The sequence below is a fragment of the Streptococcus infantis genome, from assembly GCF_047464615.1.
Classification (GTDB): domain Bacteria; phylum Bacillota; class Bacilli; order Lactobacillales; family Streptococcaceae; genus Streptococcus; species Streptococcus infantis_Y.
On the sequence record NZ_JASHBO010000004.1, the window covers coordinates 1 to 57,671 of the forward strand.

Genomic DNA, 57,671 nt, shown 5'->3' on the forward strand with positions numbered 1-57,671 from the left:
AAAAACGTTTAAAATATTTTCAACAACCTATCGAAATCGACGTAAACGCTTCGGATTACGAATGAATTTGATTGCTGGCATTATCAACCGTGAACTAGGATTTTAGTTTCGCAGGAAGTCTATTAAAGAAGCGATGGAAGAGCTACAATAGTCAACCAAAGTTCGTTTTAAATGTGTAGGATTGCTAGTTAAAGCGATTTGATATAGTTTTCAAAATAATCAATAAAAAATGTAGTATTTTAGCAAATATAATATGGAGGTTTAAGATGCCAACTACAATAGAAGTTAATAAGCAGAGTGTTGAAGCACTACTTGGTAGTGGAAGAACAAAACCATTTGTTATTCCAGAATATCAGCGTCCTTATGCTTGGACCGATGAACAGGTTGAAACACTGTTTGAAGATTTATGGGAATTTACCGTCAGTAATGGGGGTACTGAACGCGAAGGTTCGTATTTTCTTGGAAGTATCGTTTCGTATGAAAATGATAATGGTGAACAGGAAATTATTGATGGTCAGCAACGTATTACCTCTCTGTTTTTATTGTTAAGAGCGATTTACACAAAGCTATTTAATTCTCCATTATCAGAACGAACTCCAGAAGCAAACAATTTTATTGGTAAGATTGAACCTTCAATCTGGCGCACTAATAAACTGACTGGAACAGTTGATTATAAGACTACTCTTCTAACATCACGTGTTGTTAATAATGAAGGTAATGAAATTCTTCGTAAAATTCTCGAAACTGGAAGAGCAAATAAAGATTCTAAAGATAATTATTCTAGAAATTATATTCATTTTCAGGAGTTACTTGATAAACATTCAAGTGAGAATCCCTTAATGATTTATCAGTTCATTTATTCCCTATTAAATCAAGCTATTCTTTTACCAATAACTGCTGATACCCAAGATACAGCATTGACTATTTTCTCTACTCTAAATGACAGAGGTTTACCGCTATCTGATGCTGATATATTTAAAGCTAAAATTTATAACCATCTTGAGGGAAAAGATAAGGAAACATTTATTGAACGCTGGAAAGAGCTTGATGAACAAGCTACAGCAGCTAATGAAAGTATCCAACAATTATTTTATTACTATATGTTCTATCTTAGGGCTTTGGAAAAAGATACTAAAAGTACTACACCTGGTGTCAGAAAATACTATTCGAGTAACAAATTTGAACGCCTTTATCAATCTGAATTATTAGATAATTTATTCGTAATGATCGAATTATGGAAAGTAATTAATAAAGGTGAAGTGCTGGAAGATGAGAGTTGGTCATCAAATATAAAGATAAAACAAACATTAGATACACTTACTTCATATCCTAATGAGTTCTGGAAATATCCGGTGATTATATATTATATTTGTTATCGTAAGGATAAAAACTTTGAGGATAAATTTGCAAGATTCTTAAACAAATTACTCGCTGAACTAATGACAAAATACATTCTTATTCCAACTATCAATGCTGTTAAAGGTGATATTTTGAAATTAAATTCAGCAATTGTTGTATCAGATATTCCTAAATTTGATTTCAAAGAACTAGACCAAGCTCAACTTGAAGCAGGAATCCAAAATCCTCACCGTAATGTGGTGAGAATGTTGCTTAAAACACTTGCTTATAAACATCAGGATTCATTATTACCAAGTAAATGGGAAATCGAGCATATCTTTCCTCAAAAATGGCAAACTAACTATTTTATCGATGAATCAGATCATAAAATCCGAGAGAAAATCGAGCATATAGGCAATAAATTACCATTTGAAAAGAAGTTAAATATTATAGCAGGAAATGGTTACTTTGCTAAAAAGAAAAAAGAATATGCAGCTTCTAAGATCGAAATCACAAAATTTATGGGACTTTCTGAAATTCAAGAGTGGAATTTAGAGTCAATTTCGAAAAGAGATATCAGGATTTCAGATTCTATTATTGCAATTCTTAAAAAATGGAACAAAGAGTATTCGGTTATTACAAAAGAAATTGTTTCCAATAAACCTTCAGATGAGGATTTAGCTCGTATTGCTGAATTTAAGGAAAAAGGATGGATTTAACGGTAAATCAATAACAAGTAGCTGTGCGTTTTTCAAACTACTTTAGATTTTTATAGAGAGAAAGCGTATGAGATGATTGAAAATAGTGGAGGGAAAGATTTAATGCTAGAGTGGAAATCTGTACCAGAAGATGAATATGAAGCTAGTGCAGCTTTTAGTGAAAATAGTCATGACGAGATTTCTACGATAACTTTGAAGGGAAAGAAACATCTGATTCGATTGAAATTTCCCTTCTGTCATTTTTACCAAATCACAGATAGAAACTTATTTGATGCTCTTCATCAGATTCCTAGTTCGCCAGAGATTGAATCCCCTATTTGTAAGCTAGAGACTAGTAGCCTGATTACAGAAGTGATTCATAGGGCGGGTGGAGTTTTGGTTGAAGAAGACTTGGTTCATTTTCGTATTTGTGCTAAGAATCTAGTCATTGAACTAGTTCTTTATAAGAATCAAGAAAGCGATATAATGATAGAAGAGGTCGTTCAAGGATGAAGTGGGTTCATATTGGAGAGGAAATAGAGTATGATTGGTATGAATTACGGTGTCAACTTTCTCAAAAAAATCACCTGCAAATTTTTCTTGAGGGCTTAAAGGATCAAAAGTTAAAATACTGTATTGATTTTGGTAAGATTCTTTTCTGCAGATCTATTGATGAGGGGTGGGACCTGAATTTACTAGAAGAAGATTTACTTAGCGGATCAGAATTTCCCAATTTATCAGATGGGATTTTACTTGAAATGATAGACACTCACCTTAAAAACAGAGTTCAAAAATTTTATCCTGCCCCCATCTATCACTACCAAGTACAGGGAATTAATTTTGGGATAGACGTCCTTACAGAGGCTTTTCCGATTATCAAAAAAATCTAGACTGAAACCAAGGTAAAAGCAAACCTTTTTCAACAATAAAATAGGCTCCATAATATCTTTAGGGGGTTTATCCACTAGAAATATTATGGAGCCTGAATCCTTACAGCTTTATCTACAGATTTTGGTAAGTTCTTTATAAAATATCCACCCTGAGGGAATCGAACCCCCATCTCAAGAACCGGAATCTTACGTGATATCCATTACACTAAGGGTGGAAACTTTAATTATTATATCAAAAAAGAGAGCTGAACTCAAGTTTTTTCTAAACTCAGCAAAAGGAGAAGTAAAAAAGGATTCAGTATTGAACCGAATCCTCGAGATGATTATTTTTTCTCAAGAAGTGCTTTGATTTCTTGAAGAACTTCCAATTCAGTTGGACCAGCTGGAGCTGCTTCAACTTCTTCTTTCTTACGAAGGTTTTGAGCTTTCTCAATTCCTTTAACTACAAAGAAAAGAACAGTACCAACTACTACGAAGTTGATGATAGCGCTCAAGAAGTTACCGTAAGCAACACCGTTCCATGAAAGTTCAGCAATGCGGTCAACTTTCGCAGCTTTCAAAGCTGGGTTCAATAGTAGTGGAGTGATGATATCGTTAACGAATGAAGTTACGATAGCACCAAAAGCAGTAGCGATGATCACACCGACAGCAAGGTCTACGACGTTACCGCGGAGCAAGAAATTCTTAAGATCCTTTAACATAATCTTTTTCCTTTCGAAATTTTACAATCTAAATTATATCTTAATCATCTGTTGAATGCAAGTAATATGCTCAGTGTTTTTTAAAAACAAAAACTTTACTGAAGATATAGTTGAGGATTATGATAGTAACTTGTGCAAAAATAGTCTCAATTGTATTGATAGTATTGAGATTATCACCTACAAATTGACCGATGATGTGAGGGAAACTTGTCACAAAAATAAAGGTCAGAAGCAGGTCTAAGAGGAAGGTAATGAATCTTGCGGTTGTAAATTTTATCAGACGCTTGAACCAATGTTTTCGTTTCTGCTTAAAAACAATGGTATCATTGGTGAAAAAAGCAAACAGAATTCCAGCTATATTTCCCAAAGCAGTCGCCAATAATTCTTGTTTACAAAGATAAAAAATCGTGATGCGAACAATGATAGAAACAAGAGTAGTCGCAACTCCGAAAAATAAGTAGGAGAGGATTTCATTATCGAAAAAATTTTTTATGCATGTTTTCATAAAAATAGTATAGCATAAAGGAGATAAATGTGCTATACTTGTAAGGTTGACTTGCTCAACCCTTGGTGCTTAGCTTCTTTCACCAAGCATATTAGACGCGCTATTGTCGCTAAAGGAGAAAACATGAAAAAACTAACTGTTCGTGATATGGCGGATATTGCCATTGTCGCAGCAATTTATGTGGTTTTGACAATCACACCACCCCTTAATGCTATCAGTTACGGTGCTTATCAGTTCCGTATCTCTGAAATGATGAATTTTCTTGCCTTTTACAATCCTAAGTACATTATCGGTGTTACTCTTGGCTGTATGATTGCTAATTTCTTCAGTTTTGGAATCATCGATGTCGCAGTTGGTGGAGGTTCTACGCTTGTCTTCTTAAGTTTAGGTGTATGGTTGTTTAGCAAATATAAAAAAGACTATCTTTTTAATGGATTGATTCGTAAAGATCATTTCTTCTTTTCAATTCTTTTTTCGATGTCAATGATCACCATTGCTGCTGAATTGAACATTGTAGCAGAAGCACCTTTCTTCTTAACTTGGTTTACAACTGCTATCGGAGAATTCGCTTCCTTGATTGTTGGTGCTATTCTTATCGGAAAAATCGGGAAACGACTTGATTTGACCAGATAAAGATATCACATCAAATATTTGTGAAAAGGGCTGAACGTTGTTCAGTCTTTTTCTTTGTCCATAAAACTAGTTATACAATAAAAGTGATATAATAAGGTAAAAAGGAGCTTTAATTATGATAGATTATTTTTTAATTGGGCTAAAATCAATGATGAAAAGCTCGGTTTTGACTTTTGCTATTTACTTTATTTCCTTCCTTCTTTTACTGATTCTATGGCGTCGTTATGTCATTGTGCGTCAAAGTGGTGGAAACTTTTTCGCCCCGTTTCATATTTCTAAGGGAAGATTTTATATCCATAATTCTTATGTTTTTAGAAAGCGCATTATACCACTGAATAATATTAAAAAGATTGAGGTCGATTTTATTCCAAGTGTTAAATTGAATGGTGCTAGATATTTTTTGTGTATTGAACAAAAGAGCGGAAAAGCTCTAGCCTATTTCTTTGGCCAATCAAAAGAGAATGATAAGCTTGTCAGAAATCTAAAAAATGAGACGAAAAAGTATCATATTAAAGTTATCATCAATTGGTAGGACTTTAGTCTAAGGATAGGTGAAAATGGAAAAACTAGAAGCAATCAGAGACAATAATCATTTAAGAAACTTGCTATTGGCAGAGTGTGATATTTATTTTTATGATGAAATAAGAGAAGTACAATTTTCTTATAACCTTATAACAATGAGGAATATTCTTTAGCTTGCCATGCATTTGCCCAGGACGGTAGCGGGGGAGAATATGTAATTCTTGAAGATCAGAGTATCGGCTTTATAGGGAGTGAAGGCCAAGTTGGTCGGGTAGCAGAAAGCCTTAATGACTTGCTTACCTTCTTACTTCATGCTGCTTCTATCTCTTATTTTTCTTGTCGTTTGCTCTACCAAAACAAGGATTTGTTAGTAAAATTCTGTCAAGAATTTCTCAAAAAAGCACGAGAAAACTACCAGTCAAAAGGCGAAGAGTAGGATAAAGTGAGAGCTGGACTTGCACAAGAGTTGGAACTTGAATTTCTACCAGAGAAACTGCAAGTGTTGGCTTTCAATTTTTATCAATCAGCAACAAGGCTCCCTCTATTCACTTGTAAATATGGTCATGGTGAGTATGAATATATTTGCGATTCTGTTTTATCAGATATTGTCGACTTGTGTGTTTCAGAGCTGCTGGGGGCGACTGCAGAAGAAATTGAAGCTTTTGCTAGCGCTAAAAATATTCAAGTGTAAAAAGTAAAATTTAATTTTCACTTAAATTATTTTATGTTATAATGTTGATGATTATATTTTAAGGAGTTTATATGAGTTCTTCAGAATTTATTTCAAAGATTGATTATTATTGCCATAAGAAAGAGAGTCTATTTGACCAAAGCAAGTTTAAATATGCCATTCGCTCGATGTTTGCAGGTGCTTTCTTAACCTTTAGTACGGCCGCTGGGGCTATAGGTGCTGATCTACTCAATAGCATCGTTCCAAGTGCTGGCTATTTTCTTTTTCCCTTTGTATTTGCTTGGGGACTTGTTTACATTGTATTTTTAAATGCTGAATTGGTCACATCAAACATGATGTATCTGACAGCTGGAACATTCTTGAAGAAGATTGATTGGAAAAAAGCCTTTGTCATTTTGCTCTATTGTGCCTTTTTCAACTTAGTTGGTGCTCTGTTAGCAGGTTGGTGCTTTGCTAATTCATCGGCTTTTTCACACCTGACACACGACAGTTATCTTCCAAAGATTGTAGCTAAGAAGTTGGCACGACCTAGTGAGTTGGTCTTGTTGGAAGGGATTTTGGCAAATATGTTCGTAAATATTGCTATTTTATCTTCTATTTTAGTTAAGGATAGCAGTGCTAAGCTATGGATTATCTTATCAGCTATTTCTATGTTTGTTTTCTTATCTAACGAGCATATTGCAGCCAACTTTTCATCCTTTAGCATTATTAAATTCAGCATTGTTTCTGACCAAATTGCTAACTTTGATATTCCTAATATCCTACGTCATTGGAGTGTTACCTTCATTGCTAACTTGATTGGTGGAGGATTCTTGATAGGCTTACCATACGCTTATCTTAATAAAAATGAAGAGACTTATGTTGATTAGTACAAGCTTTTGAAAATAAAATGAATATTAATAATAGAGGAGGTCGGGACTAAAAATCCAGACCTCGATTTTTTTGGCCAAATAACCTTTTGATAAAAACGTTATTTTCTCTGTCTATAAATTTAAACATATTATTAGTTCATGGACTTTAGCTGAAAACTAAAGAGGCTTTTTTGTAAATTCAATATAGATTAAAGTGAAAACACATATTAAATATATAGAATAGAGAGTTTGAAAATAAAGGGTTGAAAACATTAAAGATACTGATACAAAGCAAATGGAAACGATTGCTACAAGTGATAAAAATATTGTAAATAGAATTAAGAAAGCCTTTCCATAATTTCGATTTTATGTTATAATATTCACAAATAAAAGTTTTAGGAGTTTATATGGTTTCTTCAGAATTTATCTCAAAAATTGAATTTGCTTGTAAGAAAAAGGAAAGTCTTTACAGTCAAAGTAAATTCAAGTATGCTATCCGTTCAATGTTTGCTGGTGCATTCTTAACATTTAGTACAGCAGCTGGTGCAGTTGGAGCTGACTTGATTAATAAGCTTGCTCCTGGTAGTGGACGTTTCCTCTTTCCATTTGTTTTCGCTTGGGGATTGGCTTACATTGTCTTCTTGAATGCTGAGTTAGTAACATCTAACATGATGTTCTTGACAGCTGGTAGCTTTTTGAAAAAAATTAGCTGGAGAAAAACAGCTGAAATTCTTCTATACTGTACTTTCTTCAACTTAATCGGTGCTCTTATAGCAGGTTGGGGATTTGCCCATTCAGCAGCTTATGCAAACCTTACCCATGATAGCTTTATTTCTGGAGTTGTGGAAATGAAGTTGGGCCGTTCAAATGAACTTATCTTGCTTGAAGCTATCTTGGCTAATGTCTTTGTAAATATCGCGATTCTTTCATTCGTTTTAGTTAAGGATGGTGGAGCTAAACTTTGGTTGGTTCTTTCAGCCATTTACATGTTTGTATTCTTAACAAACGAGCACATCGCCGCAAACTTTGCATCATTTGCTATTGTGAAATTCAGTGTTGCTGCTGATTCAATCGCAAACTTCGGTATTGGAAATATTCTTCGTCACTGGGGTGTAACTTTCATCGGTAACTTTATCGGTGGTGGTCTACTCATGGGATTACCTTACGCCTTCTTAAATAAAAACGAAGATACATACGTAGATTAAAAGTTGGATTCATTCCAACTTTTTCTTTTTGTTTATCCATGCTATAATGAAAGTAGAATAGATAAATTTAGAGGAATAACATGAACGAGATTAAATGTCCCAATTGTGGCGAAGTATTTACAGTCAATGAAAGTCAATATGCAGAACTGCTTTCTCAAGTTCGCACTGCAGAGTTTGATAAGGAATTGCATGAACGAATCAAACAAGAATTGACATTGGTGGAACAAAAAGCCTTAAATGAACAACAAGCAAAACTGGCTCAAAAAGATCAAGAAATTGCCCAGCTTCAAAGTCAAATTAACAACTTTGATACAGAAAAAGAATTAGCAAAGAAAGAAGTGGAGCAAAGTGCAAGTCAAAGCTTGCTAGAGAAAGAAAAAGAAGTCCAAGCTCTCGAAAATCAATTGGCTACCTTGCGCTTAGAGCATGAGAACCAACTCCAAAAAACATTATCTGACTTAGAGAAAGAAAGAGATCAGGTAAAAAATCAGCTCCTTCTACAAGAAAAAGAAAACGAACTTTCTCTGACTTCAGTCAAGCAAAATTATGAGGCCCAGCTTAAGGCGGCTAATGAGCAGGTTGAGTTCTATAAGAACTTCAAAGCCCAACAATCAACAAAGGCTATTGGTGAAAGTCTGGAACACTATGCGGAAGGTGAGTTCAACAAGGTTCGTAGCTTTGCCTTCCCAAATGCTTACTTTGAAAAGGACAACAAGGTTTCAGCACGTGGTTCTAAGGGCGATTTTATCTTCCGTGATTTTGATGAAAATGGACTAGAATTCATTTCCATCATGTTTGAGATGAAAAATGAAGCAGACGGGACAGAGAAGAAACATAAGAATGCAGACTTTTACAAGGAATTAGATAAAGACCGCCGTGAGAAAGACTGTGAGTATGCTGTTTTGGTAAGTATGCTTGAAGCAGAAAACGACTACTTTAATACAGGAATTGTTGACGTTAGCCATGAATATGAGAAGATGTATGTCATTCGTCCCCAGTTCTTTATTCAACTAATTGGACTCTTGCGCAATGCTGCCCTTAATTCCCTAAAATACAAGCAGGAGTTAGCGCTTGTTCGTGAGCAAAATATCGATATCACGCATTTTGAGGAAGATTTGGACGCTTTCAAGGTAGCTTTTGCAAAGAATTATAACTCAGCTTCTGTCAACTTTGGCAAGGCCATCGACGAAATCGACAAGGCAATTAAGCGAATGGAAGAAGTCAAGAAATTCCTGACAACATCAGAAAACCAACTCCGCCTTGCAAACAACAAGCTGGAAGATGTTTCCGTTAAAAAATTGACTCGGAAGAATCCAACCATGAAAGCTAAGTTTGAAGCATTGAAGTGGGAGTAGAAAGCAACATATGAACGGTATTATCAATTTAAAAAAAGAAGCGGGGATGACCTCGCATGATGCAGTTTTTAAACTGCGAAAGATTTTGGGAACTAAGAAGATTGGTCACGGTGGGACCTTGGATCCTGATGTGGTGGGTGTTTTACCCATTGCTGTAGGGAAGGCGACTCGCATGGTTGAGTTTATGCAGGACGAAGGTAAGATTTACGAGGGTGAAATTACTCTGGGATATTCTACAACAACCGAGGATGCTAGTGGTGAGGTGGTTGCTGAGACACCAGTCTTGTCTCCCTTAGATGAAAAGCTTGTTGATCAAGCGATTGCTAGTCTAACAGGTCCTATCACTCAGATTCCACCAATGTACTCAGCTGTTAAGGTCAATGGTCGCAAGCTCTATGAGTATGCGCGTGCTGGTCAGGAAGTCGAACGTCCAGAACGTCAGGTGACGATTTATAGTTTTGAAAGAACCAGTCCCATTTCCTATGTGGAGAATCTTGCTCAATTTAGTTTCCGTGTAAAATGTAGCAAAGGGACTTATATCCGTACCTTGTCAGTCGACTTGGGAGAAAAACTTGGCTATGCAGCTCATATGTCTCATTTAACACGAACAAGCGCTGCGGGCTTGCAGTTAGATGATGCTTTGACCTTGAATGAAATTGAGGAAAAAGTACAAGCTGGTGAATTAGACTTTCTTCATTCCTTGGAGATTGGGACAGGTGACTTGGTCAAGGTATATTTGACTCCAGAGCAGGCAGAAGAAGTGCGTTTTGGTCGCTTTATTGAATTGGAACAAACCGAGAAGGAATTGGCTGGTTTTGAAGGTGAAAAATTACTAGCCATTTTAGAGAAAAGGGATCAACTCTATAAGCCTAGAAAGGTTTTCAATTGATTAGAGCTGGTGGTAAAATTGCAAACTGATGTTTAGTTTAAAAAAGCTGAAAGACAATTTAGTTTAGAAGAGAGATTGTTTTGAAAAAGGGTTGAAAACACGGTGATATTTGACAGTTTTGCTTGCTTATGATAATATTTAAATAAAGAAAAGCTAGAAAACTTTCAGAGGATATTATGAGTATTGAGATGACTGTTAGTGAGATTGCTGAGGTCTTGGGCTTGTCCCGCCAAGCAATCAATAACCGTGTCAAGGAATTACCTGAAGAAGATACGACTAAAAATGATAAAGGAGTCACTGTGGTAACTCGTAGTGGCTTGATTAAGCTTGAAGAAATCTACAAAAAGACCATTTTTGAAGATGAACCTGTTAGTGATGATGTGAAGCAACGTGAATTAATGGAGATTCTTGTTGATGAAAAGAACGCTGAAATCATCCGTCTTTATGAGCAATTAAAGGCCAAAGACAAACAGTTAGCTGAAAAAGATGAACAGATGCGTGTCAAAGACCGTCAAATCGCAGAAAAAGATAAGCAATTGGATCAACAACAACAGTTAACCCTACAAGCTATGAAGGACCAAGAAACCCTTCAGTTGGAGTTGGATCAGGCTAAGCAAGAAGTACAAGCAACGAAGAAAGGCTTCTTTGCTCGCTTATTTGGAGGATAAGAAAAAACTGCTTGGTTTCTATGTATAACCAAGTAGTTTCTTTTTCAAATACAGTAAGGAATGGATAAGATGGAAAAATTAAGAGATTACATTTCATTTGATCTGGAATTTAATAAACACCAGGATAAAACTCACTTGATTCAGGTTTCTGCAGTCCGTTTTAAAGATGGTGAAGAAGTAGGAGCATTTGACTCATATGTTCATACCGATGTACCATTGAAAAGTTTTATAAACGGCTTAACGGGTATCACTTCTGAAACCTTGAAGGGTGCTCCTAAGGTGGAAGATGTTCTCAAAGATTTTCAGGCATTTGTTGGGCAATTACCTATCGTCGGCTATAATGCTGCTAAGAGTGATTTACCGATTCTATTGGAACATAGTTTGGATTATAGTATCCAATATCAAGTGGATCTCTATGATGAAGCTTTTAAGCGACGTAGTTCGGATCTTCACGGGATTGCAAATCTCAAGTTACAAACTGTTGCAAGCTTTCTAGGATTTAAGGGACAATCTCATAACAGTTTAGAGGATGCTCGTATGACTGCGCGTGTTTATGAAGCTTTTCTAGAATCTGATGAAAGTAGAATCTTACTGGACTCCAAGAGTAGTCTAAACTCTAATCCTTTCGGTGGTTTAGATTTATCACAGCTGTTTGATTAGGAGGTTTTATGAAACCTGAAAAACCTAAAAAATTGGGTTTTAAAAAGATTTACCTCAATCTGGATAAAATCCTCTTTCTATTTTTTTTAATCTTCATGCTAGTAGATTATATTTGGTTGCCACTGAACTCATTGATAGCAGGTTTTTTACTAAGTCAGACGGGCTATTTATTTATTTCTTACAATAACATTTTTGCGATTATCAAAAATGCGCCCTTAATCAGCTTTGGGTTTTTAATCTTAATAGCCATTAACCTTTTAGTAGCCTATTTTCAAATTAGTCTTCTCTTCATTGGGGCTCGACACCTTCTCTATCATGAAAAACGAACCTTGATTGAGTATAGTCGCAAGGTCTTTCGTGAGAGTCTTGTCTTTATGAAAGGTCTGACAATTACAAAAGCCTTATTTATCTTCTTCTATGTTGCCATGCTTTTTCCTTTTATCAGGAAGATTTTTAAAATTTATTATTTTAATAAAATAGTGATACCTGAGTTTATTCAGACTTATATGGAAGACAAGTATTGGATATGGTGGATTGGTATTATCATCTTGTCTATCCTCTTCCTATGCGTTTCTGTTAAGTTGGTTTTTGTTCTTCCAAAAATCTTTTATGATAAGATGACAGTCAAGGATGCTGTGGTCTACAGTCTAGAAAAAACCAGAAATCATTTTTGGTTTTACGCTTGGCATCTTTTTCTCATTGTTGTCAAAACAAATCTTTTCTTTTACTTACTTCTAATCCCATTATTGGTTGTCCAGTTTTTAGTAGATGGTCTCACACATCGAGAATCTTTGATTCTTGCTATTTCGAACTATATTTTGATTAAAAATATCCACTATATGGCTTTGACTTACTTCTTGGTTAAGTTTACCTCCTTTTTAACTGGTGAGGAGTTGGATATTATGCCAAGACGAAAGAAAGATCATATCATGAGATGGGGTGTAATGGGGTGCGCCAGTGTCTTCTTTGCGATTGAGGGTTATATTTATCTAGAAGCACCCGTAGTCAATCCTCCACTTGTCATCTCTCACAGAGGTGTCTCAAATGGAAATGGAGTTCAAAATACAGTTGAATCCTTAGAAAAAACAGCTCAGTTAAAACCAGATTTAGTTGAGATGGATGTGCAGGAAACCAAGGATGGTCAGTTTGTCATGATGCATGATGCTAACCTAAAAAGTTTAGCGGGATTAAATGTAACACCGCAAGACTTAACTTTAGATGAGTTGAAGCAGATAGATATTTTTGAAAATGGTTATCAGACTAAAATATCCAGCTTTGATGATTATCTAAATCGTGCCAACCAACTAAATCAAAAACTACTCATTGAGATTAAAACCAGTAAAAATGATAGTGCTCAAATGATGGATCATTTTCTAGAACGTTATGGGGCGAAAATCAAAGTTTATGGTCATCAGATGCAATCACTAGATTACCATGTTATTGAAAAAGTAACCCAGTATGATAAGGAGATTCCAGTCTTCTTCATCCTGCCCTACAATTCCGTTTTCCCAAGAACAAATGCTACCGGCTATACCATGGAGTATTCTACTTTGGACGAATACTTTGTGACTAAGCTCTGGAATACAGAGCAGAAGCTCTATGTATGGACGATTAACGGCTCGGAATCCTTTAATAAATCGCTTCATCTAGGAGTAGATGGCATGATTACGGATAATTTGGAAATGGTACAAGAAGAACTTGAAACTGCCCAGGAAGACCCAGAATACGCTGATTTACTTTTAAAGAAGGCAACGGAATTCTTTACTTTTTAGATAAGACAAAAGAGGCTGAATTCAGCCTCTTTTTATGCTATTAGAATGGTAATTTCCCTGCAAAAGCACCGAGTTTCTTTTTAGTTGTCTCATCGATTTGTTCAAGAGCTGCATTCACTGCCTGAACTGTCATATCTGATAGAGTTTCAATATCTTCTGGGTCAACAACTGCTGGATTGAAATCAATTTTTGTAACTTTCTTGTCTCCTGTTAGTGTGGCAGTTACAAGGTTTTGAGCAGAAGTTCCAACAAATTCTGTAGCAGCAAGTTCAGCCTGACTTTGCTCCATTTGTTTTTGAAGTTTTTGAGCTTGACGCATCATGTTTTGCATATTCATCATAAGATTTTTAAGATTCCTTTCGTATCAAGGCTTTGAGCCTTGTTTTAATTTTTAGATTCAAACGTCTCATACTTAATTCCACCATAAAAATCCGTTTTAGACTAATTTCCACTTCGGTTAAGCAAGTGGAAGTTACTTTGAGAAGTTACCCCTTGGCTCTTTCTGACTAGAGAAATCTAGTATTTATTTCGAGAAAGGGCTAGGTTGTGATATAATAGTAAAGAATGAGTTTTTTTAAGAACAGACTAAAGGAGTATTAAAATGATCTACGCTGGAATTTTAGCAGGTGGAACCGGCACGCGCATGGGGATTAGTAATTTACCTAAACAATTTCTTGAGTTGGGAGATCGCCCAATCTTGATTCATACTATTGAAAAATTTGTTTTGGAACCAAGTATTGAAAAGATTGTAGTTGGAGTTCATGGTGACTGGGTTACACACGCAGAAGATTTAGTTGAAAAATTCCTACCACTCCACAAGGACCGTATAATCATCACAAAAGGTGGTGCGGATCGTAATTCTAGTATTGAAAAAATTATTGAAGCTATTGATGCTTACCGTCCACTGACCGCAGATGATATTGTGGTGACGCATGATTCCGTTCGTCCTTTCATCACTCTTCGAATGATTCAAGATAATATTGAACTCGCTAAAAACCATGATGCTGTTGATACCGTGGTTGAAGCTGTGGATACCATCGTTGAAAGTACAAATGGTCAGTTCATCACAGATATTCCAAATCGCGCTCATCTATACCAAGGACAGACTCCACAAACCTTCCGTTGTAAAGACTTTATTGACTTGTATGGTTCTTTATCAGCAGAAGAAAAAGAAATTTTAACAGATGCATGTAAAATCTTTGTCATTAAGGGTAAAGATGTAGCCTTAGCTAAAGGTGAATACTCAAACCTTAAAATTACAACAGTTACAGACTTGAAGATTGCTAAAAGCATGATTGAGAAAGACTAGAGACATGATTAATCAAATTTATCAACTGACAAAACCAAAGTTTATTAATATTAAATATCAGGAAGAAGAAATTGATCAAGAGAATCATATTCTCATCCGACCAAACTATATGGCTGTTTGTCATGCGGATCAGCGCTATTATCAAGGTAAACGAGATCCAAAAATTTTAGCCAAAAAATTACCAATGGCTATGATTCATGAGTCTTGTGGTACAGTCATTTCTGATCCAACAGGTACCTACAAAGTTGGTCAGAAGGTTGTTATGATTCCAAATCAACCACCTATGCAAAGTGATGAGGAATTCTACGAAAATTACATGACAGGAACATATTTCCTTTCAAGTGGTTACGATGGATTCATGCGAGAATTTGTATCTCTGCCTAAGGATCGTGTGGTAGCTTACGAGGACGTCGAAGACATAGTAGCTGCCATTACTGAATTTGTCAGTGTGGGTATGCACGCTATGAATCGTTTCTTGACAGTTTCTCACAGCAGACGTCAGCGTATTGCAGTTATTGGAGATGGTAGTCTAGCCTTTGTAATGGCAAATATTATCAACTATACCTTGCCCGAAGCAGAGATTATCGTCATTGGCCGTCATTGGGAAAAACTTGAACTCTTCTCATTTGCTAAAGAGCTCTACATTACGGATAGCATCCCAGATGATCTTAGTTTTGATCATGGTTTCGAATGTTGTGGTGGTGATGGATGCGGACCTGCTATCAATGATCTCATCCGTTACATCAAACCACAGGGAACCATTCTGATGATGGGTGTTAGTGAGTACAAGGTCAACATCAATACTCGAGATTCCTTGGAAAAAGGTTTGTTACTAGTAGGTTCTTCGCGTTCAGGACGTGTTGACTTCGAAAAAGCTATCCAAATGATGGAGATTAAGAGATTTGCCAATCGTTTGAAAAATATCATTTATTTAGAAGAACCAGTACGAGAAATTAAGGATATTCACCGAGTTTTTGCAACTGACCTAAATACTGCCTTTAAGACAGTCTTTAAGTGGGAAGTCTAATGGAGGATGAGCGTGGAAAAGATTATTAAGGAAAAACTGACATCTTTACTATCAACTGATGAGGATATTATAAGTGTTGAACAACTAGGAGGAATGACTAATCAAAACTATTTGGTTAAGACAACCTCAAATCAGTATATCGTTAAGTTTTTCGGAAAAGGAACAGATAAATTGATTAATCGTCAAAATGAGAAATTTAATCTGGACTTATTAAAAGATTTAAAACTTGATGTAGAAAATTATCTTTTCGATATTGAAGCAGGTATCAAGGTTAATCAGTACATTAAATCTGCGAATACTCTTAATTCCACTACAATCAAGACTAAATTTGAAAAGATTGCGCCTATTTTACAAACGGTTCATGCTTCGGGTAAGGAATTAAAAGGGGAGTTTGCTCCTTTTGAGGAAATCAAAAAATATGAAACCTTGATTCAAGGGGATATTTCCTATCCGAACTATGAAGCTGTCAGAAAGTCTGTGTTTTCTCTGAAAGAAGAGCTTGAACAAATCGGTATTGATAAGAAATCATGTCATATTGATTTAGTACCAGAAAATTTCATAGAAGGACCAGATGGTCACCTTTATCTGATTGATTGGGAATATTCATCTATGAATGATCCCATGTGGGATTTAGCCGCCCTTTTCCTAGAATCAGAGTTTTCTTTAGAAGAGGAAGAAAACTTCCTTAGTCATTATGAGAGCGATAAGACTCCAGTTTCAAGAGAAAAAATTCGTATTTACAAGATTTTGCAGGACATCATTTGGAGTCTTTGGACTATTTACAAAGAAGAAAATGGTGCAGATTTCGGAGATTATGGAATTTCTCGTTACAATAGAGCTGTGAAAGAGTTGGATTCTATGGGAGGTTCTGATGAAGACTAAAAATGGTGTTTCTTTTGGGTTGTTTTCAGGTGTGTTCTGGGGATTAGGACTTACCGTTAGTGCCTACATCTTCTCAATATTTACTGATTTATCACCCTTTGTAGTAGCAGCAGCACACGACTTCCTCAGTATTTTTATCTTACTAGGTTTTCTTCTAGTTAAGGAAGGAAAAGTACGTTTTTCAATCTTCTTGAATATTCGAAATGTTAGTGTTATTTTTGGTGCTTTACTGGCAGGACCGATTGGTATGCAGGCCAATCTTTATGCGGTTAAGTATATTGGAAGTTCTCTAGCATCGTCTGTTTCGGCGATTTATCCTGCTGTTTCAGTCTTGCTTGCCTTCTTCTTCTTGAAGCACAAGATTTCCAAAAATACAATTTTTGGTATTGTCCTAATCATTGCAGGAATTATTGCTCAGACCTATAAAGCCGAGCAAGTGAATTCTTTCTATATCGGAATTCTATGTGCCTTGATTTGTGCTCTTGCTTGGGGGAGTGAAAGTGTTCTAAGCTCATTTGCTATGGAAAGTGATCTCAGTGAAATTGAAGCCCTCTTGATTCGGCAAGTTACATCCTTCTTGTCTTATCTTGTTATTGTGCTCTTCTCGCATCACACGTTTGCAGAAGTGGCAAATGGGCAATTGTTTGGTTTATTGATAGTCTTTGCAGCATTTAATATGATTTCTTACCTTGCATACTACATTGCTATCAATCGATTACAACCAGCAAAGGCAACCGGTCTAAATGTCAGTTATGTAGTATGGACTGTTTTGTTTGCAGCAATTTTCTTGGGAACACCTCTGACTGCCTTAACAATCATTACTTCATTTGTTGTAATGGCTGGTGTTTACATTATTATTAAAGAATAAAGGAGAAAGCGCGTGAAAGCTATCATCTTAGCAGCAGGTTTGGGGACTCGTTTGAGACCCATGACAGAAAATACACCCAAAGCTTTGGTTCAAGTTAATCAAAAACCTTTGGTTGAATATCAAATTGAATTTTTAAAAGAGCGTGGAATCGATGATATCATCATCGTAGTTGGTTATTTGAAAGAACAGTTCGACTATCTTAAAGAAAAATACGGTGTTTGTTTGGTCTTCAATGATAAGTATGCTGATTACAACAACTTTTACTCTCTTTACTTGGTAAAAGAAGAGTTGGCTAACAGCTACGTTATCGATGCGGATAACTATCTTTTCAAAAATATGTTCCGCAATGACATCGAGCGTTCAACATACTTCAGCGTTTATCGTGAAGACTGTGATAATGAGTGGTTCCTAGTTTACGGAGAAGATTACAAAGTTCAAGATATCATCGTCGATAGTAAGAATGGTCGCATCCTGAGTGGAGTTTCATTTTGGGACGCTCCAACAGCTGAGAAAATTGTTGGGTTTATCGACAAAGCCTATGCAAGTGGGGAATTTGTAGATCTCTACTGGGATAACATGGTTAAAGATAATATCAAAGAACTAGATGTTTACGTAGAGGAATTGGAAGAAAACTCTATCTATGAAATTGATAGTGTCAAAGATTATCAAAAATTGGAGAAGATTCTCTCTTCACAAAAATAAGTAAACTAAAATACGTCAGACACCTTACCTATTTTTACTTGACTTTTTAGGGTTGATACAGTATACTAATAAAAATTTAACCTTTAAGGGAAGTCCAGAGAGGCTCACAAGGTGTCAGATAGAAAATAGATTACACAAACTTCGAATAAACACAGTTTATTTGATTCTTTTCTGTAAGTATCTTACTGAAACCTTGCGATTGCAAGGTTTTTCTTTTTCTGAACCCCTTAAAATTTAAGGAGTAAAAGTTATGAATCCAAATTGTAAAAAACGCATGGGTGCTATTCGCTTGGAAACCATGAAAGTAGTGTCCCAAAAGGAAATCGCACCAGCTATCTTTGAACTCGAACTTCAAGGAGAAATGGTTGAAGCTATGAAAGCAGGCCAATTTCTTCATTTACGAGTTCCTGATGATGCTCATCTCTTGCGGCGTCCGATTTCAATCTCGTCTATAGATAAGGCTAATAAACAATGCCATCTTATTTATCGTATCGAAGGTTCTGGTACGACAATTTTTTCAACCTTAAAAACAGGTGATAGTTTAGATGTTATGGGACCTCAAGGAAATGGCTTTGATTTATCTGATTTAGACAAGCAGAGTCGTGTTCTCTTAGTTGGTGGCGGAATTGGTGTGCCTCCTTTACTTGAAGTAGCTAAACAATTAGATGAACGTGGTGTAGATGTCACAACGGTTCTAGGATTTGCGACCAAAGATGCAGTTATTTTGGAAGATGAATTATCCCAATACAGCAAAGTCTTTGTGACAACAGATGATGGCTCTTATGGGATCAAGGGAAATGTCTCAGTTGTGATTAAGAAATTTGATAACGAATTCGATGCAATTTACTCATGCGGTGCACCTGGTATGATGAAATACATCAATCAAACCTTTTCCGACCATCCAAGAGCTTATCTATCTCTTGAATCCCGTATGGCTTGTGGCATGGGGGCTTGCTACGCTTGCGTATTGAAAGTACCAGATAGTGAAACAGTTAGTCAACGTGTGTGTGAAGATGGGCCTGTATTTAAAACAGGAACTGTTGTTTTATAAGGAGAGTGTCATGACTACAAATCGATTACAAGTTTCTCTACCAGGTTTAGAATTAAAGAATCCTATCATTCCTGCTTCAGGTTGTTTTGGCTTTGGTCAAGAATATGCCAAATACTATGATTTAGACATTTTAGGCTCTATCATGATTAAGGCAACTACCCTAGAACCCAGGTTTGGAAATCCAACTCCACGAGTGGCAGAAACACCTGCAGGTATGCTCAACGCTATTGGTTTACAAAATCCAGGTTTAGAGGTCGTTCTCTCTGAGAAACTACCATGGCTTCAAAGAGAATACCCAAATCTCCCTATTATCGCAAATGTTGCTGGCTTTTCAAAACAGGAGTATGCAGCCGTTTCTCATGGAATTTCAAAGGCAAATAATGTAAAAGCCATCGAGCTCAATATCTCTTGTCCTAACGTCGATCATGGAAATCATGGACTTTTAATTGGACAAGATTCTGAGTTGGCTTATGATGTGGTGAAGGCTGCCGTAGAAGCATCAGATGTGCCCGTTTACGTCAAATTAACCCCTAGTGTGACAGATATCGTGACTATTGCAAAAGCAGCAGAAGATGCCGGTGCTAGCGGTCTTACCATGATCAATACTCTTGTTGGTATGCGTTTTGATCTCAAGACTAGAAAACCAATCCTCGCCAATGGGACAGGAGGCATGTCTGGCCCAGCAGTATTTCCTGTAGCCCTAAAACTAATCCGTCAAGTAGCTCAAACAACTAAGCTTCCAATCATTGGTATGGGAGGAGTGGATTCAGCTGAAGCGGCTATAGAAATGTATCTGGCTGGTGCCTCAGCAATCGGTGTCGGAACAGCCAACTTTACGAATCCCTATGCTTGTCCAGATATTATCGAAAATCTACCAAAAGTCATGGACAAGTACGGGATCGAAAGTCTAGAAATGTTGCGAAAAGAAGTCAGAGAAAGTTTGCTCTAAGTTTTATGTCTTGAATTCAGTCTAAATTGTTTTGAAAGCGCCATTTTTTTGGTATAATAAATACTATGATTATTACAGTACCTATTAAAACAGAAAAAGACATTGCAACACCAGGACCAAACGTCCTTGTATTAGGTTATTTTGATGGAGTTCACCTTGGACATCAAAAATTATTTGATATAGCTTCTAACATTGCTGCTGAAAAGCGCCAGGGAGTAGCTCTAGTAACTTTTAACGAATCACCAAAACTAACTCTAAATCAATACTCACCTGAACACTTATTGCATATTCTGAATGCTAGTGAACGGGAGCGTAGATTGAAGAGAGCTGGAGTTGAAAGCTTGTATTTGATGGATTTTTCTAGTCGAGTTGCAAATATGACCGCTCAAGAATTTATTGATACCTACGTCAAGGAAGCAAAGGCAGATACGATTGTGGTTGGTTTTGACTATACTCTTGGATCAGATAGAAAAACAGCCGAAGATTTAAAAGAACTCTTCCATGGTGAAGTGGTTATTGTTCCACCAGTTGAGGATGAAAAGGGGAAAATTAGTTCAACGCGTATCCGCCAAGCCATTCTAGAAGGAGATGTAAAAGAAGCAGGCAAACTTTTGGGATTTCCTTTACCAACGAGAGGTGTAGTGGTTCACGGAAATGCTCGAGGTCGAACTATTGGCTTCCCGACAGCTAATCTAGTCAACTTGGATCGGACATATATGCCAGCTGATGGTGTTTATGCCGTTGACGTTGAAATTCAAAGAAAAGTCTATTGTGGTATGGCGAGTCTAGGTAAAAATGAAACCTTTGATGGCGAAGAAGAGCGTTTTGAAGTTCATATCTTTGATTTTTCTGACGATATCTATGGGGAAACTGTCATCGTTTCCTGGTTGGACCGTATCCGTGATATGGTAAAATTTGATAGTGTAGATCAATTAATCCAGCAACTTGAGAAAGATGAACAGATGGCCAGAAAATAGAATTTGAAATGATAGAAGAGTTTGAGATTATTTCAAGCTCTTTTTTATGTGTATTTTTAGCTTAAGTTTGGGGAATCATCATAACTATAGTGGATTGAAATAAGATATGAACAGATAGATTAGGAAAGTCAAACTAATTTCTAGAAATGTTTTAGAATCCATAGTGTACTACTCTAAGTTCAATCCGCTATATTATAGTAGGCTGAATAAATCTTTTCTACTTTTGTTTCCGGATATCTTAAATTCTGATAAGCTTTTTTAAACTATGTGTTTATTCAAATTTTAAACAAGATAATCTTTAGATTTCCTTTTAGTCTTATAGTCTTTATTTTATTGAATGTCTATCTTGATTTTTTGAGTATCCTAAAAGGTTATGCTATACTAGAAATATGTTAGATTTGGAGAAATATGGTGTGACCATGTGGGAAGAGGACAAGATTCTCTCTTTCCGTCAAAAACTATTAGCCTGGTATGACGAAAATAAGCGGGATTTACCTTGGAGACGAAGCAAGAATCCTTACCATATCTGGGTATCTGAAATTATGTTGCAGCAAACTCGAGTTGATACCGTCATTCCCTATTATGAGCGTTTTTTAGACTGGTTTCCGACCGTAGAAAGCTTAGCAAATGCTCCTGAGGAGCGCTTATTAAAAGCCTGGGAAGGTCTTGGCTATTATTCTCGTGTCCGCAATATGCAAACTGCTGCCCGACAAATCATGTCCGACTTTCAAGGAGAATTTCCGTCAACTTATGAAGGTATTTCAAGCTTGAAAGGGATAGGTCCTTATACTGCTGGCGCTATTTCTAGTATTGCCTTTAACCTTCCACAGCCTGCAGTAGACGGCAATGTCATGCGTGTTTTGGCACGTTTATTTGAAGTCAATCATGATATTGGAAATCCTAGCAATCGAAAAATATTTCAAGCGATGATGGAGGTTCTGATAGATCCTGATCGTCCAGGTGATTTCAATCAGGCTTTGATGGATTTAGGTTCAGATATTGAGGCTCCTGTTAATCCAAGACCAGAAGAGAGTCCTGTTAAGGAGTTCAGTGCTGCTTACCAACATGGGACCATGGATCGCTATCCAATTAAGGCTCCAAAGAAAAAGCCAATCCCTATTTATCTAAAGGCTCTTGTAGTGCAAAATAGTCAGGGGAAGTTTCTATTGGAAAAGAATGAGAGTGAAAATCTCTTGGCTGGATTTTGGCATTTTCCCTTGATTGAAGTTGATGACTTCTCAGACCAGACTCAGGAGTTGGATCTTTTTAGTCAAGTAGCGGAACCAATTTTACAGCTTGGACCATCTCCACAGGAGAGTTTTGAACAGGACTATGATCTTGAAGTTGATTGGCAAGATCTACGATTTGAAGAGGTTAAGCACATTTTTAGCCATCGTAAATGGCATATCCAGATAATTGCAGGCCGAGTTACTGAGACACAGGAATACGCTGATAGAGAAGTTCTGTGGTTAAGTCCAGAAGAATTTAGCAATTATCCCCTAGCCAAACCTCAGCAAAAGATCTGGCAAGCCTACTTGAAAAGAAGCTGCTAGCATCGGTCATGCGTGTCTTCTTTACTTTTTTTTGGTATAATGAGATAAGGAAAAAGGTGACTAAATGAAAAAAATACTAATTGTAGATGATGAAAAACCCATCTCAGATATTATAAAATTTAATATGACCAAGGAAGGTTATGAAGTTGTAACTGCTTTTAATGGTCGTGAAGCACTTGAACAATTTGAAGCTGAGCAACCAGATATTATTATCTTGGATTTGATGCTTCCAGAGATTGATGGACTTGAGGTCGCAAAAACTATTCGTAAGACAAGTAGTGTTCCTATTATCATGCTTTCAGCTAAAGACAGCGAGTTTGATAAGGTTATTGGGCTTGAACTTGGGGCGGATGACTATGTAACCAAGCCATTTTCAAATCGTGAACTACAGGCCCGTGTTAAAGCTCTTCTCCGTCGTACAGATCTTGTCTCAGTTGATAGCCAAGAACCTGAAACAAAATTACAAAGTCTGCAGATTGGCGATTTGGAGATTTTACCAGATGCCTACGTGGCTAAGAAATATGGTGAAGAGTTAGACCTAACCCACCGTGAATTCGAACTCTTGCATCATTTAGCTTCTCATCTTGGACAAGTTATTACCCGAGAACATCTTCTTGAAACCGTTTGGGGATATGACTATTTTGGAGATGTCCGTACAGTTGATGTAACCATTAGACGTTTGCGCGAGAAGATTGAAGATACACCAAGCAGACCTGAATACATCCTAACTCGTCGTGGAGTAGGATATTATATGAGAAATAATGATTGAAGTAATTAGACAAACAATTTTGACGAGTGACTTTATCTTTATCCTCATCTTAATTGGCTTTATTCTGTTAGTGTCTTTTCTCTTACTTGAGAGTCGTCGTGATAATATTCGTTTGAGGCAGATCAATCAGAAAATAAAAGATTTGATTGATGGTGATTATTCTCAGGTTTTGGATATGCAGGGAAGCTCAGAGATAACTAATATCACTAACAATCTTAATGATTTGTCTGAAGTCATTCGTCTGACTCAGGAAAATCTGGAACAAGAGAGTAAAAGGTTGCATAGTATTTTGTCCTATATGACAGATGGAGTGCTTGCAACCAATCGTCGTGGGCAAATCATCATGATCAATGATATGGCCAAGAGGCAACTTGGAGTTGAAAGGGATGATGCTCTTAATCAAAATATCTTAGAATTACTCAAGATTGAAGAAGAGTATGAGCTGAGAGAACTTATTACTCAGAGCCCAGAGCTGATGATTTATTCGCAGAATCTTAATGGCGAATATATCAGTTTGCGCGTTCGTTTTGCCTTGATTCGTAGAGAGTCTGGCTTCATCTCTGGTATAGTAGCAGTCTTACATGATACGACTGAACAAGAGAAGGAAGAACGTGAGAGAAGGCTTTTCGTTTCGAACGTTAGTCATGAGTTGCGTACCCCTTTGACCAGTGTAAAATCCTATCTTGAGGCTTTAGATGAAGGTGCGCTTTCAGAGCCAGTTGCCCCAGATTTTATCAGAGTTTCTCTTGATGAAACCAATCGTATGATGCGGATGGTGACGGACCTCTTGCACCTCTCACGGATCGACAATGAGACCAGTCACTTAGATGTTGAGTTGATAAACTTTACGGCCTTTATCACCTTTATTCTTAATCGTTTTGATAAAATGAAAAGTCAAGATGAGGAGAAGAAGTACGAGTTGGTGAGAGATTATCCGATTACTTCTGTTTGGATTGAGATTGATACGGATAAGATGACCCAGGTGATTGACAATATCCTGAATAACGCCATCAAATATTCACCAGATGGTGGGAAAATTACGGTTAGCATGAAAACAACTGATGATCAGATGATTTTATCAATTTCGGACCAAGGGCTTGGGATTCCTAAAGAAGATTTACCGAAGATTTTTGACCGTTTTTACAGGGTTGATAAGGCTAGAAGTCGTGCCCAAGGTGGTACTGGTTTAGGTCTTGCAATAGCAAAAGAAATCATCAAACAACATAAGGGATTTATCTGGGCTAAGAGTGAATACGGTAAGGGTTCTACCTTTACCATTGTTCTTCCTTATGATAATGATGCTGTAAAAGAAGACGTATGGGAGGATGAAGTAGAAGACTAGAATGAGTGATATCGGTTTTAAATACAGTATTTTAGCATCGGGTTCCAGTGGAAATTCATTTTACTTGGAAACACCAAAAAAGAAAATTTTAGTAGATGCGGGACTATCTGGCAAAAAAATTACAAGCCTTTTGAGTGAAATCAATCGTAAACCAGAGGATTTGGATGCTATCTTGATTACGCATGAACATTCAGACCATATCCACGGTGTGGGCGTTCTGGCTCGTAAGTACGGCATGGATCTTTATGCCAATGAGAAAACCTGGCAGGCTATGGAAAATAGTAAGTATCTCGGTAAGGTTGACTCGTCTCAAAAGCATATTTTCGAGATGGGAAAAACCAAAACCTTTGGCGACATCGATATCGAGAGTTTTGGTGTGAGTCATGATGCAGTGGCGCCCCAGTTTTATCGTTTTATGAAGGATGATAAGAGCTTTGTCATGCTGACGGATACGGGCTATGTTAGTGATCGTATGGCTGGCATTGTCGAGAATGCAGATGGCTACTTGATTGAGTCCAATCATGATGTGGAAATCCTGCGAGCAGGATCTTACGCATGGCGACTCAAACAACGCATCTTATCTGACCTTGGACATCTCTCAAATGAAGATGGAGCAGACGCCATGATTCGTACACTAGGTAATCGTACCAAGAAGATTTACCTAGGCCATTTGTCTAAGGAAAATAATATCAAGGAGCTAGCTCACATGACCATGGTCAATCAGTTAGCTCAGGCAGATCTGGGAGTAGGAGTAGACTTTCAAGTTTACGACACTTCACCAGACACCGCAACACCACTGACTGATATATAAAAAAGAAGGCCTATGCCTTCTTTTTTATAGACTATTTTACAATCCTGCGAAATCTTTGATTTCTTGTGCTGACATAGAAGAGTCGCAACGGACATTGATTTGTCCATCTGCAACGTGAACAAAGCCTGGTACAGTTGGGATTCCATAGCGTGAGCGGAATTCTTGCAACTCATTGAGTTGGCTTGGTTCTTCACTGTTGATGAAGTAGATGTGAGCTTTGGTTTCAGCTACGACACCTGCCAAAGTACCTGCAAATTTACGGCAGTAAGGGCAAGTTTTGCGACCGATAAAGAAGGTTGCAGTTTCTTTTTTATCAAGAGCTTCTTGCGCACGCGCAACTGTAGTGACTTCAAGGTCTTTGATGTTATCTAAAAATTGTTCCATGAGATTACCTCGCTTTCATTGATAAGTCTAGTATGCCATAAAGTTTCTAAAATTGCTTAGATTTGATACGAAAAAAAGATGAGATTGGTTGGTCTCATCTTTTTAGGTCTTTATTTTACAAAAGCATTGATTTCTGCTTCGATATTAGCAATCTTAGCTTGTGATTCTTCGTTGGTTTCACCTACAACTGCAATGTAGAACTTGATTTTTGGTTCTGTACCTGAAGGGCGAACAGCAATCCATGAACCGTCAGCAAGTGTGTATTTCAACACATCACTTGGAGGAGTTGTCAAGTTTGTAACAGTACCGTCAGCAGCAGTAGCTGTTTGAGCCTTGAAGTCTTCTACGACAGTGATAGCTGTTGTGTTCCATTCTTTTGGAGCATTGTTGCGGAATTTAGCCATAATCGCTTTGATTTGTTCAGCACCATCGACACCTGAAAGGGTAACAGAGATAGTCTTTTCTGCGTAGTAGCCGTACTCTTTGTAGATTTCTTCGATACCGTCAGCAAGTGTCAAACCACGTGAACGATAGTAGGCAGCAAGTTCAGCAACGACTAGAACGGCTTGGATTGCATCTTTATCACGTACGAATGATTTAATCAAGTAACCGAAACTTTCTTCAAATCCCATCATGTAAGTGTGATTGTGTTTTTCTTCGAATTCTTGGATTTTTTCAGCGATAAATTTAAAACCTGTCAAAACGTTGAACATGGTTGCGCCGTAGCTTTCAGCAATCTTAGTTACCAAGTCAGTTGATACGATAGATTTACATAGGGCTGCATTTTCAGGAAGAGTTCCAGCGTTTTTGTGGGCTTCCAAGATGTATTTAGCCATGATAGCACCGATTTGGTTACCTGAAAGGTTGAGGTAGCTACCATCTTTTTGAAGAACTTCAACACCAACACGGTCAGCATCAGGGTCAGTTGCCACAAGAACATCTGCACCAACTTGACGACCAAGTTCTTCAGCAAGGGCAAAGGCTGCTTGGCTTTCTGGGTTTGGAGATTTTACAGTTGAGAAGTCTGGGTCAGCAGTTGCTTGCGCTTCAACGACTTGAACAGAGTCAAATCCAGCTTGGGCAAGAGCACGACGAGCCAACATTTCACCAGTACCATGAAGTGGTGTGTAGACAATCTTCATGTCTTTACCGAATTCTTCAATCAAGGCTGGGTTGATGTTTACGTCCTTAACCTCTTTAAGGTATTCTACGTCAACAGCTTCGCCGATAACTTCAATCAAGCCAGAAGCTTTTTCAGCTTCCACATCAGCAACTTCAACTGCAAATGGATTTTCGATTGCACGGATATAAGTAGTCAAAGCGTCCGCATCGTGTGGAGGCATTTGTCCACCGTCTTCACCGTAAACCTTGTAACCGTTAAATGGAGCAGGGTTGTGGCTGGCTGTGACCATAATTCCTGCGAAACAGTTGAGGTGACGAACTGCAAATGAGAGTTCTGGAGTTGGACGAAGGCTTTCAAATACATAAGATTTGATACCGTGTTTAGCAAGAACTGCTGCAGATTCAAAGGCAAATTCTGGAGAGAAGTGACGGCTATCATAAGCAATGGCTACACCACGTTCTTTTTCATTTCCACCTTTTGACTCAATCAAACGAGCCAAACCTTCAGTTGCTTGACGAACAACGTAGATGTTAATGCGGTTAGTACCAGCACCGATCAGTCCACGCATACCTGCAGTACCAAACTCAAGATTGGTATAGAATGCGTCTTCTTTAGTTTTCTCGTCCATGTTTTCCAAATCATGACGAAGATAGTCTGGAAGTTCTGCGAAATCAACCCATTTTTGGTAGTTTTCTTGGTAAGACATAGGAAATCTCCTTTAATATATAATCTAATCGCTTACATTATATCACGATTTGAAGTTTTAGTAAAACGTTAGCATGAGTTTCTGAAAAAGTTATGAAATAGAGCTAAACCACAAGTCTTGAATGGCTTAGAGAAACATGCTATACTAACTGTATGATTATTTTACAAGCTAATAAAATTGAACGTTCTTTTGCAGGAGAGGTTCTTTTTGATAATATAAACCTACAAGTAGATGAAAGAGACCGTATTGCCCTCGTTGGGAAAAATGGTGCTGGGAAGTCTACTTTGCTCAAGATATTGGTTGGAGAAGAGGAGCCAACCACTGGTGAAATCAATAAGAAAAAAGATATTTCCCTCTCTTATCTAGCTCAGGATAGCCGTTTTGAGTCTGAAAATACTATTTACGATGAAATGCTTCATGTATTTGATGACTTGCGTCGTACTGAAAGACAACTTCGCCAGATGGAGTTGGAGATGGGGGAAAAGACTGGAGCAGAACTTGATAAACTCATGTCAGACTATGATCGCCTATCAGAAAATTTTCGTCAGGCTGGAGGATTTACATACGAAGCTGATATCCGTGCTATCTTAAATGGTTTCAAGTTTGACGAGTCTATGTGGCAGATGAAAATTGCAGAGTTATCTGGTGGTCAAAATACCCGTCTAGCGCTAGCCAAAATGCTTCTTGAAAAACCTAATCTCTTGGTCTTGGATGAGCCGACTAACCACCTAGATATTGAAACTATTGCCTGGTTAGAAAACTATTTGGTTAATTATAGTGGTGCCCTCATTATCGTTAGCCATGACCGTTATTTCCTCGATAAGGTTGCGACCATAACACTCGACTTAACAAAACATTCTTTGGACAGATATGTAGGAAACTACTCAAGCTTTGTGGAGCAGAAGGAACAGAAGCTCGCAACTGAAGCCAAAAACTACGAAAAACAGCAGAAGGAAATTGCTGCCTTAGAAGACTTTGTTAATCGAAATCTTGTTCGAGCATCGACAACCAAACGAGCGCAATCTCGACGAAAACAACTGGAGAAGATGGAGCGCTTGGACAAGCCTGAAGCTGGCAAGAAATCAGCTAATATGACCTTCCATTCTGATAGAGTATCTGGTAATGTCGTTTTGACAGTTGAAAATGCTGCTATCGGATATGATGGTGAAATCTTATCAGAACCCATCAACCTTGATCTTCGTAAGATGAACGCTATTGCCATTGTTGGTCCTAATGGTATTGGTAAGTCAACCTTTATAAAATCCATTGTGGACCAGATTCCCTTTATCAAGGGTGAAAAGCGCTTTGGTGCCAATGTTGAGGTTGGTTACTATGACCAGACTCAGAGCAAACTGACACCGAGCAATACAGTCTTAGACGAACTCTGGAATGATTTTAAATTGACGCCAGAAGTTGAAATCCGTAATCGCCTTGGTGCCTTCCTTTTCTCTGGTGATGATGTTAAGAAATCAGTTGGAATGTTGTCAGGTGGTGAGCGAGCTCGTTTGCTTCTGGCTAAACTTTCCATGGAAAACAATAACTTCTTGATTCTCGATGAGCCGACAAACCACTTAGACATCGATAGCAAGGAAGTCTTGGAAAATGCACTGATTGACTTTGATGGGACTTTACTCTTTGTCAGCCATGACCGTTACTTTATCAACCGAGTGGCCACTCATGTGCTGGAATTATCTGAGAATGGCTCAACACTTTATCTGGGTGATTATGACTATTATGTTGATAAAAAAGCAGAGCTAGCAGCTAGCCAAGCAGAAGAAGCAGCAGCTGTTAACGAAGAAAAAGAAGCTTCTCCAGTTAATGACTACCAAGCTCAAAAGGAAAGTCAAAAAGAACTTCGTAAATTGATGAGACAAATCGAAAGTCTTGAGACAGAAATCGAAGAGCTGGAAACTCAAGCCCAAGCAATCTCTGAACAAATGCATACCACCAATGATGCGGATGAACTCATGCAATTGCAAGCAGAACTGGATAAAATTAGCCATCGTCAGGAAGAAGCTATGCTGGAGTGGGAAGAATTGTCGGAGCAGGTGTAAGATGGAAAATCTTGGAAAAGTCTTTCGTGAATTTCGAATCAGTAAAAATTACTCTCTAAAAGAAGCTGCAGGAGAGGCCTGTTCGACCTCCCAATTATCCCGATTTGAATTGGGGGAGTCAGATCTGGCTGCATCTCGTTTCTTTGAAATATTAGATAATATTCACGTGACGATTGAGAATTTTATGGATAAGACTAGAAATTTTCAACATCATGAGCATGTCGGCTTGATGGCTCAGATTATTCCGCTTTACTATTCAAATGATATTGGAGGTTTTCAAAAGCTTCAAGAAGAACAACTTGAAAAGGCTAAGAGTTCAACAAATCCCCTCTATTTTGAGCTGAACTGGATTTTGTTACAAGGTCTGATTTGTCAAAGAGATGCTAGCTTCACTATGAAGCAAGCTGATCTGGATAAGGTGGCGGATTATCTTTTCCAAACAGATGAATGGACCATGTATGAGTTGATTCTCTTTGGCAATCTCTACAGCTTTTATGATGTGGACTATGTTGCTCGCCTTGGTAGAGAAGTGATGGAGAGGGAGGATTTCTACAAAGAAATTGGTCGCCATCGAAAACTGGTCTTGATTTTAGCTCTTAATTGTTACCAGCATTGTTTAGAACATCTTGCTTTTGAAAATGCCAGCTACTTTGAAGCTTATATAGAGAAGATCATAGGTAAGAGCATCAAACTCTATGAGCGTAATGTTTTCCACTTTCTTAAAGGATTTGCTCTTTATCAGAAGGGGCAAAAAGAAGAAGGTTGTAAACAAATGCAGGAAGCCATGCATATTTTTGATGTGCTAGGTCTTCCAGAGCAAGTAGCTTACTATCAGGAACATTACGATAAATTTGTAAAAGATTAATTTCCCAAATACGGGAAAAAATAAGAAACTCCTTCAAGTTTTGATACAATAGTTTCAAAATTTGAGAGGAGTTTTTATGAATCGATATGCAGTACAGTTGATTAGTCGTGGAGCTATTAACAAACTAGGAAATATGCTCTATGATTATGGGAATAGTGTTTGGTTGGCATCGATGGGAACGATTGGGCAAACCGTTCTAGGGATTTATCAGATTTCTGAACTCGTTACATCCATTCTAGTCAATCCTTTTGGTGGAGTGATTTCAGATCGTTTTTCCCGTCGCAAGATTTTGATGACAACAGACTTGGTTTGTGGGATTCTCTGTCTGGCCATTTCTTTTATCAGAAATGATAACTGGATGATTGGAGCTTTGATCTTTGCTAATATTGTCCAGGCCATTGCATTTGCTTTTTCTCGGCCTGCCAATAAAGCTATTATCACAGAGGTGGTAGCAAAGGACGAGATAGTGACCTATAACTCTCGCTTGGAGTTAGTTTTACAGGTTGTAGGAGTCAGTTCTCCGGTGCTTTCTTTCCTTGTTTTACAATTTGCAAGTCTTCATATGACGCTCTTACTAGATGCACTGACTTTTTTCATTGCTTTTGTTCTAGTTGCTTTACTTCCAAAAGAAGAACCAAAGGTTCAAGAGCAGAAACCTTTTACTGGGAAAGATATTTTTGCGGATATCAAAGATGGCTTGCACTATATCAGGCATCAAAAAGAAATTTTCTTTCTCTTGTTAGTGGCTTCCAGTGTGAATTTCTTTTTTGCAGCTTTTGAGTTTTTGCTCCCTTTTTCAAATAAACTCTATGGTGTAGACGGAGCCTATGCAACTATCTTAACCATGGGTGCAATTGGCTCAATCATCGGAGCATTGATTGCAAATAAATTTAAATCCAGTATGAATACACTTTTGTTCTTATTGATCTTAACAGGAGTAGGAGTTTTCATGATGGGCTTGCCACTACCTAATTTTCTCACTTTTTCAGGAAACCTAGTTTGTGAATTATTTATGACAATTTTTAATATTCACTTCTTTACACAAGTACAGACCAAGGTTGACGGAGACTATCTGGGGAGGGTATTGAGTACCATTTTTACACTGGCAATTCTCTTTATGCCGATTGCGAAGGGGTTAATGACCTTTCTACCAAGTGTACAATTAGTTTCCTTTTTAATCATCGGACTTGGAGTTATTTTACTTTCGTTGGTATCGATAGTCTATATTAAAAGACAGAAGAAGGATTCGAGTGAGCAAAATCAAAATTGAAGATAAAATTGAGTAAATCTTTTCATTATAAAATGTATCGTATCAGTTCATTGAAGTCTTGATATTATACATTTTTTTAATTTTAAAGACTTTTTAACTATTTTATACGATTTGTTAAACTTATCAAGGTTAAAAAAATGCTACAAGACAGTAGACATCCTGAAGCTTCTATCTTATTTTTAATACTAATTGAGTTATAAAAGGACACGCTCAAATAACACCTCATCTGTATACAATAAAATGGACTAGGTAATCATTTTAGGGAATTGACCGATTACAATAGTATATATCCGTGAATGCCATCTGCTTCAGTCTTTTTTCTGTTAATGTAGTATAATAAAGGGTGTAGGGATTCTATTTTTTAAAAGGATTTTTCTAAGAACGAAACTCCAATTAGAAAGAGGAGAAGCATGAAGCAATCACTTGAATTTTTAAGAGAAAAAATCACCGATAAGATGCCCTTAGAGGATATGGTAGCTATCTTTGAAGACTTGTGTCGTGAACCTATTGAGGATGAGATGGTTTTATTTGAAACAGGGACATTTACAAGTATATCTGATAAACCATTGTTTCAACTATCATTAGTAAGGCAAGCTCCAAATGAAGATGAAGAGTTTTATCAAGTTCACCTTGATATTTTCTATGAAGCAAGTCAAGACAATCAAATCTTTAGTGAATCGACCTGGGATGAAGATTTAGAGGAAAATATTTTTGAATACATTAGAAATTCAGAAGTATTTGCCTATGCTAAAGAGCAGGAATACCTAGCAGTCAAAATGTATCTGGAAGAAACTTAAGAAAAGGTAGTAATATGTTTGATTTTTTTAAGAAAAAAACACACAAAAAACTTGAAATCGATCTTCAAAACAATTCAATGATAATTAACGGAACTATCTTAGCTTTTCCTTTGTCCTTGAAAGATATTGAAGTTGTATTGGGGAAGCCTGACCGGGTTGTCAAAAAAGAAAATAAGTTTATCAAATACATTTATGACAAAGCTGGAATTGTATTTGAACATTCGTTCTCAATTAATAATCATTTAAAAAAATGTAAGACCTACATTGATGAGGAGCATTTAATTACTGAGCTTTGTTTATATTTTGGAGAGAAGGTCAAACCCATGTGGGACGAGGAAGAATTACCTCTCAATCCTTGCAAGACCCTGATAACTTGTAATGGAAAAAGCCCTTATTTTATTTCTGATAGACAGAGAGTAGGGGATTTTAACTTGATTTTATGGACTCCTTACGGAACTAATTTTAATGGAATTCCAGAGACCATTACAGATACACTATCAATTTCCTACTTCCCAGAGGTCAAACATGAACGGGAAAGCTACAAGTTAAAAGAAACTGACGAAGAACTGCTACATTTTGACAATATAAATTTTAAACTAACTATTATCCAAGTTTTGATGTACGATTTACGAGTACTGAAACCCTACTTTGACATCCATGATTTTGCGGATGAATTTAGTGAACTGGAAATCGATACAGAAAGTATGGAGATTATTCAGCCAGCCCTTGATTATATGATAGATCTTCCTATACCTAAGAAATATATCGAACAAGTCCAAGAAATCTATATGGATGGCGGAAATGAAATTTATCTGAATTTGATTCCTCAGTGGGATGGAGAAGATGATTGTTTTGATTTAAATGAAGTTAGTCTTAAAGAACTGCAACAGTTTCCAAATCTGAAGCAAGCGACTATCATAAGCAGTAATTTTGAACATGTCAAAGAAACGTTCGACAAGCAAGGGGTTCAAGTGAAGGTATTATAATTGTTGCATTTATCTGAATAAATCATAAATGGATGGTATAAGTTCTTTAAGGATAGGGGCTAAAAAGGAAAGAAATCTGGTGTTGGAAAATGAACATTCTTGATCTTAATGCTAATCAGAAAGATACGATATTGTTAATCCACCCTATGTTATCATCTGCTCAAGGGATGAAGTCCCTCATTGCAGATCAGATGGGGCAAGAGTTTAGATATATTATTCCGGATTTGTCCGCGCATGGACAATCAGCTTCGGATACTTACGAGTCAGCTCTTAAGGAAAGCCAGATGATCTATGATTATCTAAAGGAACACCAGATAGAAGATTTGAGTTTAGCCTTTGGAGCGTCCTTGGGTGGAGTTGTGTTACTGCAATTATTGAATCATAAGGATATCAGGTTTGGGAAACTTGTTTTTGAAGGGGTTAGTTTATGGACAAATGCGCCTTTGCTAGATGTATTTACTAGGTATTTGTTGTTAATAAAGCATAGAAAAGCCTTACGAAATAAAAATCTAGCTGTTCGTAAGATGGTTGCACTTTATGGAGAAAAAGGAGAGATGATGGCGGATTCTTTCATTGCTATGGATGAAGAAAGTATCAGACATATTTCTCATGATTGTGCATTTGTGGCCTTGCCTAACCTTACGCCAGAGGAACAAAAAAGCTGTGTTTTCTTTTATGGTTCAAAAGAATTCGACTTGATAGCTGCTAAAAAAGTTCTTCCAAAAAAGTATCCTCATGCCACATTTCACATTTGGCAAGGATATGACCACTGTCGCAAGATCACTGAAAATTCGGCAGTTTACTGTAAATTATTAAAAGAAATGATTGTAAAGAAAAATACCAGTTTTGAATGAGGTAAGACATGACAAGCAAAAAATCTGATCTTGAACATTATAGAAATATGTTAAAACAACCTTGGGGAAAGATACAATATGAAATAACCTTTGCCCAACTTGATCATCTGGAAGGTAAGAAAATTCTTGATTTTGGATCTGGATTTGGCTTGGTCAGTGAATTTCTTTCTCGCAAGAATCAAGTTATTTCTGTTGAACCTAATGAGGAAATGCTTTATGCCAACTCTTCCACATCCTATGAAAAATTGTGGGGAAGTATTGACCAACTCGCTCGTTTTACGGATAAATCCTTTGATCTTGTCCTTTGCCATAATGTTTTAGAATATATAGATCCTAATAACCGAAAAGACTATCTTCTGGAGTTCAAAAGAATTTTAAAAGATGATGGCTTGATTTCAATTATCAAGCATAATCAAGTTGGAAAAGTTCTACAAAGTGTTGTTTTTGCTAATGACATCAACCAAGCATTTAGCTTACTCAATGGTGAAAATTTTGAGAGTCCATCTTTTGCAAGTGGTTCTACTTATACGATAGAGGAATTATTAGCTTTGTCTGGTCTTAAATTAGAAAACTATTTGGGGATTCGAACATTTTACAGTCTACAACCAAATGAATTTAAGAGCAAAGAAAACTGGTTAGAAGAAATGACAAAGATTGAACTTGCAGTATGTGATTTAAAACCCTATAAAGATATTAGTTTTTTACAACATTTGTGGCTAAAAAAATAATAGAAGCATAGGTTTTGTTTTAAAGTGAAATAAAAACTGATGTATATGAAAAAAAGTAAATGAGATGATTTTTTCAGTTTGTAGCTTGATAGAATTTTTTTCACAAATCTATTTTTCCAATTTTGAAAGAAAAATTCTTAGACAGTTCAGGATTGTATCTATTTTAGTTTACTACTTTCAATTTTTGTTTTTAGAAATTTCATTATATAATAAAGTGTATCAAAAAAAGATATATTGATAGCCTAAAGATGCAAATAGATATTGAGGAGAAAATGAATGCAAAAAATAATGTTGATTATCAATCCAACCTCTGGTGGAGAAAAGGCTTTAGATTATAAGGAAAAGTTAGAAAATAAGGCAAAAAAATACTTCGAGCATGTCGATACCAGAATTACACAAAAAGCGCAAGACGCAACCAACTTCGCCACAGAAGCTTCTCGGGAGAATTATGATGCAGTCCTTGTTTTTGGTGGAGATGGGACTGTCAATGAAGTAATCTCAGGTATCGCTGAAAGAGACTATATTCCTAAACTAGCGATTATTCCAGGAGGAACTGGAAATCTTATTACAAAGTTATTAGAAATCAATCAAGATATAAATGGTGCTATTGACGATCTTGATTTTAATTCTACAAATAAGATTGATATCGGAAAATCCAATGGCCACTATTTCGGCTACATTTTTAGTATTGGTTCACTACCAGAAGCCATTCATAACGTTGGAATTGAAGATAAAACAAAGTTTGGTATGCTCGCCTATGCGATTAATACTGTAAAGTCTGTCGTGACAGATCAAACATTTAACATTCAAGTTGAAACAGAAAATGGAAACTATATTGGTCAAGCAAGTCACGTTTTAGTTCTCCTCACCAATTATTTTGCTGACAAGAAGATTTTTGAAGAAGATAAGGACGGATATGCAAACGTTCTGATTCTTAAGGATGCATCAATTCTTTCTAAATTATCTGTAATCCCTGATTTATTAAAAGGGGATCTTGTGGAAAATGAGCATATCGACTACATAAAAGCTCGTCACATCAAAATCTCTTCAGATAGTGAATTAGAAACGGATGTTGATGGTGACAAATCCGATAACTTACCAGTAGAAATCAAGGTACTAGGACAGCATATTCAAGTCTATTCTCAACCGAAAGAATAATGATTTTCACACTTAACAACAATTTTTTTAAACAAAGGAAAGCCTATGAAATTTATAAGATTAGCGACTATTGGTCTTTGCTCAACGCTTCTTTTGACCTTAGTGGCTTGTAGTCAAACTCAAAAGACATCTGATGGTTCTACTGAAACTTCAGTAACTCAAACACAGTCGTCTGGTCAAGTTTCTTGGAAAGCCTCTTACACCAATATGAACAGTAAGCCCAGTGAAGAAGAAGTTCGAAAAGCATTGGTTGCTCATTTGGATAAGGACAGTGTGTATGCATTTTTCAACCTTGTAAATGATTATAACAATACTGTCGGTTCAGTTGGATTAACTGGAGATTTTTCTACCTTTACCAAAACAGACTATGATGTAGAAAAAATTACCAATCTTTGGACACCGAAAAAAGGTGATTTTGTAGGTACCAACTGTCGTATCAACAGTTATTGTTTATTGAAAAATTCCATCGAAATTCCTAAGTTAGAGAAAGATGATTCCCTTTTGTTTGTCGATAATGATGCTATTGATAAGGGAAAAGTCTTTGGTGCAGAAGACAAGGATGCCTTTGATATTTTATTCTCAAGAGTCAAGACCGAAGCAACGACTGATGTCAAGGTTCATGATGCTAAGATGGAACAGTTCCTTTCTAAATTCAAGTTTAATGAGAATGCAAGAATGCTATCAGTAGTTGTCCATGATGACTTGGATGGGCAATCCCTCTTTATCGGTCATGTTGGAATTCTTGTACCAAGTGAGGATGGATATCTCTTTGTCGAAAAGTTAACCTTTGAGGAACCTTATCAAGCTATCAAATTTGCGACCAAGGAAGATTGTTACAAATATCTAGATACAAAATACGAAAACTATACAGGTGAAGGTCTAGTTAAACCATTTATTATGGATAATGATAAGTGGGTTCAACTCTAAAAATAGTATTTATCGGATGATTTGCTTAAATAGTGGGATAAGAAGTTACCAATCGAATGATAGCTAAATTGATATGATTAGAGGACAGCAAGCATTGATGAACATACATTAAGAGTTGTAAAAATTGATAAAGAAGCTATTTTTGAGCTGATCTACGAAACGTTTATAGCGCAAGAGCAAGAACTGCTGGACCTGTCGCCAGTAGATGTTATCAATGATTGTGCTATGGATTGGGAAAAGGGAGAGTTTATCTTTGCAGCACATCTTCAGGAAAATAGTCTGGGAGAATTGAATCCTCTTCCTAATGATATTGATATCCAAGATTTGCTGAAAAAAATACCTGTTACAACAGATTCTGTCCTTGGCAGAGAAGTGATTTATAGAGATTTTTCATTCGACCAATTAAAAAAATAGTATAATAGTAGTAAATAAAGTAGTCATAAGGAGATATAATGGATATTAAAGATTTTACAGAAAAAGAACAAGAAATGATTAAAAAGGGACTAACTTTCTCTAAGCTGAACGACAAGGAAACTGCTGATAAGATTATCGCTTTAATTCCTCAAGATATGATTAAACGAATTCCATTTTTTGTTAGAAAACATGCCATTACACGTACTGTTAAGAGAATATCGATCGAGTATCCAGAGTTGTACGCTGTAGCTGAACAAGAAGGGCAACTTCCTGAAAAGGAAGCTCAAGAATTGCGACAAATTCTTACAGATATTTTCCAAGAGAAAATGAACAAGCATAAGATTAAATAAGCTTTGAGATTTAGAAATAAGATGTCGATTGAACATTAGGAGTTGAGAATGGCTATTGATGGAGTTAAAATCATTGACAGTGATCAAGGGTATGACATTTACAATGAGGTAGTTGGTCGCTATAGAGACGGTGATTATGTGTCCGATATTATCAAGGATATCCTCAATGCAGAGAAAGATTATTGTCAAATAACAGTGACTCCCTATTTTGGAATGAATATTATAGTCTTATCCGTCTAGATGAAAATTATTTGATGACTAATTTTGAACTAGCTGTCAAAGTAGCGTGAGATTAATAAATAGTTTAAGAAAAAGCCTATCGTAGGCTTTTTTCTGTAGATACTATAATAATTTTTTGATAATGTCCTAGGATTCTGATAAAATGGGGTATAAGCAGTTTTAAAATTTTGTATGTCAGATTTTTAAAATTGAAACATTTTGAGAGGTAAAATATGATTACAGGCGAATTAAAGAATAAGATTGATCAACTTTGGGAAATGTTATGGACAGAGGGAAATGCGAATCCTTTGACCAACATTGAGCAATTGACTTATCTTTTATTTATGAAAGATTTGGATAGAGTTGAACTTGGACGAGAAAATGATGCTGAATTTCTAGGTATTCCCTATGAGGGAATTTTCCCAAAAGATAAACCCGAATATCGTTGGTCAACCTTTAAGAACTTAGGAGATGCGCAAGAAGTTTATCGTCTGATGTCACAAGAGATTTTTCCATTTATTAAGAATCTGAAGGGGGATACTGACGATACAGCTTTTTCACGTTATATGAGGGATGCTATTTTTCAAATCAATAAACCTGCTACCTTACAAAAGGCGATAGCTGCTCTGGATGAGTTACCTACGGATATAAAAGATATTGGAGACATTTACGAGTATCTATTGTCAAAATTATCTCAGGCAGGGGCAAATGGTCAATTTCGTACGCCTCGTCATATCATTGATATGATGGTTGAACTCATGCAACCAACAATTAAAGATATTATTTCAGATCCTGCCATGGGTTCTGCAGGATTTTTGGTTTCAGCTAGTCGCTATTTAGACCGTAGAAAAGAAGAGTGGCAGACAAATATTGACAGTGTAAAGCATTTCCACAATACTATGTTTCATGGGAATGATACGGATACGACAATGTTGAGACTTGGTGCTATGAATATGATGCTCCATGGGGTTGAGAATCCACAAATTAGCTACCTAGACTCGCTTTCTCAAGATAACGAAGAAGCTGATAAATATACTCTAGTTTTAGCCAATCCACCTTTCAAAGGATCTCTTGATTATGATTCAACCTCTGGTGATTTGCTGGCTACGATTAAGACTAAAAAGACAGAGTTGCTTTTCCTTGCCCTTTTCTTACGCACTTTGAAGCCAGGTGGACGTGCAGCTGTTATTGTACCGGACGGTGTTCTATTTGGTTCCTCTAAAGCTCATAAAGGGATTCGTCAAGAAATCGTTGAGCATCACAAACTAGATGCAGTTATTTCGATGCCAAGTGGTGTTTTCAAGCCTTATGCAGGGGTTTCAACCGCTATCCTTATCTTCACTAAGACTGGAAATGGTGGAACGGATAAGGTTTGGTTTTACGATATGAAAGCAGACGGTCTGAGTTTAGATGATAAACGCCAGCCTATCAACGAAAATGATATTCCAGATATTATTCAACGATTCCATCAATTAGAGAAAGAAGCAGATCGCAAGAGAACAGACCAGTCCTTCTTTGTTCCAGTTGATGAGATTAAGGAAAATGATTTTGATTTGTCCATCAATAAATACAAAGAAATCGAGTATGAAAAAGTTGACTATGAACCAACAGAAGTCATCTTAAAGAAAATCAATGATCTAGAAAAAGAAATTCAAGCTGGCTTAGCAGAGTTAGAAGAATTACTAAAGTAGGGAGATGCATGTATGAAAAAAGTGAAGTTGGGGGAAGTTTGTGAGATTTTATCTGGTTACGCTTTTAAATCATCACAATTTAACGATAAAAAAATTGGGCTTCCCTTAATCCGAATTCGAGATGTAGAGAGAGGTTTTTCTGATACCTACTTTGAAGGAGCTTATCCAGAAGAATATCTTATTAAAAATGGAGATTTATTGATTACAATGGATGGTAGTTTTATATTGAAAAAATGGGAGGGGGATTTTGCGCTACTTAATCAACGTGTTTGTAAAATAAAAATTACGGATAAAAGTGTAGATGAAGATTATATATCTTGGTTGATTCCCAAATACTTAAAAGAAATTGAAGATAAGACCCCTTTTGTTACAGTAAAGCACCTTTCAGTAGCTAAAATTAAAGACATCTCATTTGTATTGCCTAATAAACCAGAACAAAAGCTAATTTCAAAAGAACTAAATACAATAAGTCAAATTTATGATTTTCGTAAAATTCAGTCAGAAGAATTAAACGAGCTCGTCAAATCCCGATTTAACGAGATGTTTGGGGATCCTGTTCTGAATGAAATGGGTTGGGAAGAACATAGATTATCAAAATTAACATTAAAAATTGGTTCAGGGGCTACACCTAGAGGAGGAAGAGAAAGTTATGTCAACGAAGGGATAGCACTTATTAGAAGTATGAATGTATATGATGGTAAGTTTATTTTCAAAGATTTAGCTTATCTAACTAATGTTCAGGCTGAAAAATTAAATAATGTAATTGTTGAATCAGACGATGTTTTGCTTAATATTACAGGTGCATCTGTATCTCGTTGCTGTATTGTTCCTCAAAATATTTTGCCTGCGAGAGTTAATCAACACGTTTCTATAATTCGTTGTAAAAAGCACTTATTATCACCAATATTTTTAAATCAACTTCTAATAACTTCAGAGTTTAAGAGTTTGTTACTGAAAATAGGAGAAAGTTCAGGCGCCACCCGTCAAGCGATAACAAAAAATCAGATTGAAGAATTATATATCCCCCTCCCCCCTCTTTCCCTCCAGAACGAGTTCGCAGACTTTGTGGCTCAGGTAGACAAATCACAATTGGCAATCCAAAAATCACTAGAAGAACTTGAAACTTTGAAGAAATCACTCATGCAGGAGTATTTTGGCTGATATTCTGTCATTGTAATTACGGTAATTATTTGTTATAATACTTCAAAGGAGGAAATCTGATGGTAGTAAAAACAAGAAAACAAGGAAATTCAATCACCATTACTATTCCAAGTGAATTCAATATTCCAAGTGGTGTAAAATACGAAGCGAAATTGTTACCAAGTGGTGAAATTATCTTTACTCCCGAAGAGTCTGGACATCAGATTTCTTATGTATCTGATGATGCCTTTGACTTAAATTTGGATAAAATCTTTGACGAATACGATGATGTTTTCAAAGCTTTGGTGGAAAAATGACAGTCTATCTTACAGAAAGACAAATTGAAAAAATCAATGCTTTAGCAATTCAACGTTATTCACCTAATGAAAAAATTCAGACAGTTAGTCCTTCTGCCTTAAATATGATTGTCAATTTACCAGAACAATTTGTCTTCGGTAAACCTCTTTATCCAACAATTTTTGATAAGGCAACGATACTATTTGTCCAATTAATCAAGAAGCATGTTTTTGCCAACGCTAATAAACGAACTGCTTTCTTCGTTTTGGTGAAATTTCTACAGTTAAATGGTTATCGTTTTTCTGTAACAGTTGAAGAAGCGGTCGATATGTGTGTAACTATCGCAGTAGAATCCTTAACAGATGAAAGGTTATCTAGCTACACCAAATGGATCTCTGAACATTCATTTAGAGTTAATGACCAAATTTAAGCTTGGATATTTAAATCCTATAAGTAAAAAATAGATAAACAGACAGTATTAGAATTCTGTAATGCAGAAAACTAATATTGTCTATTTTTATTGAAATAATGAAAGTGAGAAAATATGGAAACAAAAGTGACAATCATCATTCAAGAAATGTTACCTCTTTTAAACAATGCACAATTACTAGCATTGCGGGAGAGTTTAGAGCGCCATTTAGTAAATGGTGTCAATCAACAGAAGTATACGAATAAATCCTTGTTAGCCTTGTTCATTACTGCTAAACAGGTGGAGGGGTGTAGTGCAAAAACGATTCGTTATTATCAAAGGACCATTGAAAATTTATTTACAAGTATTAAGCAGTCTGTAACACAACTGACAACAGATGATCTGAGAAGTTATCTAGCACAGTATCAGTCAGAAAAAGATTGCAGTAAAGCAAATTTGGACAATATCCGACGCATCTTGTCTTCGTTTTTTGCTTGGCTTGAGCAGGAGGAATATATCATCAAAAATCCTATTCGACGGATAAAAAAGATTAAGACCGAACAAACTGTAAAGGAAACTTATACGGATGAACATCTTGAAATCATGCGAGACAATTGTGAAAACTTAAGGGATTTAGCAATGATCGATCTACTAGCTTCAACAGGAATGCGAGTGGGAGAACTTGTTCAACTGAATCGCTCAGATATTGACTTTGAAAATCGTGAATGTGTTGTATTTGGGAAAGGTAAAAAGGAAAGACCTGTTTATTTTGATGCTCGTACGAAAATCCATTTAAAAAACTATATCAAATGCAGAGAAGATAATCATCCAGCTCTTTTTGTTAGCTTGCTCGGAAAAGCCCAAAGACTCGGAATAGCTGGTGTTGAGATTCGATTACGAAAATTAGGTCAAAAACTTGGAATTCAAAAGGTTCACCCTCATAAATTTAGAAGAACACTAGCGACAAAGGCAATTGATAAAGGAATGCCTATCGAACAAGTTCAAAAGCTTCTTGGACATAGTAAAATTGATACTACTCTAGCCTATGCTATGGTCAACCAAAGTAATGTCAAACATTCCCATCAGAAGTTTATCTCTTAAGTGCAAATCCCGATATTTCGAGGAGGTGGTTGCGTGAAGAAAGTGAAGTTAGGGCAATTAGTTTCTATTCAAACTGGTAAATTGGATGCTAATGCGGCAGTTTTCGGAGGTAAGTATCCTTTTTTTACAACAGCTAAAGAAATTTCAAGAATTAACGAATACGCTTATGACGGTGAGGTAGTTTTAGTAGCTGGAAATGGGGATTTAAATGTTAAGTATTATAAAGGAAAATTTAATGCTTATCAGAGAACCTATATTTTGACTAGTAATTCTAATGTAAGAATGAAATATCTATACTACTTTCTTGATAAGTATATAGAAGTTTTACGATACCAATCAATTGGAGGAGTTATAAAGTATATTAAACTCAATAATTTATCAGATGCCCAGATTCCAATGAGGAGTATTTTTGAACAAGATAAAATTATTGGAATATTAGAAAAGTTAGATAATGAAATTATTATTAGAAGTAAACAACTTAGCGAACTTTCAAACCTTGTAAAATCCCGATTTAACGAAATGTTTGGGGATGTTATTCTTAATGATAAAGAATGGAAAGTTTGCAAATGGAACGAGATTCTTACTATAAGAAATGGTAAAAATCAAAAGAATGTTGAAGATAATAACGGACAATTCCCTATTTATGGAAGTGGGGGAATTATAGGATATGCTAAAGATTGGATTGTGAAAAAAATTCGGTAATTATTGGACGTAAAGGAAATATAAATAAACCGATTTTAGTAAGAGAAAACTTTTGGAATGTAGATACAGCGTTTGGATTAGAACCTACTTTAGAAAAAATAAACTCAGAATATTTATTCTATTTCTGTCAATTATACAATTTTGAAAAGTTAAATAAAGCCGTAACGATACCTAGCTTAACCAAATCAGATTTATTAGATATTTCCATCCCCCTCCCTCCAAAACGAGTTCGCAGACTTTGTGACTCAGGTAGACAAATCACAATTTGCTTGTCAGATAGCTATAAAACTGTGGAGAAATAGCTTAAAATCTAGTATAATATAGCTATCTATTTAGTCAAAGTGAGAGAAAAATGGGAAATTTTGATTTTCTTTTGAATAATAAGGAGTATGAATCTTTTTCGAGGCCCTGTATAGAAGCTGAGAATATGATTGAGACATCCACTGTAGCGACAGCTTTCATGGCGCGTCGTGCCTTGGAGCAGGCTGTTCATTGGATTTATAGCCATGATTCTTATTTGGAAGCCCCTTATCGTGCTACCTTGTCTTCATTAGTTTGGGATGATGACTTTAGAGAAATCGTAGATCCAGAGCTTCATAGTCAGATGGTTCTCTTGATACGCTGGGGCAATCATGCTGCTCATGGTGGGGAGATCAAGGAACGCGAAGCGATTTTAGCCTTACATCATTTGTACCAGTTCGTAAACTTTATTGATTACTGCTATAGCAATGAATTTGTGGAACGTTTTTTTGACGAGAAATTATTGCCACTTTCAGAGAATGTCAAGAAAAGAGAAACACCACAAGCCATGGTGGAACTGCAAGACAGTTTACCTGTTATGCCAGACTTTCATGAACAAATGGCTGTACAGTCCTTGGAAGTGCAAGAGAATTATACTGAAAAACGTGAAACTGCTGCACAACGGCAAGAGGTTCCTTTCCACATCGATCAGTTATCTGAGGCTGAGACAAGAAAACTCTTTATTGACATTGATTTACGTTTAGCAGGTTGGACATTTGAAGAAAATTGTCGAGTTGAAGTCGCTGTTAATGGACTGAAACACGGCTCGGGAATAGGTTATTGTGATTACGTTCTTTATGGTAAAAGTGGAAAGATTTTAGCAATTATTGAAGCTAAAAAAGCTGCAGTTAATCCAGAAGTAGGTGAGGTACAAGTCAGGGAATATGCTGAAGCGCTAGAGGAAAAAATAGGTTACCAACCGATTTGTTTTATTACAAATGGCCTCAAGCACTACATTCTTGATGGTGTAAATCGCCGCCAGATTGCAGGTTTCTACTCTCAAGATGAATTGCAATTATTGATGGACAGACGACATTTGCAAAAACCACTGGAGGATATTTCTAGTAAAATCAGAGACGATATCTCTGGACGATATTACCAGAAACATGCGATTGCAAGTGTTTGTGAGGCTTTTTCTAACAATCGTAGACAAGCTCTTTTGGTAATGGCAACTGGTTCCGGGAAAACTCGAACTGCAGTCTCTCTTGTTGATATCCTATCACGTCACAATTGGGTCAAAAATGTGCTCTTTCTAGCTGACCGAACATCTCTTGTAAAACAGGCCTATGATTCATTTAGGAAATTGCTTCCAGATCTTACAGTTTGTAACTTTTTAGAGGATAAAGCTGGAGCACGATCAAGTCGAATGGTATTTTCTACTTATCCGACCATGATCGGAGCAATTAGTGATCAGGAAGAAGTCATTCAACGTCCTTTCACTGTTGGCCACTTTGATCTTATCATTATTGATGAGTCTCACCGCTCTATTTATCAAAAATACAAGACCATTTTTGATTATTTTGATGCTAGAATCGTAGGCTTAACGGCCACACCTCGTCAGGATCTTGATAAAAACACTTATGGATTTTTTAACTTGGAAAATGGTGTTCCTACCTATGCTTATGATCTTGAAAAGGCTGTTGAGGATGGCTACTTGGTATCCTATCATTCGATCGAAACCAAGTTAGAATTACCTACAGATGGGCTTCATTACGATGATCTATCCCAAGAAGATAAAGAATATTTTGATAGCCAATTTGAAGATGATAGTCTAGAAAAAGACATTGATGCTGGAGCTTTTAATTCCTTTATTTTTAATAAAGGTACAGTAGAGATTGTTCTAGATGAACTAATGACGAGAGGGATTCAGACGGCTTCGGGTGATGAGATTGGAAAAACTATCATCTTTGCAAAGAATCATCATCATGCTGAATTTATTAGAGAGATTTTTAATAAACGATATCCTGAAAAGGGGAGCGACTATGCTCAGGTGATTGATTATAGTATTAAACATTATCAGACCTTGATTGATGATTTTAAAATCAAAGAGAAATATCCTCAAATTGCAATTTCAGTTGACATGTTGGATACAGGTATTGATGTCCCAGAGGTTGTCAATTTAGTCTTTTTCAAGAAAGTTCGCTCAAAAACAAAATTTTGGCAGATGATTGGTCGTGGAACGCGTCTCTGTAAAGATTTGTTTGGACCTGATCAGGATAAGGAAAACTTCTTGGTATTTGATTATGGTGACAACTTTGAATACTTCAAAGCAGATCCGAGAGAAGGAAATGGACGTCATATTGTTCCCTTAACACAGCGTTTGTTTAATATCAAGGTGGACTTGATTCGTGAACTGCAAGACCTTCACTATCAAGAGGATCCATTTGCAAGAGAGTATCGTCAGCAACTGGTCTCAGAACTTCATAGTCATGTAGAGGATTTAAATGAGTTAGACTTTAGGGTTCGTATGGTCTTAGATATAGTTTATACCTATAAAAAATTAGAAACTTGGCAAAATCTTACAACGATTTCCTGCGAGCAACTTCATAGTCATATCTCCCCTCTCATGTTTGATGAAGATAAAGAAAATGAAATGGCTAGACGATTTGATTTATGGATGTTAGAAATTCAAGTAGGGCAACTAACCTCTAAGCCATCAAGGACTCATATAACTCAAGTCATTAAAACTGCTCAGGCTCTTGCTTCTGTTGGCAATATCCCTCAGGTCTTTGCACAGGCTGAAATTATCAGGAAAGTACAAGAACCTGAATTTTGGGAGGAAGTAAGCTTGTCTGAACTTGAAAAAATACGCCTTTCTCTAAGAGATTTATTGCAATTCTTAGATAAAACGAGCCGAATAATATATTATGTCAATTTTGAAGATCGAATTCTTTCTACTGTATATGAAACCAACCCTTATTTGCAGGTAAATGATCTTCGAGCCTATAACGAAAAAGTTGAGCATTATTTGAAAGCTCATTTGGATGAAGAAGCAATTTCTAAATTGTATCATAACAAGAAGTTGACTGCTCAAGATTTATTAGCATTAGAAACCCTATTATGGGAAAAATTAGGAAGTAAAACTGACTATCAGCAGCACTATGAGAACAAGGCTATTCCTAGATTGGTTCGTGAGATTATTGGTTTGAATAGAGAGGCTGCTAATCAAGTGTTTTCTAAGTTCTTGTCAGATGAAAGCCTTAATGCTAAGCAAATTTCTTTTGTGAAATTGATTGTCGATTATGTCGTTGAAAATGGTTATATGGATAAGTCGATCCTGACACAAGAACCGTTTAAATCTTATGGATCCGTACAAGTACTATTTCAACATCAAATACCAATATTGAGAAATATTGTCCAAACAATTGATTTAATCAATAATCGTGCCGAAGAAGTAGCTTGAATATAGAAAGAGAAGCACCATGCAAACACAAGAAGAAATGAATGTTCTGGTACCTGAAAAACTAGCGGAAATTGAACGTGATTATGATGTTACCGTATTGTGGGCAATTGAGTCTGGCAGTCGCGCTTGGGGCTTTGAGTCTCCGGATAGTGACTTTGATGTGCGTTTCATTTACAAGCATAAGCAAGATTTTTATCTTAGTTTAAACGATCATCGCGATGTCATCGAACTACCAATTGACGATACCTGGGATGTGAGTGGCTGGGATTTGGACAAGGCTTTAAAGTTGCTTTATAAGTCAAATCCAACCCTCTTTGAGTGGTTACAGTCGCCAATCGTTTACCAGCAAGACGCAGGCTTTATTGACCGTATTCGTCCGCTTGTTAGTCAGTATTTTTCTGAGAAAAAGATGCTCCACCATTACTTGAATACTGCTAGAACTCAAATGAATAAGTATCTTTCAGGAGATAAGGTCAAACCTAAAAAGTACTTCTATGCTCTGCGTCCCATTTTAGCCTGTCGTTGGATAGAAAAATATCATTCTGTTCCACCGATTTTGTTTGATGATTTAGTGAAAGAATTGCTTCCTGATGAAATGAAAGAGCATGTGTCTAGATTGCTTGATATCAAGATAAATGGACCTGAAAGTATGGAAATTGAGCCCATTAAGCCCATCCAGGACTACATTATCAAAAATATCCAAGAACTAGATGATTACGTCCAAAGTGTTACCGAGGAGAAGAAAGACTGGGAAGCTCTTAATCAATTTTTCCTTGAAGAATTAAGTCGTGACTGAGGTTAGATATGGGAAAATGGACATGTAGATGTGGTCAAGCAATGAACGACCACCAAGCGCCTGATCCAAATGCTTATTCGGTTTATTCGGATGAGTTGCTTGAGGATATTTTTAACAATACTGACGAACATGATAGAATTTCCTATGAAGACATTTCGGAGGCTTCCTTTTATATGTGGAAGTGCCCAAATTGTGGTAGTTTTAAGGTCTTTGGCGAAGAGGATAATCCAGGTTGTTTCACTTTTTATGAGCGCCAGACCAGTGCAAAAGTTGAACCACTTTTTGATCCTGATCAGGAGTTGAATCTCGTTGTCGTTGAGTTTCAAAAAGGTGGAAATGGATATACTTATATCTGTGATGATCCATCTATTCAGATTGGGCATGGTGTGATTGTACCAACTGGAAAGGAAAATATTGAAAAAATAGCTCTGGTAGTCCAGAAATATCGTGCTTACCCTAGAGATATCACTTATCCCGTTGAAAAGTTAAAAAGGGTCATCCGTAGGTATTCTATTTTTGACCTAGAGACTTCAAAAATAGTTTGTAAAAATATACTTGAGCATGGAAGAATTCTAAATGCTTGCTTGAAAAAAGTAAAAATAGAGTCTAAACAAATTTACCATGCAATCAAAACTCCTCTAGGCTATTTTTGGTTGGAGTTAAATAGAATTCCAATTCCGATGAAAATCACACAAATTCAAGTACAAGATAAAAAGTATCAGGTAGAAGGTGCCTTCTTCATTAAACCCACCAAGGTAAACTACAGAAAATTGTTAGAACTTGAATTATGTGCAGATTTTGATATTGACGCCTCTCGTTGGATTGACGTTCTATCAGACGAAAATGTTTGGGGAAATACATGGGAACTGAATGGCCTTCAATTTGGAATTACTGCAGGAGAGTCCCCAGAATTTGAAGATGAAGTAGTTGCAAGAAAATTTAGCCGTATCCCACTTTATTATGACTGGCATCCAGAATTTGAAGACTATTATGGCTTTAGCCTAGCATGGAAAAAATACGAGTCTGATAGTGATTTGTCGATTGATTTCTATACTACATAAGATGGAGGATTATAAGTATGAAAAAAGCCTGGGAATTATTGTTTGAGGGGAAGATTGAAGAGGCCAAGAAATTAGTCTCAGAAAATTTCTCTTTGGAAACATGCAAGGATTATGGCCTTCTCAATTTAATGGGGTATATTAAGCTCTTTGAAAAAGATTACAAAGAAGCTTTGCTGATTTATCAAAACTATCTTGAAGTAGCTATATCAAGTCAAGATAAAGAAAATGAACATATAGGCTATCACCAGTTAGCTATGGTTTATCGTGAAATGAATGACTATCAAACGGCTCTTAACTATATCGATAAAGAGCGAGAAATCATTGAAAAATCTTTTTCAGAGGATGCACTCAAATCTTCTGTCAATAATTATGAGCAAGGTTATTTACGATTAAAACTAGGGGAAATAGCAAAAGCAATCATGTATATGGAACAGTCCTTAAAGCAAGCATTACAAACAGATGATCTGATAGCTCAAGCCTGTTCTTTCAGAGGTTTGGGAGAGATTTATTCTGTAGAAAAACCTGAAAAATCGAAAGAGAATTTTTTGCAAGCTATCGATCTTTTTGAAAAAGCAGGCGATCAGGTTGGAGCTCAAGAAGTTAAAGACTTGTTAAACAAGAAAAAGTAGCCCACTCAGGCTACTTTTTAAAATTCTTTGTAAACATAAGGATTCTCTGGCTTATCGACTTTTACGAAAGATTGAACTTCAAGAGTTGGGAGGACTTGGTTAAGTTCCTTGTGATAGTGATTGCTAATCTTACCTTTGACTCTTACCCAGGTATTATTTTCATAATGATTGATATTTCCTGTGGTCAAGAGGCCGAAAACTCCTGAATCAGCGATACAGTGCATAATACCAAAGCGAAAGATAAATTGACTATTAGCGTGATTCGGATCATTGTAGACAAAGCCTGTGAACTCGATTTCCTTGCCTTCAAATTCATTTGGAAAATCATAGATAACTTCCATGACTTCCAAGTAATTCTCATCCTTGATGACAATGCTTGATTGAGCTAAGTATTTATCAGCACTCTTACGAACAGTGTCTACATAAGTTGTGTGTGAATAAAACCTACTCGTATCTGGTTTAAGATACTGACTGCTCGTTCCTTCACTTGCTTGGATTGCCTTGTCAGTTCCTTCCGACAAAGGGAAATAATAGCCTTTTGCAGATACAGTTTGTGAGTCTAGTGCAACAGTTGGAAAGGCAAATCCAACTAACAAAGGTAAACTTAAGAGGACAAAACTAGCAAGCTTGGCTGCAAAACTATGTAAGTGACTATGTTCTTTCAAACGCTTGAAGCAAATATAGGCTTGAACGATGGCTAGCAAGAAAGACAACACCATTGTTATATAAGCCAGATAAGAGTAGTGGAGGTTTAGATATTGATTGAGCTTACCAGATAGGTGTAGATAAAGGGTTAAGAAAAAATAACTAATCAAAATAAGAAATCGTATCATATCATCACCCCGACTAGATAAGAATAGACAAGAACAACAAGAGTCACAATGGTCATGAACTGCCAAATAAAGCGAGTTTTAAGATAATTCTTCATCATGAGTAGGTTTTTGACATCAAGCATTGGTCCAATAATTAGAAAGGCAAGAACTGGCGCAAATCCGAAACTAGAGAGCAACGAAGAGCCAATAAAGGCATCCGCTTCACTACAGAGTGATAGAAGGAAGGACAAGACCATCAAGAGAACAATAGCAAGTAGTGGTGTTGCGCTGATAGAAGTCAGGATCCTAGTTGGCACATATACTTGGACTATACTTGCAAAAAGACAGCCAAAGACCAAATAACGTCCCATATCAAAGAATTCATCGATAGCTTGGATAAATACCTGAAGGATTTTTTGACTTTTACTCAAGTGAGAAAAATCATGCTCATGACAAGCCAATCTATATTCCTTTTGAATAGGTTCCTCCCAGAAAAATCCAAGGAAAATACCTAATATAGTAGCAACAAGAATCGAACCTAAAGCGCGGAGTAAAACCATTTTAAATGAATTACCAAAGGCTGAATAAGTTGCAAAAAGTACGATGGGATTGATGATAGGAGCGGTTACTAGAAAGGGAACAGCTGTATAGCTTGGAACCTTCTTCTCTAAGAAACGATTAATGATAGGAACGATTCCACATTCACAAGAGGGAAAGAGAAACCCTATGAAGGTACCAAAAAAGATCCTCCCCAATCGATTTTTAGGGAGAAATGTATAAACCTTCTCAGGAGTCACATAGACTTCAATAGCACCAGAGATAATACTACCAATCAAGACAAAGGGTAGGGCTTCAATGATGATTGATAGAAAAATAGCGCCAGCTTGTAACACACTAGAAGGTAGACTTTGAAAGAGTGTCATCTATTTTTTCTTTTCAGCCTTATCTTTCTTTTCTTTATCATCTGGAAAAGCTACTTGCTTCAAATCAGGTAGTTTTGCGAACTCTTCGAACATCTTATCTAAGTCATCAGTTTTTGTAAATTTAACAGCCATAAGGCATACCTCGATTCTTATTGTTTCCTCTATTATACTATTATTTCAGCCAAAAGGTTTAATTTTAAATTGACAAGACAAATGAATTTTTATCTTCAACAAATACCAAGCTAACTGTGACATTAATGAAAACAAGCTTTCTTCCTTATGGTATAATAGTCTCATGGATAAAAAATATGAAAAAATTTCCCAAGATTTGGGTGTAACCTTAAAGCAAATTGATACGGTCTTGTCTTTGACAGCAGAAGGAGCAACAATTCCCTTTATCGCTCGTTATCGGAAAGACATGACTGGTAGTTTAGATGAAGTAGCCATTAAAGCTATTATTGACCTTGATAAAAGTCTAACCAACCTCAATGACCGTAAGGAAGCGGTTTTGGCTAAGATCCAAGAGCAAGGTAAATTGACCAAAGAGTTAGAAGAAGCCATCTTAGCTGCTGAAAAACTAGCAGACGTTGAAGAGCTCTATCTTCCCTATAAGGAAAAACGTCGTACCAAGGCAACGATTGCGCGTGAGGCGGGACTTTTCCCTCTTGCTCGCTTAATCTTACAAAATGTTTCTGACCTAGAAAAAGAAGCAGAAGCATTTGTCTGTGAAGGATTCGATACTCCACAAGATGCTTTAGCAGGTGCAGTTGATATTTTGGTTGAAGCTCTCTCTGAGGATGTCAACTTACGTTCAATGACTTATCAAGAGGTCCTTAGACATTCTAAGATTACATCTCAACTTAAAGACGAAACTCTTGATGAAAAACAAGTCTTTCAGATTTATTACGATTTCTCGGAGACGGTTGCTAACATGCAGGGCTACCGTACACTTGCCCTTAATCGTGGTGAGAAGCTAGGCATCTTGAAGATTGGTTTTGAGCATGCAGTTGAACGTATTCAGGCTTTCTTTGCTGCTCGTTTTAAGGTTAAAAATGCCTATATTGAAGAAGTTATTCAGCAATCTGTTAAGAAGAAGGTACTGCCAGCTATCGAGCGTCGTATCCGTACCGAATTGACAGAAAAGGCAGAAGAAGGTGCTATCCAACTCTTCTCAGAAAACCTTCGTAATCTCCTTCTCGTAGCACCACTAAAAGGGCGCGTGGTTCTTGGATTTGACCCTGCCTTTCGTACAGGTGCCAAGCTTGCGGTCGTTGATGCGACTGGTAAGATGCTAACAACGCAAGTCATTTACCCAGTAAAACCAGCTTCAGCTCGTCAGATTGAAGAAGCAAAGAGAGATTTGGCAGATTTAATTGGCCAATACGATGTTGAAATCATCGCTATCGGAAATGGAACTGCCAGTCGTGAAAGTGAAGCTTTTGTTGCCGAAGTGCTCAAGGATTTTCCAGAAGTTAGTTATGTCATCGTTAATGAGAGCGGTGCGTCTGTCTACTCAGCTAGTGAACTTGCCCGTCAGGAGTTTCCAGAACTAACCGTTGAAAAACGTTCGGCAATCTCAATCGCTCGTCGCTTGCAAGATCCTCTTGCTGAATTGGTTAAAATCGACCCTAAATCCATCGGTGTCGGCCAGTATCAGCACGATGTAAGTCAGAAAAAACTATCTGAAAGTCTTGACTTTGTTGTTGATACAGTTGTTAACCAAGTCGGTGTCAATATCAATACAGCTAGTCCAGCCTTACTTTCACACGTTGCAGGACTTAACAAAACCATCTCTGAAAATATCGTTAAGTACCGTGAGGAAGAAGGTAAAATCACTTCACGCGCCCAAATCAAGAAAGTTCCTCGCCTTGGTGCCAAAGCATTTGAACAGGCAGCAGGTTTCCTCCGTATCCCTGAAAGTTCTAATATCCTTGACAATACAGGAGTTCACCCTGAAAACTATACTGCGGTCAAGGAACTCTTTAAACGCTTAGATATCAAGGACTTAAATGAAGAAGCACAAGCCAAACTAAAATCCATTTCAATCAAGGAAATGGCTCAAGAGCTAGACCTCGGTCAAGAAACACTTAAAGATATTATCGCTGACCTTCTCAAACCAGGTCGTGATTTTCGTGATTCTTTTGATGCTCCAGTCCTTCGTCAGGATGTCTTGGATATCAAAGACTTACAAGTTGGCCAAAAGCTTGAGGGAGTTGTGCGTAACGTCGTTGACTTCGGTGCCTTTGTTGATATCGGTATCCATGAGGACGGTCTCATACATATCTCTCACATGAGTAAGAAATTTATCAAACATCCGAGTCAAGTAGTTTCGGTTGGCGATTTGGTTACTGTTTGGGTGAAGAAAATCGATGCTGACCGTGAAAAAGTGAATCTGTCGCTCCTAGCTCCAAATGAATCTAACTGATTACGTTAAACAGGTTTCTTTAGAAGATTTTGGAAAACCTTTCAAACACCAAGCTCAATGGAATACTCGTCTACGGTCGACAGGTGGACGATTTTTCCCAAAAGATGGTCATTTGGATTTCAATCCCAAAGTATATCAAGAACTTGGTTTAGAGGTTTTTCGTAAAATTGTTCGTCATGAGCTCTGCCATTATCATCTTTATTTCGAAGGTAAAGGCTATCAGCATAAGGATTTAACCTTTAAGCAACTTTTAAAAGAGGTCGACGGTCTCCGCTTTGTTCCTCCCTTATCAAGTGCCAATCAAAAGCCAAACTTAGTCTATACTTGTCAGACTTGTCAGCAAATCTATCAAAGAAAGCGAAAAATCGATACCAAGCGTTATCGTTGTGGTCTCTGTCGTGGAAAGCTCCTCTTGGTAAATCGGCCTAAGGACTGATGTAGCAAATCTAGTTTAGTGCTATACTAAGATTAAGAAATCCGAAAGAGGAATAAATTATGAATACAAAATTTTATAAAATGAGAAGAAATCGTATGGTATCAGGTGTACTTGCAGGTCTATCTGATAAGTGGAATCTTGATGTAACCCTAGTTCGTTTCCTTTTTGCAATCTTTACAATCGCAAACTTTGGACTCGGAATTATTATCTACATTATCCTAGCTTCAATCCTACCAACAAAAGAAGACATCGAAGCTGAAATGTATGGAACAGGCCCACGCAAGATCAAAGAAGCCCAGCCTATCAATGATGACGAAGGTTGGTTTTGGTAAATCGCTTTACCATTCTTAAAAAATCAAACCCTTGTAGTACCAAGGGTTTTTCTTTTGCTTAAAAATTTGTGGTAAACTAATAGTAGTTGATTTCAAAAAAATATCTCTATCTTACAAAAATGTAAGATTAAAGGCCTCTTTTGTAAGGTTATGTTATGGCAAGCTATCTTTGTTTGGAGTAAACTTATAGCATAAAGAAAAAGGAGAGAAACCATGAAAACAATCTTACAAAAGAAACATACAAGTAAACCAAGTCCAAAGGATATCGAGCGAGTTGAGTTCGGCATTCAAATGATGCAGGCTCAGTTTCAACTAATGGGATATTAAAAAGGAGATTATCATGACACTATTAGATGTAAAACACATTCAAAAGATTTATAAAACACGTTTTCAAGGCAATCAAGTAGAAGCCTTGAAAGATATTCACTTTACCGTAGAAAAAGGCGACTATGTTGCTATCATGGGTGAATCTGGTTCTGGTAAATCAACCTTACTTAATATTCTCGCCATGCTTGACAAGCCGACTCGTGGTCAAGTCTTTCTAAATGGAACTGACACAGCGACCATTAAAAATTCTGAAGCCTCAAGTTTCCGTCGTGAAAAGTTAGGTTTTGTTTTCCAAGACTTCAATTTGTTAGATACGCTTTCTGTCAAAGACAATATCTTACTCCCTTTGGTATTGTCTAGAAAGCCTATTACAGAAATGATGAAAAAATTGGTCGTAACGGCTGAAAATCTTGGCATCAATCAATTGCAGGAGAAGTATCCTTATGAAATTTCTGGGGGGCAAAAACAACGGGTAGCAGTTGCACGCGCCATTATCACAGAACCAGAAATTCTCCTTGCTGATGAGCCAACAGGAGCTCTAGATTCTAAATCATCTGCAGCCCTTCTTGATATCTTTGATCAAATCAATGAACAAGGACAGACTATTCTTATGGTAACCCACTCAACGGCAGCTGCTAGCCGTGCAAAACGTGTCCTTTTCATCAAGGACGGCATTCTTTACAATCAAATCTACCGTGGTGAAAAGACGGATCGTCAGATGTTCCAAGAAATCTCTGACACCTTGACTGTTATGGCAAGTGAGGTGAACTAGTATGTTTCGATTAACCAATAAGTTGGCCGTATCCAACTTAATCAAAAACCGCAAACTCTATTATCCTTTTGCACTAGCAGTTCTCCTTGCAGTTACTATCAGCTACCTATTTTATTCATTAACTTTTAATCCTAAAATGGTAGAAATGCGGGGTGGATCTTCTATTCAATTTACCCTACAACTAGGTCTCATCGTAGTAACACTTGCATCTGCCATTATCGTCCTTTATGCCAACAGTTTTGTCATGAAAAATCGTTCCAAAGAACTGGGTATATATGGCATGTTGGGACTAGAAAAGCGACATTTGATTGGTATGACCTTCAAGGAACTCCTGATTTTTGGTCTAGTAACAGTCACTGCTGGGATTGGGATTGGTGCCCTCTTTGACAATCTGATTTTCGCTTTATTGCTCAAACTTTCAAAGATGAAGGTGGAGTTAGTCGCAACCTTCCAATGGTCCGTAGTCCTTTCCATCCTTCTGGTATTTGGTCTTATCTTTTTAGTAATTGTCTTCCTAAATGCTATCCGCATTATCCGTATGGATGCTCTCCAACTATCTCGTGAGAAAGCAAAAGGTGAGAAGAAAGGCCGTTTCCTAGTGTTTCAGACAATCTTGGGACTACTCTCTTTAGGTAGTGGCTATTATCTAGCTCAAAGCGTAACAAATGCTCTATTAGCTATTTCTACCTTCTTTTTAGCTGTAATACTGGTCATTTTAGGAACCTATCTCTTGTTCAATGCTGGGATTACAGTTTTCTTGAAAATGCTCAAGAAAAACAAGAAATATTACTACAAACCTAACAATCTCATCTCTGTTTCTAACCTCATTTTCCGTATGAAGAAAAATGCGGTTGGTTTAGCGACTATCGCCATCCTTTCCACCATGGTTTTGGTCACCATGTCGGCAGCAACCAGTATCTACAATGGTTCTGAAAATATTAAAAAACTCCTGTATCCTCACGATATGTCAATTTCAGGACAAAATGTAGAAGTTGAGGATTTAGACCAACTTTTAACTCAGTATGCCAAGGAAAAGAACCTAACAATCAGCACTAAGGATGTTCTTAGCTATGCAAGTTTCGGCCTTTCTAGTCAAGATGGTACCAAATTAACCACCTTTGCAAAAGGTCAAAATAGTGTTATGCCCAAGACAGTTTTCCTAGTCTTTGATCAAAAGGATTATGAAAAAATGACTGGACAAAAGCTGAACCTTACGAATAATGAGGTGGGACTATTCGCTAAGAACGATGGCCTTAAAGGTCAAAAAGCATTCAGTCTTAACAATCAGAACTATACTATCAAGCAAGAAATCCAGCAAGATTTCCTCAGAGACCATGTTGCTAACCAGTATGTACTTTTGATCTCAGATTATAACTACCTTGTTGTCTCAAATTTGCAGGACTTTTTAGATAAATACCAGGATTCTGCTATATACACTCAGCTCTACGGTGGTATGGATGTAACAGCTAGTCCAGAGGAACAGTTAAAGCTATCTGATGATTTCGATGCGTATGTGAATAATTTCAGTCACAATTTCAAGAACGAGGATGGTATGATTTACGGTGCAAACATTGCGAGTGAGTCAACTGTCGAAATGAACGCTCTCTTTGGTGGAGTCCTCTTTATCGGTATTTTCCTCTCTATCATCTTTATGGTAGGTAC

Annotated in this window: 58 protein-coding genes, 1 tRNA gene, 4 pseudogenes and 1 riboswitch (1 of these 64 running past the window's edge); of the genes and pseudogenes, 54 read left to right on the forward strand and 9 right to left on the reverse strand. The window is 36.8% G+C overall.

What is annotated here, in order from left to right; genetic code table 11:
• The 4 genes and pseudogenes from QM450_RS02925 to QM450_RS02940 all read left to right on the forward strand — a co-directional run.
• A pseudogene (locus QM450_RS02925) lies at positions 1-106 on the forward strand (IS5/IS1182 family transposase); the annotation flags it as partial.
• Positions 107-266: 160 nt separating this feature from the next.
• On the forward strand, positions 267-2,057 hold the full coding sequence (locus QM450_RS02930; protein WP_153225505.1) for a DUF262 domain-containing protein: 1,791 nt from the start codon (positions 267-269) through the stop codon (positions 2,055-2,057).
• A 72-nt stretch (positions 2,058-2,129) separates the two neighbouring features.
• Positions 2,130-2,549 (forward strand): hypothetical protein, encoded by a 420-nt coding sequence (locus tag QM450_RS02935; RefSeq protein ID WP_414319594.1) that lies wholly within the window; start codon positions 2,130-2,132, stop codon positions 2,547-2,549.
• Positions 2,546-2,926: a hypothetical protein gene (locus QM450_RS02940; protein WP_414319595.1), complete on the forward strand. Its 381-nt coding sequence runs from the start codon at positions 2,546-2,548 to the stop codon at positions 2,924-2,926. The genes QM450_RS02935 and QM450_RS02940 overlap by 4 nt, the downstream gene beginning before the upstream one ends.
• 143 nt (positions 2,927-3,069) lie before the next feature.
• Here the strand turns inward: QM450_RS02940 and QM450_RS02945 are convergent.
• From QM450_RS02945 to QM450_RS02955, 3 genes are all read right to left on the reverse strand, one after another.
• Positions 3,070-3,141 (reverse strand) — tRNA-Arg (locus tag QM450_RS02945).
• A 108-nt stretch (positions 3,142-3,249) separates the two neighbouring features.
• A complete protein-coding gene (gene mscL / locus QM450_RS02950; RefSeq protein WP_414319596.1) occupies positions 3,250-3,627 on the reverse strand; it encodes a large conductance mechanosensitive channel protein MscL in 378 nt (125 codons plus the stop codon).
• 70 nt (positions 3,628-3,697) lie between these two features.
• The gene (locus QM450_RS02955) at positions 3,698-4,132 is read right to left on the reverse strand and encodes a GtrA family protein (protein ID WP_414319597.1); all 435 of its coding nucleotides are present in this window, start codon (positions 4,130-4,132) and stop codon (positions 3,698-3,700) included.
• Between the two features lie 28 nt (positions 4,133-4,160).
• A riboswitch (PreQ1 riboswitch) is annotated at positions 4,161-4,258 on the forward strand.
• Here QM450_RS02955 and QM450_RS02960 point away from each other — a divergent pair.
• From QM450_RS02960 to QM450_RS03005, 10 genes and pseudogenes are all read left to right on the forward strand, one after another.
• Complete coding sequence (locus QM450_RS02960) at positions 4,256-4,765, forward strand: QueT transporter family protein (protein WP_414319598.1); 510 nt, start codon at positions 4,256-4,258, stop codon at positions 4,763-4,765. Its footprint overlaps the riboswitch before it by 3 nt.
• Before the next feature lie 115 nt (positions 4,766-4,880).
• Positions 4,881-5,297 carry a hypothetical protein gene (locus QM450_RS02965; RefSeq protein WP_414319599.1) on the forward strand — a complete coding sequence of 139 codons (417 nt, stop codon included), beginning with the start codon at positions 4,881-4,883 and terminating at the stop codon, positions 5,295-5,297.
• Between the two features lie 25 nt (positions 5,298-5,322).
• Positions 5,323-5,978: pseudogene (locus QM450_RS02970) on the forward strand (hypothetical protein).
• Between the two features lie 71 nt (positions 5,979-6,049).
• On the forward strand, positions 6,050-6,847 hold the full coding sequence (locus QM450_RS02975) for a formate/nitrite transporter family protein (RefSeq protein ID WP_075230563.1): 798 nt from the start codon (positions 6,050-6,052) through the stop codon (positions 6,845-6,847).
• A 389-nt stretch (positions 6,848-7,236) separates the two neighbouring features.
• Positions 7,237-8,034 carry a formate/nitrite transporter family protein gene (locus QM450_RS02980; RefSeq protein WP_414319600.1) on the forward strand — a complete coding sequence of 266 codons (798 nt, stop codon included), beginning with the start codon at positions 7,237-7,239 and terminating at the stop codon, positions 8,032-8,034.
• An 80-nt stretch (positions 8,035-8,114) separates the two neighbouring features.
• Positions 8,115-9,389 carry a DUF2130 domain-containing protein gene (locus tag QM450_RS02985; RefSeq protein ID WP_414319601.1) on the forward strand — a complete coding sequence of 425 codons (1,275 nt, stop codon included), beginning with the start codon at positions 8,115-8,117 and terminating at the stop codon, positions 9,387-9,389.
• A 10-nt stretch (positions 9,390-9,399) separates the two neighbouring features.
• Complete coding sequence (gene truB / locus QM450_RS02990; RefSeq protein WP_414319602.1) at positions 9,400-10,278, forward strand: tRNA pseudouridine(55) synthase TruB; 879 nt, start codon at positions 9,400-9,402, stop codon at positions 10,276-10,278.
• A gap of 176 nt (positions 10,279-10,454) precedes the next feature.
• The gene (locus QM450_RS02995; protein ID WP_049504976.1) at positions 10,455-10,946 is read left to right on the forward strand and encodes a DUF536 domain-containing protein; all 492 of its coding nucleotides are present in this window, start codon (positions 10,455-10,457) and stop codon (positions 10,944-10,946) included.
• Between the two features lie 69 nt (positions 10,947-11,015).
• Positions 11,016-11,606 carry a 3'-5' exonuclease gene (locus QM450_RS03000; protein ID WP_414319603.1) on the forward strand — a complete coding sequence of 197 codons (591 nt, stop codon included), beginning with the start codon at positions 11,016-11,018 and terminating at the stop codon, positions 11,604-11,606.
• Between the two features lie 8 nt (positions 11,607-11,614).
• Positions 11,615-13,378: a glycerophosphoryl diester phosphodiesterase membrane domain-containing protein gene (locus QM450_RS03005; protein ID WP_414319604.1), complete on the forward strand. Its 1,764-nt coding sequence runs from the start codon at positions 11,615-11,617 to the stop codon at positions 13,376-13,378.
• Between the two features lie 40 nt (positions 13,379-13,418).
• Here the strand turns inward: QM450_RS03005 and QM450_RS03010 are convergent, their stop codons facing one another.
• Entirely contained in the window at positions 13,419-13,718 is a 300-nt protein-coding gene (locus QM450_RS03010) for a YbaB/EbfC family nucleoid-associated protein (RefSeq protein WP_061863007.1), read from the reverse strand.
• Positions 13,719-13,979: 261 nt separating this feature from the next.
• Between QM450_RS03010 and QM450_RS03015 the strand changes: the two genes are divergently transcribed.
• The 12 genes from QM450_RS03015 (at position 13,980) to QM450_RS03070 (ending at position 25,618) form a co-directional block, all read left to right on the forward strand.
• Entirely contained in the window at positions 13,980-14,687 is a 708-nt protein-coding gene (locus tag QM450_RS03015) for a 2-C-methyl-D-erythritol 4-phosphate cytidylyltransferase (protein ID WP_223140913.1), read from the forward strand.
• A gap of 4 nt (positions 14,688-14,691) precedes the next feature.
• Positions 14,692-15,714, forward strand: coding sequence for a ribitol-5-phosphate dehydrogenase (locus QM450_RS03020; protein WP_414319605.1), 1,023 nt, complete (start codon positions 14,692-14,694; stop codon positions 15,712-15,714).
• 12 nt (positions 15,715-15,726) lie between these two features.
• On the forward strand, positions 15,727-16,596 hold the full coding sequence (locus QM450_RS03025; RefSeq protein ID WP_414319606.1) for a phosphotransferase: 870 nt from the start codon (positions 15,727-15,729) through the stop codon (positions 16,594-16,596).
• A complete protein-coding gene (locus QM450_RS03030) occupies positions 16,586-17,464 on the forward strand; it encodes a DMT family transporter (RefSeq protein WP_414319607.1) in 879 nt (292 codons plus the stop codon). Before QM450_RS03025 ends, QM450_RS03030 begins: the two co-directional genes overlap by 11 nt.
• Before the next feature lie 12 nt (positions 17,465-17,476).
• Positions 17,477-18,166 (forward strand): sugar phosphate nucleotidyltransferase, encoded by a 690-nt coding sequence (locus tag QM450_RS03035; protein WP_414319608.1) that lies wholly within the window; start codon positions 17,477-17,479, stop codon positions 18,164-18,166.
• A 250-nt stretch (positions 18,167-18,416) separates the two neighbouring features.
• Complete coding sequence (locus QM450_RS03040) at positions 18,417-19,217, forward strand: dihydroorotate dehydrogenase electron transfer subunit (RefSeq protein WP_414319609.1); 801 nt, start codon at positions 18,417-18,419, stop codon at positions 19,215-19,217.
• Entirely contained in the window at positions 19,180-20,166 is a 987-nt protein-coding gene (locus tag QM450_RS03045; RefSeq protein ID WP_414319693.1) for a dihydroorotate dehydrogenase, read from the forward strand. The genes QM450_RS03040 and QM450_RS03045 overlap by 38 nt, the downstream gene beginning before the upstream one ends.
• Before the next feature lie 65 nt (positions 20,167-20,231).
• Complete coding sequence (locus QM450_RS03050; RefSeq protein ID WP_414319610.1) at positions 20,232-21,143, forward strand: bifunctional riboflavin kinase/FAD synthetase; 912 nt, start codon at positions 20,232-20,234, stop codon at positions 21,141-21,143.
• A gap of 389 nt (positions 21,144-21,532) precedes the next feature.
• Positions 21,533-22,696, forward strand: coding sequence for an A/G-specific adenine glycosylase (gene mutY, locus QM450_RS03055; RefSeq protein ID WP_414319611.1), 1,164 nt, complete (start codon positions 21,533-21,535; stop codon positions 22,694-22,696).
• A gap of 64 nt (positions 22,697-22,760) precedes the next feature.
• Complete coding sequence (gene yycF / locus QM450_RS03060; RefSeq protein WP_075231732.1) at positions 22,761-23,465, forward strand: response regulator YycF; 705 nt, start codon at positions 22,761-22,763, stop codon at positions 23,463-23,465.
• Positions 23,458-24,807, forward strand: a complete 1,350-nt coding sequence (gene vicK, locus QM450_RS03065; RefSeq protein ID WP_414319612.1) for a cell wall metabolism sensor histidine kinase VicK — start codon at positions 23,458-23,460, stop codon at positions 24,805-24,807. Before yycF ends, vicK begins: the two co-directional genes overlap by 8 nt.
• 1 nt (position 24,808) lies before the next feature.
• On the forward strand, positions 24,809-25,618 hold the full coding sequence (locus tag QM450_RS03070) for an MBL fold metallo-hydrolase (protein WP_001279898.1): 810 nt from the start codon (positions 24,809-24,811) through the stop codon (positions 25,616-25,618).
• Positions 25,619-25,654: 36 nt separating this feature from the next.
• On the opposite strand, the gene QM450_RS03075 is transcribed toward QM450_RS03070, so the two are convergent.
• Both QM450_RS03075 and QM450_RS03080 read right to left on the reverse strand, forming a co-directional pair.
• Positions 25,655-26,002 carry a thioredoxin gene (locus QM450_RS03075; RefSeq protein ID WP_414319613.1) on the reverse strand — a complete coding sequence of 116 codons (348 nt, stop codon included), beginning with the start codon at positions 26,000-26,002 and terminating at the stop codon, positions 25,655-25,657.
• A 110-nt stretch (positions 26,003-26,112) separates the two neighbouring features.
• Complete coding sequence (locus QM450_RS03080; protein ID WP_414319614.1) at positions 26,113-27,831, reverse strand: phospho-sugar mutase; 1,719 nt, start codon at positions 27,829-27,831, stop codon at positions 26,113-26,115.
• A gap of 152 nt (positions 27,832-27,983) precedes the next feature.
• On the opposite strand from QM450_RS03080, the gene QM450_RS03085 reads away from it, so the two are divergent.
• The 23 genes and pseudogenes from QM450_RS03085 to QM450_RS03195 all read left to right on the forward strand — a co-directional run bounded on the left by QM450_RS03085 (position 27,984) and on the right by QM450_RS03195 (position 49,982).
• Positions 27,984-29,885 carry an ABC-F family ATP-binding cassette domain-containing protein gene (locus tag QM450_RS03085; protein ID WP_414319615.1) on the forward strand — a complete coding sequence of 634 codons (1,902 nt, stop codon included), beginning with the start codon at positions 27,984-27,986 and terminating at the stop codon, positions 29,883-29,885.
• A gap of 1 nt (position 29,886) precedes the next feature.
• A complete protein-coding gene (locus QM450_RS03090) occupies positions 29,887-30,750 on the forward strand; it encodes an XRE/MutR family transcriptional regulator (protein WP_414314972.1) in 864 nt (287 codons plus the stop codon).
• A 76-nt stretch (positions 30,751-30,826) separates the two neighbouring features.
• Complete coding sequence (locus tag QM450_RS03095) at positions 30,827-32,020, forward strand: MFS transporter (protein WP_414319616.1); 1,194 nt, start codon at positions 30,827-30,829, stop codon at positions 32,018-32,020.
• 410 nt (positions 32,021-32,430) lie between these two features.
• Positions 32,431-32,817: a hypothetical protein gene (locus QM450_RS03100; RefSeq protein WP_414319617.1), complete on the forward strand. Its 387-nt coding sequence runs from the start codon at positions 32,431-32,433 to the stop codon at positions 32,815-32,817.
• 14 nt (positions 32,818-32,831) lie between these two features.
• On the forward strand, positions 32,832-33,803 hold the full coding sequence (locus tag QM450_RS03105) for a DUF6892 domain-containing protein (RefSeq protein WP_414319618.1): 972 nt from the start codon (positions 32,832-32,834) through the stop codon (positions 33,801-33,803).
• A gap of 89 nt (positions 33,804-33,892) precedes the next feature.
• Positions 33,893-34,657 carry an alpha/beta hydrolase gene (locus tag QM450_RS03110; RefSeq protein WP_414319619.1) on the forward strand — a complete coding sequence of 255 codons (765 nt, stop codon included), beginning with the start codon at positions 33,893-33,895 and terminating at the stop codon, positions 34,655-34,657.
• An 8-nt stretch (positions 34,658-34,665) separates the two neighbouring features.
• A complete protein-coding gene (locus tag QM450_RS03115) occupies positions 34,666-35,385 on the forward strand; it encodes a class I SAM-dependent methyltransferase (RefSeq protein ID WP_414319620.1) in 720 nt (239 codons plus the stop codon).
• A gap of 276 nt (positions 35,386-35,661) precedes the next feature.
• Complete coding sequence (locus tag QM450_RS03120) at positions 35,662-36,543, forward strand: diacylglycerol/lipid kinase family protein (RefSeq protein WP_414319621.1); 882 nt, start codon at positions 35,662-35,664, stop codon at positions 36,541-36,543.
• Between the two features lie 45 nt (positions 36,544-36,588).
• Positions 36,589-37,470, forward strand: a complete 882-nt coding sequence (locus tag QM450_RS03125) for a DUF4300 family protein (protein ID WP_414319622.1) — start codon at positions 36,589-36,591, stop codon at positions 37,468-37,470.
• Between the two features lie 225 nt (positions 37,471-37,695).
• Positions 37,696-37,884: a hypothetical protein gene (locus QM450_RS03130; RefSeq protein ID WP_414319623.1), complete on the forward strand. Its 189-nt coding sequence runs from the start codon at positions 37,696-37,698 to the stop codon at positions 37,882-37,884.
• A gap of 38 nt (positions 37,885-37,922) precedes the next feature.
• Positions 37,923-38,234: a hypothetical protein gene (locus tag QM450_RS03135; RefSeq protein WP_414269072.1), complete on the forward strand. Its 312-nt coding sequence runs from the start codon at positions 37,923-37,925 to the stop codon at positions 38,232-38,234.
• A 48-nt stretch (positions 38,235-38,282) separates the two neighbouring features.
• A complete protein-coding gene (locus QM450_RS03140; protein ID WP_414319696.1) occupies positions 38,283-38,474 on the forward strand; it encodes a hypothetical protein in 192 nt (63 codons plus the stop codon).
• Positions 38,475-38,686: 212 nt separating this feature from the next.
• Positions 38,687-40,144, forward strand: a complete 1,458-nt coding sequence (locus tag QM450_RS03145; RefSeq protein WP_414319624.1) for a type I restriction-modification system subunit M — start codon at positions 38,687-38,689, stop codon at positions 40,142-40,144.
• A gap of 12 nt (positions 40,145-40,156) precedes the next feature.
• Positions 40,157-41,305, forward strand: coding sequence for a restriction endonuclease subunit S (locus tag QM450_RS03150; RefSeq protein WP_414319625.1), 1,149 nt, complete (start codon positions 40,157-40,159; stop codon positions 41,303-41,305).
• Between the two features lie 59 nt (positions 41,306-41,364).
• On the forward strand, positions 41,365-41,601 hold the full coding sequence (locus tag QM450_RS03155) for an AbrB family transcriptional regulator (protein WP_000260607.1): 237 nt from the start codon (positions 41,365-41,367) through the stop codon (positions 41,599-41,601).
• The gene (locus tag QM450_RS03160; protein ID WP_414317389.1) at positions 41,598-42,011 is read left to right on the forward strand and encodes a type II toxin-antitoxin system death-on-curing family toxin; all 414 of its coding nucleotides are present in this window, start codon (positions 41,598-41,600) and stop codon (positions 42,009-42,011) included. The genes QM450_RS03155 and QM450_RS03160 overlap by 4 nt, the downstream gene beginning before the upstream one ends.
• 114 nt (positions 42,012-42,125) lie before the next feature.
• On the forward strand, positions 42,126-43,091 hold the full coding sequence (gene xerA / locus QM450_RS03165) for a site-specific tyrosine recombinase/integron integrase (RefSeq protein WP_414319626.1): 966 nt from the start codon (positions 42,126-42,128) through the stop codon (positions 43,089-43,091).
• Between the two features lie 42 nt (positions 43,092-43,133).
• Positions 43,134-43,241 (forward strand): annotated as a pseudogene (locus QM450_RS03170) (type I R-M system S protein); the annotation flags it as partial.
• A gap of 369 nt (positions 43,242-43,610) precedes the next feature.
• Positions 43,611-44,117, forward strand: a pseudogene (locus QM450_RS03175) (restriction endonuclease subunit S).
• A gap of 28 nt (positions 44,118-44,145) precedes the next feature.
• Positions 44,146-47,496: a DEAD/DEAH box helicase family protein gene (locus QM450_RS03180; RefSeq protein WP_414319627.1), complete on the forward strand. Its 3,351-nt coding sequence runs from the start codon at positions 44,146-44,148 to the stop codon at positions 47,494-47,496.
• A gap of 19 nt (positions 47,497-47,515) precedes the next feature.
• Complete coding sequence (locus tag QM450_RS03185) at positions 47,516-48,292, forward strand: DNA polymerase beta superfamily protein (protein ID WP_414319628.1); 777 nt, start codon at positions 47,516-47,518, stop codon at positions 48,290-48,292.
• A gap of 8 nt (positions 48,293-48,300) precedes the next feature.
• On the forward strand, positions 48,301-49,353 hold the full coding sequence (locus QM450_RS03190) for a hypothetical protein (RefSeq protein WP_414319629.1): 1,053 nt from the start codon (positions 48,301-48,303) through the stop codon (positions 49,351-49,353).
• Between the two features lie 17 nt (positions 49,354-49,370).
• Positions 49,371-49,982 carry a tetratricopeptide repeat protein gene (locus tag QM450_RS03195; RefSeq protein WP_414319630.1) on the forward strand — a complete coding sequence of 204 codons (612 nt, stop codon included), beginning with the start codon at positions 49,371-49,373 and terminating at the stop codon, positions 49,980-49,982.
• A gap of 17 nt (positions 49,983-49,999) precedes the next feature.
• Here QM450_RS03195 and QM450_RS03200 read toward each other — a convergent pair whose 3' ends face one another.
• From QM450_RS03200 to QM450_RS03210, 3 genes are read right to left on the reverse strand one after another with little or no spacing between them, the layout of a single operon-like run.
• Positions 50,000-50,815, reverse strand: coding sequence for a TIGR03943 family putative permease subunit (locus QM450_RS03200; protein ID WP_414319631.1), 816 nt, complete (start codon positions 50,813-50,815; stop codon positions 50,000-50,002).
• Positions 50,812-51,717 (reverse strand): permease, encoded by a 906-nt coding sequence (locus QM450_RS03205; RefSeq protein WP_414319632.1) that lies wholly within the window; start codon positions 51,715-51,717, stop codon positions 50,812-50,814. The genes QM450_RS03200 and QM450_RS03205 overlap by 4 nt, the downstream gene beginning before the upstream one ends.
• Positions 51,718-51,849: an SPJ_0845 family protein gene (locus QM450_RS03210; protein WP_153225565.1), complete on the reverse strand. Its 132-nt coding sequence runs from the start codon at positions 51,847-51,849 to the stop codon at positions 51,718-51,720.
• 163 nt (positions 51,850-52,012) lie between these two features.
• Here QM450_RS03210 and QM450_RS03215 point away from each other — a divergent pair, with 163 nt between their 5' ends.
• From QM450_RS03215 to QM450_RS03235, 5 genes are all read left to right on the forward strand, one after another.
• Positions 52,013-54,142, forward strand: a complete 2,130-nt coding sequence (locus tag QM450_RS03215; RefSeq protein WP_414319633.1) for a Tex family protein — start codon at positions 52,013-52,015, stop codon at positions 54,140-54,142.
• Positions 54,129-54,578 carry a SprT family protein gene (locus QM450_RS03220; protein ID WP_414319634.1) on the forward strand — a complete coding sequence of 150 codons (450 nt, stop codon included), beginning with the start codon at positions 54,129-54,131 and terminating at the stop codon, positions 54,576-54,578. The genes QM450_RS03215 and QM450_RS03220 overlap by 14 nt, the downstream gene beginning before the upstream one ends.
• A 59-nt stretch (positions 54,579-54,637) precedes the next feature.
• Positions 54,638-54,910 (forward strand): PspC domain-containing protein, encoded by a 273-nt coding sequence (locus QM450_RS03225; RefSeq protein ID WP_045762960.1) that lies wholly within the window; start codon positions 54,638-54,640, stop codon positions 54,908-54,910.
• Between the two features lie 340 nt (positions 54,911-55,250).
• Complete coding sequence (locus QM450_RS03230) at positions 55,251-56,009, forward strand: ABC transporter ATP-binding protein (RefSeq protein ID WP_414319635.1); 759 nt, start codon at positions 55,251-55,253, stop codon at positions 56,007-56,009.
• A 1-nt stretch (position 56,010) separates the two neighbouring features.
• Positions 56,011-57,671, forward strand: partial view of an ABC transporter permease gene (locus tag QM450_RS03235; RefSeq protein ID WP_414319636.1) — the 5' portion only. Its footprint extends 331 nt past the window's final position; only the first 1,661 of its 1,992 coding nucleotides appear in the window; it begins with the start codon at positions 56,011-56,013; its stop codon lies beyond the right edge, outside the window.

Coding starts and splice junctions, on each gene's coding strand:
- QM450_RS03110 (WP_414319619.1), top strand. CDS start 33,893: ATGAACATTCTTGATCTTAATGCTAATCAGAAAGATACGATATTGTTA.
- QM450_RS03130 (WP_414319623.1), top strand. CDS start 37,696: ATGGATTGGGAAAAGGGAGAGTTTATCTTTGCAGCACATCTTCAGGAA.
- mutY (WP_414319611.1), top strand. CDS start 21,533: ATGTTAGATTTGGAGAAATATGGTGTGACCATGTGGGAAGAGGACAAG.
- QM450_RS03080 (WP_414319614.1), bottom strand. CDS start 27,831: ATGTCTTACCAAGAAAACTACCAAAAATGGGTTGATTTCGCAGAACTT.
- QM450_RS03120 (WP_414319621.1), top strand. CDS start 35,662: ATGCAAAAAATAATGTTGATTATCAATCCAACCTCTGGTGGAGAAAAG.
- QM450_RS02955 (WP_414319597.1), bottom strand. CDS start 4,132: ATGAAAACATGCATAAAAAATTTTTTCGATAATGAAATCCTCTCCTAC.
- QM450_RS03105 (WP_414319618.1), top strand. CDS start 32,832: ATGTTTGATTTTTTTAAGAAAAAAACACACAAAAAACTTGAAATCGAT.
- QM450_RS03030 (WP_414319607.1), top strand. CDS start 16,586: ATGAAGACTAAAAATGGTGTTTCTTTTGGGTTGTTTTCAGGTGTGTTC.
- QM450_RS03150 (WP_414319625.1), top strand. CDS start 40,157: ATGAAAAAAGTGAAGTTGGGGGAAGTTTGTGAGATTTTATCTGGTTAC.
- QM450_RS03205 (WP_414319632.1), bottom strand. CDS start 51,717: ATGACACTCTTTCAAAGTCTACCTTCTAGTGTGTTACAAGCTGGCGCT.
- QM450_RS03135 (WP_414269072.1), top strand. CDS start 37,923: ATGGATATTAAAGATTTTACAGAAAAAGAACAAGAAATGATTAAAAAG.
- QM450_RS03215 (WP_414319633.1), top strand. CDS start 52,013: ATGGATAAAAAATATGAAAAAATTTCCCAAGATTTGGGTGTAACCTTA.
- QM450_RS02965 (WP_414319599.1), top strand. CDS start 4,881: ATGATAGATTATTTTTTAATTGGGCTAAAATCAATGATGAAAAGCTCG.
- QM450_RS03200 (WP_414319631.1), bottom strand. CDS start 50,815: ATGATACGATTTCTTATTTTGATTAGTTATTTTTTCTTAACCCTTTAT.
- QM450_RS03010 (WP_061863007.1), bottom strand. CDS start 13,718: ATGATGAATATGCAAAACATGATGCGTCAAGCTCAAAAACTTCAAAAA.
- QM450_RS02940 (WP_414319595.1), top strand. CDS start 2,546: ATGAAGTGGGTTCATATTGGAGAGGAAATAGAGTATGATTGGTATGAA.
- QM450_RS03220 (WP_414319634.1), top strand. CDS start 54,129: ATGAATCTAACTGATTACGTTAAACAGGTTTCTTTAGAAGATTTTGGA.
- QM450_RS02995 (WP_049504976.1), top strand. CDS start 10,455: ATGAGTATTGAGATGACTGTTAGTGAGATTGCTGAGGTCTTGGGCTTG.
- QM450_RS03075 (WP_414319613.1), bottom strand. CDS start 26,002: ATGGAACAATTTTTAGATAACATCAAAGACCTTGAAGTCACTACAGTT.
- QM450_RS03115 (WP_414319620.1), top strand. CDS start 34,666: ATGACAAGCAAAAAATCTGATCTTGAACATTATAGAAATATGTTAAAA.
- QM450_RS03085 (WP_414319615.1), top strand. CDS start 27,984: ATGATTATTTTACAAGCTAATAAAATTGAACGTTCTTTTGCAGGAGAG.
- QM450_RS02975 (WP_075230563.1), top strand. CDS start 6,050: ATGAGTTCTTCAGAATTTATTTCAAAGATTGATTATTATTGCCATAAG.
- QM450_RS03095 (WP_414319616.1), top strand. CDS start 30,827: ATGAATCGATATGCAGTACAGTTGATTAGTCGTGGAGCTATTAACAAA.
- QM450_RS03210 (WP_153225565.1), bottom strand. CDS start 51,849: ATGGCTGTTAAATTTACAAAAACTGATGACTTAGATAAGATGTTCGAA.
- QM450_RS03020 (WP_414319605.1), top strand. CDS start 14,692: ATGATTAATCAAATTTATCAACTGACAAAACCAAAGTTTATTAATATT.
- QM450_RS03195 (WP_414319630.1), top strand. CDS start 49,371: ATGAAAAAAGCCTGGGAATTATTGTTTGAGGGGAAGATTGAAGAGGCC.
- QM450_RS03230 (WP_414319635.1), top strand. CDS start 55,251: ATGACACTATTAGATGTAAAACACATTCAAAAGATTTATAAAACACGT.
- mscL (WP_414319596.1), bottom strand. CDS start 3,627: ATGTTAAAGGATCTTAAGAATTTCTTGCTCCGCGGTAACGTCGTAGAC.
- QM450_RS03070 (WP_001279898.1), top strand. CDS start 24,809: ATGAGTGATATCGGTTTTAAATACAGTATTTTAGCATCGGGTTCCAGT.
- QM450_RS03185 (WP_414319628.1), top strand. CDS start 47,516: ATGCAAACACAAGAAGAAATGAATGTTCTGGTACCTGAAAAACTAGCG.
- QM450_RS02930 (WP_153225505.1), top strand. CDS start 267: ATGCCAACTACAATAGAAGTTAATAAGCAGAGTGTTGAAGCACTACTT.
- QM450_RS03040 (WP_414319609.1), top strand. CDS start 18,417: ATGAATCCAAATTGTAAAAAACGCATGGGTGCTATTCGCTTGGAAACC.
- QM450_RS03090 (WP_414314972.1), top strand. CDS start 29,887: ATGGAAAATCTTGGAAAAGTCTTTCGTGAATTTCGAATCAGTAAAAAT.
- QM450_RS03050 (WP_414319610.1), top strand. CDS start 20,232: ATGATTATTACAGTACCTATTAAAACAGAAAAAGACATTGCAACACCA.
- QM450_RS02980 (WP_414319600.1), top strand. CDS start 7,237: ATGGTTTCTTCAGAATTTATCTCAAAAATTGAATTTGCTTGTAAGAAA.
- QM450_RS02935 (WP_414319594.1), top strand. CDS start 2,130: ATGATTGAAAATAGTGGAGGGAAAGATTTAATGCTAGAGTGGAAATCT.
- QM450_RS03155 (WP_000260607.1), top strand. CDS start 41,365: ATGGTAGTAAAAACAAGAAAACAAGGAAATTCAATCACCATTACTATT.
- truB (WP_414319602.1), top strand. CDS start 9,400: ATGAACGGTATTATCAATTTAAAAAAAGAAGCGGGGATGACCTCGCAT.
- vicK (WP_414319612.1), top strand. CDS start 23,458: ATGATTGAAGTAATTAGACAAACAATTTTGACGAGTGACTTTATCTTT.
- QM450_RS03125 (WP_414319622.1), top strand. CDS start 36,589: ATGAAATTTATAAGATTAGCGACTATTGGTCTTTGCTCAACGCTTCTT.
- QM450_RS03140 (WP_414319696.1), top strand. CDS start 38,283: ATGGCTATTGATGGAGTTAAAATCATTGACAGTGATCAAGGGTATGAC.
- QM450_RS03000 (WP_414319603.1), top strand. CDS start 11,016: ATGGAAAAATTAAGAGATTACATTTCATTTGATCTGGAATTTAATAAA.
- QM450_RS03005 (WP_414319604.1), top strand. CDS start 11,615: ATGAAACCTGAAAAACCTAAAAAATTGGGTTTTAAAAAGATTTACCTC.
- QM450_RS03145 (WP_414319624.1), top strand. CDS start 38,687: ATGATTACAGGCGAATTAAAGAATAAGATTGATCAACTTTGGGAAATG.
- QM450_RS03100 (WP_414319617.1), top strand. CDS start 32,431: ATGAAGCAATCACTTGAATTTTTAAGAGAAAAAATCACCGATAAGATG.
- xerA (WP_414319626.1), top strand. CDS start 42,126: ATGGAAACAAAAGTGACAATCATCATTCAAGAAATGTTACCTCTTTTA.
- QM450_RS02985 (WP_414319601.1), top strand. CDS start 8,115: ATGAACGAGATTAAATGTCCCAATTGTGGCGAAGTATTTACAGTCAAT.
- yycF (WP_075231732.1), top strand. CDS start 22,761: ATGAAAAAAATACTAATTGTAGATGATGAAAAACCCATCTCAGATATT.
- QM450_RS03160 (WP_414317389.1), top strand. CDS start 41,598: ATGACAGTCTATCTTACAGAAAGACAAATTGAAAAAATCAATGCTTTA.
- QM450_RS02960 (WP_414319598.1), top strand. CDS start 4,256: ATGAAAAAACTAACTGTTCGTGATATGGCGGATATTGCCATTGTCGCA.
- QM450_RS03180 (WP_414319627.1), top strand. CDS start 44,146: ATGGGAAATTTTGATTTTCTTTTGAATAATAAGGAGTATGAATCTTTT.
- QM450_RS03225 (WP_045762960.1), top strand. CDS start 54,638: ATGAATACAAAATTTTATAAAATGAGAAGAAATCGTATGGTATCAGGT.
- QM450_RS03045 (WP_414319693.1), top strand. CDS start 19,180: ATGGGCCTGTATTTAAAACAGGAACTGTTGTTTTATAAGGAGAGTGTC.
- QM450_RS03190 (WP_414319629.1), top strand. CDS start 48,301: ATGGGAAAATGGACATGTAGATGTGGTCAAGCAATGAACGACCACCAA.
- QM450_RS03015 (WP_223140913.1), top strand. CDS start 13,980: ATGATCTACGCTGGAATTTTAGCAGGTGGAACCGGCACGCGCATGGGG.